Raw genomic sequence first — 41,058 nt, 5'->3', positions numbered from 1 at the left:
CAGGAGAACATCAGGGCGGCGATGTCGCCCTCTGCGGTCAGCTCGGATGCCAGGGCTTCCAGCGCGGTCGTCTTACCGGTCTGCCGGGGCGCGTGGACCACGAAGTACCGGTCCATGTCGATCAGCGTCCGAGCCTCGGGAAGCCGCGGCGTGGGCGGCAGCATGTAATGGAGGCGCGGGTCGCACGGACCGGCGGTGTTGAAGGATTTCGCTGGGGGCGTTCGCATGGTCACATACTGTCACCATCTCTGTGGGGGCGGCCTCCGTTCGGCGAGGACTTCGAGGTCGGCGTCCGACCCCGGCCGCGCCCGCCGGTCGAGGTCGGCGTCCGACCCCGGCCGCGCCCGCCGGTCGAGGTCGGACGGATGCGACGTCGTCAGCTCATGGCGACCGGGAGCTCCTTGATGCCGTTGATGAAGTTGGAGCGCAGGCGGCGGGCGGGGCCGGTCTGGCGGAGGCGGGGGTGGCGCCGGGCGAGCTGTTCGAAGAGGACGCGGAGCTCCAGCTTGGCGAGGTGGTTGCCCAGGCAGAAGTGGGCGCCGCCGCCGCCGAAGCCGATGTGCGGGTTGGGGGTGCGGCCGATGTCGAAGACGTCGGCGTCCGGGAAGATCGAGGTGTCGCGGTTGGCGGAGGAGTAGAAGACGACGACCTTGTCGTCCTCCTTGATGGCCTTGCCGCCGAGCGTCTGATCCCTGGTGGAGGTGCGGCGGAAGAGGTTGACGGGGGAGACCCAGCGGACGATCTCGTCGGCGGCCGTGGCGGCCAGCGAGGGGTCGGCGACCAGGCGGTCCCACTGGTCAGGGTGCTCGAACAGGGCGAGCATGCCGCCGGAGGCCGCGTTGCGGGTGGTCTCGTTGCCGGCCACCACCAGCAGGAGGACGAACAGGTCGAACTCGTCCTCCGACAGCGTCTCGCCGTTCTCGTCCGTCTGCAGGAGCTTGGTGACGATGTCGTCGCGGGGGTTGGCGCGGCGCTTGGCCGCCAGCTCGTTGGCGTAGGCGTACACCTCGGCGGCGGCGGCGCTGCCTTCCTCCGGGGAGGCGGCGTAGTCGGGGTCCTGGGCGCCGATCATGCGGTTGGACCAGTTGAAGATCTTGTCACGGTCCTCGACGGGGGCGCCGAGGAGCTCGCAGATCACGTAGAGCGGCAGGGGGGCGGCGACCTCCGTGACGAAGTCGGCCTGGGTGCCGAGCTGGTCCAGCAGGTCGTCACAGATGTCGCGGATGTGTTGTTCGAGTGCGCCGATGGCACGCGGCGTGAAGCCGCGGTTGACCAGGGAGCGGCGGCGGGTGTGCTCGGGCGGGTCCTGGTTGAGCATCATCATGCGTTGCAGCGCCCGCTGCTCCTCGGGCATCTCGTTGAACAGGGCCAGCTTCCGTGCCGACGAGAACAGCTCCGAGTGGCGTGAGACGTGCACCACGTCCTCGTGGCGGGTGACGGCCCAGAATCCCGGCTCGCCCTCGTGCCAGTGAACCGGATCATGCTCCCGGAGCCAGGCGAGCTGCTCGAGCGGGGGTCCCGCGTCAGCGTAACGGTCCTGGTCTACGAGGTCGATGTGCACCCGGCTCACCCTCTTGATCGAACACTTCGCGAAACCCTGCTGAAACGGGTTCTATTACGCGTCTGTACGGCCGTCAAGTTGACGGGAAAGCGCCCGGTATACCTGTGAGGGCTGTTTCACCTGCGCGTAAGCCCGTGCTGTCCTCCGATGTTTCTCCTGTTCTGCGCGGCAGGCGGTCAGAGCGCGGCGGGCTGGACACTCAGGTCACGGATTGGATTTAACCAGCGTGAGGCTCTTGACACGCAACCGAGGCCGCCTTCAGCATCTGGAGGCGAGACATCCGATGTATGACTGAAGGACGCGGAGTGAAGCTGCTGCGAGTAGGACCCGTAGGCCAGGAACGACCGGTGGTGATGGATGCCGACGGTAACTTCCGCGACATCGGGGAGCCCGACATCGACGGCGCCTTCCTCGCCTCCGGTGGAGTGGCGCGCGTGCGGGAGGCCCTGGAGCGCGGCACGCTGCCCGTCGTCGACGCCGGGGGCCTGCGCGTCGGCGCCCCCGTCGCCCGGCCGGGGAAGATCGTGTGCATCGGGCTGAACTACCGCGACCACGCCGCCGAGTCCGGCGCCGAGCCGCCCGCCGAGCCCGTCGTCTTCATGAAGGCGAGCGACACCATGGTCGGGCCGTACGACGAGGTGCTGGTGCCGCGCGGCAGTGTGAAGACCGACTGGGAGGTCGAGCTGGCCGTCGTGATCGGCAGGCGCGCCCGCTACCTGGAGTCGCGGGAGGAGGCCCTCGACGTGGTGGCGGGGTACGCGGTGGCCAACGACGTGTCCGAGCGGGAGTTCCAGCTCGAACGGGGCGGCCAGTGGGACAAGGGCAAGTCGTGCGAGACGTTCAACCCGCTCGGCCCCTGGCTGGTGACCGCCGACGAGGTCGGCGACCCGCAGGACCTGGCGCTCCGGCTCTGGGTGAACGGTGATCAGCGGCAGGACGGCTCCACCAAGGACATGATCTTCGACGTGGCGGAGATCGTCCGCTACCTGAGCCACTTCATGGTCCTGGAGCCCGGCGACCTCATCAACACCGGCACCCCGGCCGGGGTCGCCATGGGCATGCCCGGCCAGCCCTACCTCCGGGCCGGTGACGTCGTGGAGCTGGAGATCGAGGGCCTCGGCCGGCAGCGCCAGACGGTGGGTCAGGCATGACGACGACACAGGGCGCGGGCTCGTACCGGATCGTCGCGATGGAGACGCACGACGTGCGCTTCCCGACCTCGCGGGAGCTCGACGGCTCCGACGCGATGAACCCCGACCCCGACTACTCGGCCGCCTACGTGGTGCTCAGGACCGACGACGGGTACGCCGGGCACGGGTTCGCGTTCACCATCGGGCGCGGCAACGACGTGCAGACCGGCGCCATCTCCGCGCTGGAGCCGTACGTGATCGGCCGCGACGCCGAGGACCTGGGCGCGCTCTACAAGGAGATGGTCTACGACTCGCAGCTGCGCTGGCTGGGGCCGGAGAAGGGCGTCATGCACATGGCGATCTCCGCCGTGGTCAACGCCCTGTGGGACCTCAAGGCCAAGCGGGCGGGCAAGCCGCTCTGGCTGCTGCTGGCCGAGATGACGCCGGAGGAGATCGTCGAGCTCGTCGACTTCCGGTATCTGAGCGACGCGCTCACGCCCGACGAGGCCCTCCAGATCCTGAAAAATGCGGAAAGCGGGAAGCAGGAGCGCATCGAGCACCTCAAGAGCGCCGGCTACCCCGCGTACACCACCTCGCCCGGCTGGCTCGGCTACGACGACGACAAGCTGCGCCGGCTCTGCCAGGAGGCGCTCGACCAGGGCTTCGGCCAGATCAAGCTCAAGGTCGGCGCCGACCTCGCCGACGACGTGCGCCGCTTCACCGTGGCCCGCGAGGTGTGCGGCCCCGACTATCCCATCGCCGTCGACGCCAACCAGCGCTGGGACGTCGCCTCCGCCATCGAGTGGGTGACCGCGCTCAAGCCGTTCGCCCCGCACTGGGTGGAGGAGCCGACCAGCCCCGACGACGTGCTCGGCCACGCCGCCATCGCCGAGGGCATCAGGCCCGTCCCGGTCGCCACCGGCGAGCACGTGCAGAACCGCGTCGTGTTCAAGCAGCTGCTGCAGGCCGGCGCGATCTCGTACCTGCAGATCGACTCCGCCCGGGTCGGCGGCGTCAACGAGAACATCGCGATCCTGCTGCTCGCGGCCAGGTTCGGGGTGCCGGTGTGCCCGCACGCCGGCGGCGTGGGCCTGTGCGAGCTGGTGCAGCACCTGTCGATGTTCGACTACGTGAGCGTCACCGGGACCATGGAGAACCGGGTGATCGAGTACGTCGACCACCTGCACGAGCACTTCACCGACCCGGTGGTGATCGAGAACGGCCGCTACCGCGCCCCGTCGGCGCCCGGCTTCAGCTCCGAGATGCACGCCGAGTCGATCGCGGCCCACACCTACCCCGGCGGAGACGTCTGGAGGAACACGTGAACCTGAGAGCCATCGTGACCGGCGGCGGTTCCGGCATCGGCCTGGCCACCGCCACCCTGCTCGCCGGGCGGGGCATGAAGGTCGCCTGCCTCGACCTGAACCCGCCCGGCGAGCCGCTGATCGGCATCGCGGCCGACGTCGCCGACGACGCCGCGGTGCGCCGGGCCGTCGCCGAGGCGGCCGACCGGCTCGGCGGCGTCGACGTGCTCGTCAACAACGCCGGCATCGGCGCCCAGGGCACGGTCGAGGACAACCCGGACGAGGAGTGGCGCCGGGTGTTCGACGTGAACGTGTTCGGCATGGTCCGCGTCAGCCGGGCCGCGCTGCCGTACCTGCGCAGGTCGGAGCATGCCTCGATCGTCAACACGTGCTCGATCGCGGCCACCGCCGGCCTGCCCATGCGGGCCCTCTACAGCGCGACCAAAGGCGCGGTGCTGTCGCTCACGCTGGCGATGGCCGCCGACCACATCCGCGAGGGCATCCGCGTCAACTGCGTCAACCCGGGCACCGCCGACACCCCCTGGGTCGCCCGGCTGCTCGACGCCGCCGACGACCCCGCGGCCGAGCGGGCGGCGCTGGAAGCCAGGCAGCCGATGGGCCGCCTGGTCAGCGCCGAAGAGGTCGCCGCCGCCATCGCGTATCTGGCCGGCCCCGAGTCCGGCTCCACCACCGGCACGGCCCTGGCCGTGGACGGCGGCATGCAGGGGCTGAGGCTCCGCCCGTCCAACCCAGAAAGGTAAACCCCCCTGATGAAGCTCAAGCCGCTGGCCGCCTGCGCGGTCCTCGTCGCCGCCCTCGCCGCGTGCGGTTCCGACACCACCACTACGACCCCGGCAGCGGGCGGGGAAGGCGGGAAGGTCGGCATCGACCACCCGCGCGCCGACTCCGACTTCTGGAACTCCTACATCAAGTACGTCCCGGAGATGGCGGACGAGCTGGACGTCGAGCTGATGACGGCCACCAACTCGCAGAACGACGTGGCCAAGCTGGTCAACAACGTGCAGGCGCTGATCGGCCAGGGCGCCAAGGCGATCGTCATGGCCCCGCAGGACACCGGCGCCATCGCCAGCACCCTGCAGAACCTGGAGAACAAGAACATCCCGGTCGTCACTGTCGACACCCGCCCCGACAAGGGCAAGGTATACATGGTGGTACGGGCCGACAACCGCGCCTACGGCACCAAGTCCTGCGAGTACCTCGGCGAGCAGCTCGGCGGCAAGGGCAAGGTCGTGCAGCTCATGGGCGCGCTCAGCTCGATCAACGGGCGCGACAGGGCCGAGGCGTTCGGTGAGTGCATGAAGGAGAAGTTCCCCGGCATCGAGGTCTTCGACGAGCCCACCGAGTGGGAGGGCAGCAAGGCCGCGTCCATGCTGCAGACCCGCCTGGAGCAGCACCCCGACGTCAAGGGCATCTATATGCACGCGGGCGGCGTGCACCTGGCCCCGACGCTGCAGGTGCTCAAGCAGAAGGGCCTGCTGCTGCCGCCCGACGACCCCAAGCACGTGGTCGTGATCTCCAACGACGGCATTCCGCAGGAGTTCGAGGCGATCCGCAAGGGCGAGATCGACGCCACCATCTCGCAGCCGGCCGACCTGTACGCGAAGTACGCCCTCTACTACGCCAAGGCGGCGCTGGAGGGCAAGACGTTCGAGCCGGGCGCGACGGACCACGACAGCACGATCATCGAGCTGCCGAACGGCCTTGAGGACCAGCTTCCCGCGCCGCTGGTCACCAAGGACAACGTCGAGGACCAGACCCTCTGGGGCAACCAGGTCAAGTGATGACTTATCACGTTGAAGCCCGAAATGTCGTGAAGCGCTTCGGCCCGACCACGGCGCTCGACGGAGCGGGCATCTCGATCGCGGAAGGTGAGACCCACGCGCTCGTCGGCAGGAACGGCGCCGGCAAGTCCACGCTGGTGTCGATCCTCACCGGGCTCCAGCGGCCGGACGAGGGCGAGGTGCGGTTCTCGGGAGAGCCCGCGCCCGCCCTCGGCGACCGCGACGCCTGGCGGCAGCGGGTCGCCTGCGTCTACCAGAAGTCCACGATCATCCCCGCGCTGACCGTGGCCGAGAACCTGTTCCTCAACCGCCAGACCGAGGGCCGGCTCATCAACTGGCGGGCGCTGCGGGCCAGGGCGCGCGAGCTGCTCGACACGTACGAGGTCGACGTCGACCCGCAGGCGCTGGCCGGGGACCTCGGCGTCGAGCAGCGCCAGCTCGTGGAGATCGCCCGCGCGCTCTCCTTCGGCGCGCGGTTCATCATCCTGGACGAGCCGACCGCGCGACTGGACGGCCCGGCCATCGAGCGGCTGTTCGACCGCATGCGCGCGCTGCGCCGGCAGGGCGTGACGATGATGTACATCTCGCACCACCTGGACGAGGTCTACGAGATCTGCCAGAGCGTCACGGTCTTCCGCGACGCCCGGCACATCATGACCGCACCCGTCGCCGACCTGCCGCACGACGAGCTGGTCGACGCCATGACCGGCGAGGCGACCGCGGCCTACCAGGCCCGCGCCCGCACCCCGCGCGAGGCGGTGGTGCTGGCCGCGTCCGGCCTCTCGCTCGCCGGCCGCTACCAGGACGTCGAGCTGTCCGTACGGTCAGGCGAGGTCGTCGGGCTGGCCGGGTCCGGCAGCAGCGGCAAGGTGTCGCTCGCCGAGACCCTGGTCGGCCTGCGCCGGGCCGACACCGGCGCCGTCACCGTGAACGGCCGGGCGGTCAGGCCGGGCGACGTCCCGGCCGCGCTCGCCGCCGGGCTCGGGTTCGTCCCGGAGGACCGCCACCACCAGGGCTTCGTGCCACTGCTGTCCGTGGCCGAGAACGGGACGATGTCGATCGCGCACAAGCTGGGCCGGCTCGGCGCCGTCTCACCCGCGAGACGCCGCGCCCGTGCCGTACGGATGATCCAGGACCTGGACATCAAGACCGAAGGGCCCGACCAGCCCGTCGGCGACCTGTCCGGCGGGAACGCGCAGAAGGTGGTGTTCGCCCGGGCGCTGGCCGACGACCCGGACGCGCTGGTCGTGATCAACCCGACCGCGGGCGTCGACGTCAAGGCCAAGCAGGCGCTGCTCGGCGCCGTCGAGGACGCGGCCGACCGGGGCGCGGGCGCCGTGCTCGTCTCCGACGAGCTGGACGACCTGCGGATCTGCGACCGCGTCCTGGTGATGTTCCACGGACGGGTCGTCAAGGACGTGCCGCGTGGCTGGAGTGACCACGAACTCGTGGCCGTGATGGAAGGCATCGAAGAGTGACCACACCGACCGCACTGACCCCGGCCGTGCCCCGGCTCAGGCTGGCCAGGTTCCGGGACCTGACGCTGGTCCCGGTGATCGTGCTCCTGCTGATCGTGGGCGCGTTCCTGGACCCGGTCTTCCTGACGGCCGGCAACCTGACCAACGTCCTCCAGCAGCAGGCCGCGATCTCGCTGCTGGTGCTGGCCGAGGCGCTGATCCTGATCTCCGGCAAGTTCGACCTGTCGCTGGAGTCGACCGTCGGCATGGCGCCCGCCCTGGCCGTGCTCCTGGTCGTGCCGGTGTCGGCCGGAGGGCTCGGCATCGGGCTGCCGGCCGTGCTGGTGATCCCGCTCTGCCTGCTCATCGGGGCCGCGATCGGGGCGTTCAACGGGTTCCTGATCATCAAGTTCCAGCTGTCGGCGTTCATCGTCACGCTCGCCATGCTGATCATCGTGCACGGCCTGCACCTCGGCCCGACCGAGGGCAAGACGCTGTTCGAGCTGCCCGAGTCGATGCTCTACCTGGGCGGCGCCGTCTGGCTCGGCCTGCCGGCCTCGATCTGGATCGCCGGCGCGCTGTTCGCCGCGGGCATCGCCGGGCTCGCCTACCTGCGGGTCGGCCGGTCCCTGTACGCGATCGGCGGCAACATCGACGCGGCCCGCGCCGCCGGCATCCGGGTGGACCGGGTGCTGTGGGGCGTGTTCATCCTCGGCGGCACGCTCGCCGCGCTGGCGGGCATCCTGGAGACCGGCCGGCTCGGCGCCATCGGCTCCGGCATGGGCGTCAACTGGATCTTCATGGTGTTCGCGGCGGCCGTCATCGGCGGCGTCAGCATGGACGGCGGCAAGGGCACCATCCTCGGCGCTCTCACCGGCGTGCTCGTCATCGGCCTGGTGCAGAACCTGCTCACGCTCCAGGGCGTCTCGGGCTTCTGGCAGCCGGTCGTCTACGGGACCATCATCCTGTTCGCCCTCATGATCAGCCGGATAGCCGGCGGGAAGGCACAGGACTGATGGAACGGCTCGCGCTGCGTACCAGGCTGAAGCCCGGCTGCGAGGAGGTCTACGACCGCGAGCACGCCGAGCTCCCGGCGGAGCTGGAGCGGGCCATGCGCGCGCACGGCCTGCACTCGTGGCGGATCTACCGTGACGGGCTGGACCTGTTCCACGTCGTCGAGGTCGACGACTACGCCGCGCTGCAGGCCGCGCTCCGCGACCACCCGGCCGACCGGGCGTGGCAGGCCCGCATGAACCGGCTCCTCGACGGCGACTTCGACAAGGACTCCGGCGGTCTCCGGCTGGTCTGGGAGCTGACGTGATCGCGTTGCCCCGCGTCGGCCTGGGCGCCGCGCCCATCGGCAACCTGTTCTCGGCCGTCACCGACGAGCAGGCCCGCGCCACCGTCGACGCGGCCTGGGAGAGCGGGGTGCGCCTGTTCGACACCGCGCCGCACTACGGGCTCGGCCTGTCGGAGCGCCGCCTGGGCGCGGCGCTCCGCGACAGGTCCGGGTACGTGCTCTCGACCAAGGTCGGCCGGCTGCTGGTGCCCTCGTCCTCTGTCCGGCGGGACACCCAGGGCTTCGACGTGCCGGGTGATGTCGAGCGGGTGTGGGACTTCTCCCGCGACGGCGTGCTCCGCTCGCTGGAGGAGTCGCTGGAGCGGCTCGGGCTGCCGGGCGTCGACCTCGCGCTCATCCACGACCCGGACGACCATCTGGACCAGGCGCTCTCGGAGGCGTACCCGGCACTCGCCGAACTGCGCGACCAGGGCGTGATCAAGGCCGTCGGGGTCGGCATGAACCAGTGGCGGGCGCCGCTGAGATTCGTCCGGGAAACGGACATCGACGTGGTCATGCTCGCCGGCCGCTACACCCTGCTCGACCAGTCGGGCCTGCCGCTCCTGGACGCCTGCGCGTCGCGGGGCGTCCGGGTGCTGGCGGCCGGGGTCTTCAACAGCGGCCTCCTCGCGACCCCCGAGCCGTCCGGCACCTACGACTACCACCCGGCCCCGCCCGAGCTGGTGGACCGGGCCCGGCGGATCGCCTCGGTGTGCGCGGCCCACGGGGTGACGCTCCCACGGGCCGCGATGGCCTTCCCGCTGCTGCACCCGGCGACGGCGGCGATCGTCCTCGGCGCGCGCTCGCCCGGCGAGGTCAAGACCAACGCCGCGTCGATGGAGCAGCCTGTCCCCGGCGCGCTCTGGTCCGAACTGCGCGCCGAGGGCCTGCTTCACGAGGGGCGCTGATCAGGCGGCACGCGCTCAAGCCTGGTCCAGCCCGTCCAGCCCCGCTGCTCCAGCAACGCGATCAGCCGGCGCGCCGGCGGCACGACCTCGAAGGCCAGCGTGTCCATCAGCCGGGCGAGCGGCGAGTCGATACCGGTGTCGTCGACGTACTCCTCGCCCCGCTCGTCCGCCATCCGCGTGAGGTAGGCGGCCAGCCTGTCGGCCAGCTCGACCAGCCGCGGGTCGTCGTCGGTCCGGTCGAGAGCCTGGCTCAGGGTCAGGTAGAAGCCGGCGAGCCGAGGGTCGTCGAGCTGCTCCCGTTTGCGCGCCATCCAGCCGGGGACCCGCTCGGGTGAGCGCGCGGCCAGCGGGATCCAGCCGTCGCGCTCGGCCTGGACGATCCGCTCGTCGACCCCGAGCGCCCGGAGCCGGTCGAGATACTCGACCACGTCCGAGGGCAGCGCCAGGCCGTCCCCGGAGGTGAGCCGGGCGATCCGCTCACGGTGCCGCTGCCGCTCACGGATCTCCGCCCGCAGCCGCCTGTCGATGTCCGCGATCGCCGCGGCGAACTCCTCCTCGCCGGCCCGCAGCAGCTCCCGCACCCGCGCCAGCGGCACCCCGGCCTCGGCGAGGGTCCGGATCCTGATCAGCTCGACCACGGCGTCGGCGCCGTACCTGCGGTAGCCGGAGTGGTCCCGCTCCGGCTCCGGCAGCAGCCCCTTGGCGTGGTAGTGCCGCACCGCGCGGACCGTCACCCCGGCGTACGACGCCAGCTCGCCGATGGTCAGCATCACACCCGGCCGGTCGAGTCCCGGACGATCCGGGCGATGTCCTGGGCATGGGTGAAGACCAGCTGGTGGTCGGCGTCGAGCCAGGTCAGGGCGATGTGCGGATGTTCACGGACGAGCCGCTCGGCACCGGCACGCCAGTTCTCGTTGAAACTCGGCGGCCCGTCGCCGGCCATCGAGGTGGACATGATCATGCTGATGGGCGCGTCGATCCTCCGGTATCGATCGAGGATCTCGGACCGGACGGCGTCGATCTCGATGTTCAGGTCGAGAGTCTCCTGGGCGGTCAGCAACACCTGGCGCGCGGTGCCCCGCTCGGCCTCCTGCCGCGTCGCCAGGTCCGCCCACATGGCCCGGAACTGCGGAAGGACGGCCTCGGTGACGAACGGTTCGGGCACCGGGTTCGCCCCGTCGATGAGGACGAGCCCGGCGACGGAGCCGGGATGCTCGGCGGCATGGTGCACGGCCAGGTCGGCGCCCAGCGAGTAGCCCGCGAGCACGGGCGCCTCGGGCAGGTCCAGCTCCGCCATGACCGCGCCGAGGTCGCTCAGGAACCTCTCGAAGAAGTACCGGCCGGCGGCCGAGGCGAAGCCGTGGCCGCGCAGGTCGAAGGTCACCACGTCGTGGTCGCGCCGCAGCAGTTCGGCCAGCTCGCACAGGTGGGCCTGCGTCGAATGCAGCCCGGGGCACAGGACGAGCGGTCGTCCCCGGCCGCCGCGGGATACCGGGATCGTGACGCCGTCGTGGTGGATTGTTCTGTCGCTGGTCATGTCACGATCCTGGGAGCCTGACCCTGCGTCAGGGTCAAGCGGCGACACCCGCACCGCCTGAGGAGTAGTGCACCACCCACAGCCCCGGCACCGGCTCCGCCTCCCCGGTGAGAGTGAACCCGAGTCGCTCGTACAGCGTCCTGGCAGGCGTGTTGTCGCGCCCGGTGGAGACCACGACCCCGCGCTCGCCGGCCCTGGCCATGACCTCCTTCACCAGCGCCCGTCCGACGCCTCGCCGGTGCGCGCCGGGGTCCACCATGAGCCGGTCGAGGTCCACCTCCTCGGCGGTCTCCGCCCAGGCCACGGCTCCGAGCAGCGTGCCGTCGTCGTCGAACGCGCCCAGCCAGGTGAGCGGCTGGGCCCGCAACTCCTCCGATGTCTCGTGCAGCGGCGGGATGCGGTCATCGCCGATGATCTCCGCCTCGACGCGGTAGGCGGCTCGTTGCAGATCGATCAGGCCCGGCTGATCAGCCGATATTTCGGATATACGCACTCAACCAACCTCCCACAACGCACTCACCGGCATTGCCCGCATCCGATCTCCGAACGGCAACGTCTGCGTCCCCGTGTGGAGCACGATCCCGGCGATGAAGTCGTCCCCAAGGCGGTCGGCGAGGTGCCGCAGGCCTCGAAAATCGTCCGGCCGTACGGTCGATGCGGCCTTGACCTCGATACCCACGACCTGACCTCGGCGGTTTTCCAGGACCGCGTCCACTTCCACCTTGTCCTTGGTCCGGTAGTGGTAGAGGTCCACCTGCTCTTCCGCCCAGGTCAGCTGGCGGGCGCGCACATCAGATCCTCCCGAGGGGACCGGTGCCTTCAGGCGATGGGGGAATCGGAAGCGGAAGGGCCGCCAGGGCCCGAGTGTGCCCGGGACGCACGAGCGGGCCAGAGCTCTATGGTCTCCATCCGGCCTACGAGTGTGTCGGGGGCATCGCACACCCGTGGTGAGTTGGCCGCTGATCACGTGGTGGTTCAGTCGCTTAGGAAGTGGTGGTTTGGTCGCCAAGGTCGTGGTTGCTTGGACGCTGCCTATCTGGTGAATCGGTCGTCCTCGCCGGGTTCGGTGCGTGCGACTGGTCCTAGCCGCGACGGCCAGGCGCCGCATCGCCGACAGGGCCGTTGTACGCCAGCATGGTCGACTCCGCGGGCACCACGATGTCCGCCACCTCCACCACCCGATCGCCGGCGAGGTGGGCCCGTTCGACCACCATCACCACGCTTCCCGCGCCGATGTCGAGCCGCTTCGCCTCCTTGTGGGTCGCCACCCGCGCCGACACCCGCTCGTCCCAGGCGTCCACCATCAGCCCGATGGAGGCCATGCGGCGTGGCACGCCCTGACGACTGTGCGGTCGGCGCGCTCGAACGGGGAAGCCCTCCGTGATAGGTTCGGCGGCGGCATGCGCCGCTACTGACTGAGGAGGTGAGACCGATCAACGCTGTGACAGGTCGGGACTCCCTCCCTCGCATGGCCTAGGGAGTGCCCGCAGCAAGGCATCCCGAAAGGCCCGAAACGCTATGCGCTTCACCTCCGAGACGTCGTCCGACGGCGTCTCCGAACAGCTCTTCACCCTCGGTGAGATCCCCGGCGTGCTGTGGACGCCGGAAGACGCCAACGGTCCTCGGCCCCTCGTCCTGATGGGCCACGGCGGCGGCCAGCACAAGAAGGCTCCCGGCATCGTGTTCCGCGCGGGCCGCTTCGTGGCCGAGTGCGGTTACGCGGTGGTGGCGGTCGACGTGCCCGGCCATGGCGACCGGCCGAAGGACGAGGAGTACGACCGGATCGCGACCGCGAACCAGGCCCGCGCGGACGCCGGAGAGGAACTGGCTCCGCTGATCGCCTCCTTCCAGGCCCTCGTGGCCCGCCGCACCGTCCCGGAGTGGCGGGCGGTCCTGGACGCGGTCCAGAAGCTCGACCACGTGGGCACGGGCCCGGTGGGCTACTGGGGCGTGTCGCTGGGTTGCGGGCTCGGCGTCCCGTTCGTCGCCGCCGAGCCCCGGGTCCGGGCGGCGGTCCTGGGGCTGGGCGGGGCGCTGTCATCGGCCGGGGACGCCACGCGGATCACCGTCCCGGTGGAGTTCCTGGTGCAGTGGGACGACGAGCGGGTGCCCAGGGCCCAGAGCCTGGCCTTGTTCGACGCCCTGGGCTCGGCCGAGAAGACGCTGCACGCCAACCCCGGCAAGCACGCGGAGATCCCGGCGTTCGAGATGGACAGCACGCTGCGGTTCTTCGCCCGCCACCTCCGCTGACCCCAGGGACGCGAGGTCACCCGGATAATCGGTTGGCATCGCAGGACGCCCGTTGTTAGGTTGCCGGGCGTGTCCAGCCCAGAGGCGTCAAGACGGTAGCCACCGGTCATCCGGTGGCTACCGCGTGCGGTCCCTGAAGAGACCGTCGTCACCGGATCACCGGCCCCGCTTTCCTGTCGATCCCTCTCTGGGTGCGGAGCCTCTTCATGCCTTTCTTCGTCTACCTTCTCGGGCTGGCCGTGTTCGCCATGGGCACGTCCGAGTTCATGCTGTCCGGCCTGGTGCCGGGCCTCGCCCAGGATCTGGGCGTGACCATCCCGGAAGCCGGCCGGCTCACCTCGGCGTTCGCCGTGGGGATGATCGTCGGCGCGCCGCTGATGGCGATCCTGAGCCTGCGCTGGCCGCGCCGGCGCGCGCTGCTGGCGTTCCTGGCGGTCTTCCTGCTCGTGCACGTCCTCGGCGCGGTCACCACGAGCTTCGACGTCCTGCTGCTGACGCGGGTCGTCGGGGCGCTCGCCAACGCCGGGTTCCTGGCCGTCGCGCTGTCGGCGGCCACCGGCCTGGTCGCGCCGGACGCCAAGGGGCGCGCCACCGCCGTCCTGCTCGGCGGGGTCACCGCCGCCTGCGTCGTCGGAGTGCCCGCGGGGGCGCTGCTCGGCCAGGCGTGGGGGTGGCGGTCGGCGTTCTGGGCGGTGGCCCTGGTGTCGGCGCCGGCGTTCGCCGCGATACTCAGGTCGGTGCCCGTCTCTCCGGCCGTCGTCTCCCGTGAGGGCGGGGCGGGCCCGGAGCTCGGGGCGCTGCGCGACCGGCGGCTGCTGGTGACGCTGCTGCTCGGCGCGCTGGTGAACGGGGCGACCTTCTGCGCCTACACCTACCTCGCGCCGATCGTCACCGACGTGGCGGGGATGGGCACGGCGTGGGTGCCCGCCGTGCTGGCGCTCTTCGGCCTCGGTTCGTTCGCGGGCGTCACCGTCGCCGGCCGCGTCGCCGACGTACGGCCCGCGCGGCTGCTGGTCCTGGGCGGGGCGGCACTGCTCGCCGGGTGGGTGGTGTTCGCGCTGACCGCCGGGAGCCCGGTGGCGACGGTCGTGCTCGTCCTCGTCCAGGGGACGCTCGCGTTCGCCGTCGGGTCGACGCTGATCTCCCAGGTCCTCTACGCCGCCGCCGGCGCGCCGACGCTGGGCGGCGCGTTCGCGACGGCGGCGTTCAACGTCGGCGCGGCGCTCGGTCCCTGGCTGGGCGGTCTCGCCATCGGCGCGGGCTACGGGTTCCGCTCGCCGCTGTGGGTGAGCGCGCTGCTGGTGGCGCTCGCCCTCGCCGTCCTGGTCCGGCGTCAGGACGGGATGAACAGCCAGGCCGCCGACTCGCCCGGTTCGTAGGGGGAGTCGAGGCGTTTGGCGACCACGCCGGGCAGGCCCTGCCGGCGTGCCGCCTCAAGGACCGGCCGGGCGTCGCCGGGCCAGGAGGGGGCGGTCTGCCAGCGGGGCGTGGACAGGCCGAGCGCCTCCAGGGCCGCCCGGCGGACCTCGTACGGCTCGTCCAGCAACACCCGGCCGTCGTCGTACAGCAGGTCGTAGAAGACCAGCACCTCGGCGCCCGAGAGGGTGGCGAGTTCGCCGTCCAGGAGGGCGGTGCGGCTGCCGAACGACGCCGCGAGCGGCCGCAGCCACGGGTGCTCGCGGGCGGCGGCGGTGCGGCCGCCCTCGATCGGGACCAGGAGGCGGCGCCCGCCCCAGGCGAACTCGTACGCGTACGCGGCGGTGTCGCGCGGCAGGCGGGAGCGGCGCGAAGGAAGCATGGGTGCGACGTCCGGCAGGGGAGCGCGGGACGGGGGATCCATGCGGTGGATCATCCAGTTCTTGCCGTTCGTCTGGAACAGCACGAACCGGCCCTCGGCGCGGGAGCCGTGCAGGACGACCTTGACCTCGCGCTCGGACCATTTCTCGGTCTCGTACGTGCCGCGGTCCCAGATCGTCATGGTGCCGCCGCCGTACTCGCCCTGGGGGATCTCGCCGTGGAAGGCGAGGTACTCCATCGGGTGGTCCTCGGTGTGCACGGCCAGGTGGTTGGTGGCGGGGTCGGACGGCAGGCCCTTGGGGATGGCCCAGGAGGCGAGCACGCCGTCGCGTTCCAGGCGGAGGTCCCAGTGGAGGGAGCGGGCGTGGTGCTCCTGGATGACGAAGGAGTCGCCGCCACCGGGCGCGGGGGATGCCGGGGGGACGGGTTCGGGGGTACGGCTGGCGTCGCGTTTGCTCCTGTATTGCGTGAGTTTGTCAGCCACACAGCCGTACTACCCGGTTATTCGCGAATGGACGAGCGAACCCCCGTCGGCTTCTGGAAGGATGATCTCTCCCAAGCAATCCCCCCTCCCAAGGACATCAGAATCATGAGGCGTTGGATCCTCCCCGCGGCCGTCGCGCTGGCCGCGGCCCTACCCGCGACCCCCGCCGTGGCCCAGGCCGCCCCCGACCCGGCGCAGGCCGTCAAAGCGCAGCTGCGGCACGAGCGCGGGGTGCGCGTCGCCGAGATCTCGCGGACCGTGACCAGCAAGGCGTCCACCCGTACGCGCTACCACAGCGGCATCCAGCTCGCCCCGACCGGCCCGGTCGCCTCGTGGGCGGACGTCGAGGACGCCTCCGACACCCGCAGCCAGGACGGCGCGGGCGCCAAGCCCGGCCAGAAGGCCGCCGTGGGCACGTCCGTCTACACCTCCGGCGAGGCCGTCGCCGACCTGCTCCCCAAGGACAAGCTCTGGATCCGGGTGAAGCAGAGCGGCCACCCGAACCTCGCTCTGGGCACGGCCAGCAAGCAGACGATCAACGTGTTCGACCCGGCCGTGCTCAAGGCGGTGCTGAAGGGCAAGGGTGGCAAGGCGGTCACCGGCGGCCGTCACTACAAGGGCACGATCACGTACGCCAAGCTGTACGAGGCCGCGAAGGGCCACTACGGCAAGCTGTTCGACGGCGCCCCGCGCGGCGCCTTCGCCAAGACCGCGATCTCCTGGAAGCTCTGGACCGACGGCCGGGGCCTGCCCGTGCGGCTCTCGACCACCGAGCGGGCCACGTCCGGCGCGTACCGCACCATCGACACCCGCTACTCCAGCTGGGGCGAGCACCTCATCGTCACCGCCCCGGCCAGGGCCGAGGTCGTCGAGTGGAAGGACCGCAGCCGCCCCGGCACCGCGAACTCCGTGAACGACCTGGTCCTGACGGACGCGTACGCCGGCACCGGCCAGTCGTGAGGCGGTTCGTTCTCGCGGTTGTAACCGCCACGCTGGCCGCCCTGATCACGGCCCCGCCGGCCGCCGCCCGGACCGCCGCCCCCGACCCCGTCCGGGCGCTGCAGAAGCAGCTCAAGTCCGAACGCGGCGTCAAGCTGGTGGAGGTGTCCAAATCGGGCTTCGGCTCCTCCACCACACGCATCCGGGCCAAGAGCGGCGTCCAGCTCTCCCCGTCCGGCCCCGTAGCCACCTACACCTCCATGGAGCCCGTGGACGAAGAGGACGCCCCGGTCGAGATGCTCGCTTTTCCGCGGGGGGCATACCTCGGCGGAGAGGAGCTCGCGAAACTACTTCCCGACGGGAAGACCTGGGTGGGTCTCGAAGCGGCCAAGGGGATCACCATCAACCCCGTCGTCCTCGCCAGCATGCAGCCGATCCACGTGTTCGACCCTGCCGTGCTCAAGGCGACGCTGAAGGGCGAGCGAGCCAAGCCGGTCTCCGGCGGCTACTCCTACCGGGGCGTCGTGACGTACAAGGAGCTGTACGAAGCGTCGAAGTCCTTCTACGCCGCTCAGGTCGAAGGCCTCAAGCCCAGCGACTACGCCAAGAGGAAGGTCTCTTATCGGCTCTGGACCGACGAGAAGGGCCTGATCCAGCGCCTGCAGACGCAGGAGGCCATGGGTTCGGGCGAGCACAGGTACGTCGCCACCGCTGACACCCGCTTCTCCGACTGGGGGCACCCCCTGGTGATCTCGCCCCCGGCCGCGGACGAGGTGTTTCCCTACGAGGACTTGCAGAACCTGCGGGTGCCGCTGCCCGACCCGCTGGAGGACCCCCTGCTGAAGGACGGTCTCCTCGGGCTCCGCTAGTCGAGGGCCTTGCGGAGCCAGGATTCGACGCCCGCCACGTGGACGGTGGCCCAGGCACGGGCCACCTCCCCCTGGCGGGCGGCGATCGCCTCGTAGATCGCGGTGTGCTGCTCGCGGGTCTTGGCCAGCGCGCCCTCCTGGGTGAGGCCGCGCCAGATGCGCGCCCGGGTGGTCGGCCCCGACAGGCTCTCGATGAACGAGCAGAGCACGCTGTTGCCCGACCCGAGCGCGATCCGCTGGTGGAACCGCAGGTCGTTGGCGACCAGCTCCTCGATCGTCGGCTCCTCGGGCAGCGACTCCAGGATCACCCGCAGCTCGTCGATGTCGTCGTCCGTCATCAGCTCGGCGGCCATCGCGGTGGCGGCCGGCTCCAGGATGCGGCGCACCTCGAAGAACTGCAGCACCGTGTCGTCGCGGTGCAGGTCGAGAACGAACGACATGGTGTCGAGCAGCAGCCGGGGCTCCAGGCTGGTGACGTAGGTGCCGTCGCCCTGCCGTACGTCCAGGACGTTGATCAGGGCGAGCGCGCGCACCGCCTCGCGCAGCGAGTTGCGTGACAGCCCGAGCCGCTCGGCGAGGTCGGCCTCCTTGGGCAGCCTGTCTCCCGGGGCGACCTCGCCCGAGAGGATCATCTGCTTGATCTTGTCGATGGCCGCGTCGGTGACCGCCACGCTTTTCTCCCTAGACATCGGATGTCTACGATTCTAGGGCTTGGAAACGTACCCGATCGCCCCCCGGCAGGCGGCGGAGCACGCCGCGGACTTCCAGGGTGCGCAGGTGGGCGGCGGCCTCGCCGGCCGCCATGCCTCGCAGCATCGGCGGCAGCTCGGACCAGGGCCGGTTCCAGGTCATCATGGCGGCGGTCTCCCAGATGGTCAGCGGCTCCGCGCGCTCGGCCAGCAGGGCGAGGAGCCGTTCGAGCTTCTCCTCGTGATGGTGACGGATCTGCGCGGCCCGTGCCGCCACATCTGGAAATGTCCATTCATGAGCGGGCAGGGCGCCGAGCTCTCCCAGCTCGCCGACCCTGGTCAGCGACTCCAGGAAGTCGCCCAGCGGATCGACGTCGTCCCGGTCGAAGGGATAGATCCCGATGTGCGGGGTGATGCCGGGCAGGACGTGATCGCCGGTGAAGAGACGGTCGGCGTCCTCCAGGTGCAGGCAGACATGGCCGGGAGTGTGGCCGGGGGTGTGCACCACCCGCAGCTTCCTGCCGGGCAGGTCGACGAGGTCGCCGTCCCGCAGCCGCCGGTCCGCCGGCGCGGGCGGGTCCTGCCTGCCGTCGGCCGCCGGGCCCTCGGGCAGGTCCTCCGACGGCGCGCCGGCCCGGCGGAGCATGTCGACCTGGAAGGACCCGCGGACGTCCGAGGGGACGCCGTTCATCATGTCCACGATCGCCGCGTCCGCCTCGTGCATGGCGATCCAGGCGCCCGACTCCTCCCTGACCCTCCCGGCCAGCCCGGCGTGGTCCGGGTGGAAGTGGGTCACGACCACCCCGTGCACCGACGCCACGTCGATCCCCGCCGTCGCCAGCCCGTCACGCAGCGCCGCCCACGCCTCCGGGTGGTTCCATCCCGCGTCCACCAGCACCGGCCCGCGCGGGGACTCGATCGCGTACACGAGCGTGTAGCCGAGCGGGTTGCCGGGGATGGGCACCGGCACGCTCCACACCCCGAAGCCGAGGTCCAGCGGGCGCTGCTCGGCGTACGAACGACGGGTCACGCGAGACGCTCGATGATCGTGGCGGTGGCCAGGGCGCCGCCCGCGCACATGGTCACCAGCGCCGTCGAGCCGTCCGACCGTTCCAGCTCGTGCAGCGCCGTGGTGATCAGCCGCGCGCCCGTCGCCCCGACCGGGTGGCCGAGCGCGATCGCGCCGCCGTTGACGTTGACCCGGTCGAGGTCGGGCTCGTGCACCTGCGCCCAGGACAGCGCCACCGACGCGAACGCCTCGTTGACCTCGAACAGGTCGATGTCGCCGATCGTCATCCCGGCCGCGGCCAGCGCCTTCGCGGTCGCGTCCACCGGCCCGTCCAGGTGGTAGTACGGCTCCGCGCCGACGAGCGTCTGGGCCAGGATCCGCGCCCGGGGGCGCAGCCCGTGGCGTGCGGCGGCCTCCCTGCTCATCAGCAGCACGGCGGCGGCGCCGTCGGAGATCTGCGAGGAGGTGCCGGCGGTGTGGAGCCCTTCCTCGCCGAGCACCGGCTTGAGCCGGGCCAGCCCTTCAGCCGTGGTCTCGCGCAGCCCCTGGTCCCTGGTGACGGTCCCGACGGGGACGATCTCGCGCTCGAACCGCCCGTCGGACCACGCCTTGGCGGCCCGCCGCTGGGACCGGGCGCCGAACCAGTCGAGCCGCTCCCGGGTGAGCCCCCGCCGCCGGGCGATCCGCTCCGCGGCCGTGAACTGGTCGGGCAGGTCGATGCTCCAGTCGTCGGGCCGCGGGTTCGCCGGCAGCACGTTGCTGCCGAGCGGCGCCCGGCTCATCACCTCGACGCCGCAGCCCACGCCGACGTCCATCACTCCGGCCGCGATCATGGCCGCCGCGAGGTGCACCGCCTGCTGGGAGGAGCCGCACTGGGCGTCGACGGTGGTCACGCCCGTCCGGTAGGGGAGACCGGCGTAGAGCCAGGCGTGCCTGCCCACGTGGCCGCCCTGCTCGCCCGCCTGCGTCACGCATCCCGCGAACACCTGCTCGACCAGCGCGGGATCGATCCCGGCCCGCTGGATCAGCCCGTTGAGCGCGGTGGCCAGCACCTGCTGCGGTTTCAGCTCGGCCAGCCAGCCGCCGCGCTTGCCGATCGGGGTGCGGACGGCCTCGACGATGACGGGTGTGCGCACAGTCTCCTCCAGAACGTTACTCTGGTCGCGACTGTAACTTGTTCTACTTTGATCCGGAAGCCCCGGCGGGCAACGAGGCGGGCAGCCCGAACCGCGCGAACATCCCCGGCTCGAAGAACATCGCGACATGGCTGACCTGCGGCCCGTCGAAGTCGAGCACCTGCAGCGCGAACTCCCGATAGATGTCGCCCTCGCGCAGATAGAGGGCGAACGCCTCCTGCCCGTTGGCCCGTGCCGGAACCAGCCGCAGATCCTCAGGCGCCTCTGCGGGGCACTGCGCTTGCACGAGCCGGGCGATGTCTTCCGCGCCCTGGTACCACCCGTCGAAGGGGGGCATCTCGAAGACCGCGTCCTTGGTGAACAGCTCGACGATCGCCCCGACGTCGTAGGACTCGAACGCCTCGACGTAGCGGTCGAGCTGCTCGCGCTGGTCCGGAGTGAGCGGCTCCGGCCGGTCGTCGAGGCTCGGCGCGACCTGCTCCAGCTGGGCGCGGGCGCGCTGGAGGACGCTGTTGACCGCCGTGGTCGTGGTGTCGAGCACCTCGGCCACCTCGGCGGCCCGCCACTTGAGCACGTCACGCAGGACCAGCACCGCCCGCTGGCGCGGCGGGAGGTGCTGCAGGGCCGCGACGAGCGCGAGCCGGATGCTCTCGCGGGCGGTGACGATCGCGGCCGGGTCGTCGCCGCCCGCGCCCACCATCCCGTCGGGGACGGGCTCCAGCCACGGCACCTCGTGCCGCTCCACCAGCGGCGCGGTCGGCTCGGACGCCGGCGCGCCCAGCCCGGTCGGCAGCGGCCTGCGCCCGCGGCTGTCGAGCGCGGTCAGGCACTGCGTGGTGGCGATGCGGTAGAGCCAGGTGCGCAGCGACGAGCGGCCCTCGAACCCGTCGTAGTGGCGCCAGGCCCGCAGGTAGGTCTCCTGCACCAGGTCCTCGGCGTCGTGCACCGAGCCCATCATGCGATAGCAGTGGGCGAGCAGCTCCCGGCGCATCGGATCGGCCTGCCGGAGGAACTCCTCGTTAGATGGCCTCTCGGTCATACAGTCCTGTATAGACGACGCCACCGACAGATCGCTTACGCGCAGGTCAGGGTCAGTGCGGCACGGTCAGGACGATCTTGCCGGTGGTGCGGCCGGTCTCGCCGAGTTCGTGCGCCTTGGCCGCGTCCCGCAGCGGCAGCACGGCGGCCACCTCGGGGCGCAGTCTGCCCGCCTCCATCAGCGCCGCAAGCGCGCGCATGGCGGCGTGGTCCGGCTCGACCAGCATCACCGCCGACCTGACGCCCAGCGCCGCCGCCTCGTCGTGCACGCCCTCGTCCATCACCGACAGGGGCAGCGTGACGATCGTGCCGCCCCGGCGCATGGTGCGCAGCGAGCGCCGCCCGTAGTCGCCGCCGATGCCGTCCAGCACCACGTCCACGTCGCCGACGACCTCGGCGAAGTCGAGCTCGCGGTAGTCGACCAGCTCGTCCGCGCCGAGCCCGCGCAGGAACCCGTGTTTGGCCGCGCTCGCCGTGCCGATCACGTACGCGCCCCGCGCCTTGGCGATCTGCACCGCGAAGTGGCCCACCCCGCCGGCCGCGGCGTGGACGAGGACCCGCTGCCCGCCCCTGAGCCCGGCCACGTCCACCAGCGCCTGCCACGCGGTCAGCGCGGCGAGCGGGACGGCCGCCGCGTGCACGTGGTCGACGCTGGGCGGCTTGCGGGCGAAGTGACGGGACGGCGCGGTGACGTACTGGGCGTAGGCGCCGTTGCCGTACGGGTAGCGCAGCATGCCGAACACCTCGTCGCCCGGCTCGTACAGGGCCTGGCCGAGGCCGGAGCCCTCCACCACGCCCGAGACGTCGTACCCGAGCGTGAACGGCGGCTCGCCCAGCAGCCCGCCCGTGGCGCGCGTCTTCCAGTCGGTCGGGTTGACGCCGGTGGCCTCCACCCGCACCAGCACCTCGGTCGGGCCGGGCACCGGCTTGTCGGTTTCCGTCATCTTCAGCACCTCAGGGCCGCCGAGCGCGTCCTGAGTGATCGCAAGCATCCTCATGCGTACCAGCTTGCGCCTTCTGTCCCCGTACGGACGAGAGGTCGGAAAGCCGACATCCGCAAAAATCCGGCCAAACGACGCCAGACCTTCAGGCACCGCGCCATGATCCGGAAGGTCCCGGTGGCCCCGAATGGCCGACGAGCGTGACGGGGCCCGCCCTCCGGCGACACGAACCGGTTGACCTTGCAGACCATGGTGCCCAGCCCGTACCGGAGTACGGGGATGCCAGGTGCGCGTCAGGCCGAGCGGGAGGAGTCGCCGGACCGCTGAGAGCGCCCCGGCGGGTCAGAGGCCGGCGAGCAGGCGGTCGGCGGCGAGCTCGATGCGGCGCTGGATCTGGTCGTGGGTGCGGCGCCCCCGGAGGATCTCCAGGAGCTCCTGGACCCACACGCTCGCCAGCGAGCCCGCGAGGGCGAGCTGCTCCTCGGTGGCCTGCTCGGGGGTGGTGCCCGTGGAGACGCGCAGCAGGAGGCCGGCCATGCGGTCGCCCAGCGGGATCTCGACGTCGTCGGCGAGGATGAGCGAGCGGATCAGCGCGTCGGCCAGCTCGGGCTCGCGCATGAGCCCCCTGGTGGCCCGCATCAGCACGTCGACCGCGCGTCCCGGCGGGGTGGCCGCGCTCGGCGGGCGCCGCTCGATGCTGCTCTCCAGCAGGTCGATCTCCTCGCCGACGACGGCCACGACGAGGTCCATCTTGGACGGGAAGTAGCGGTAGAGCGTGCCGAGCGCCACGCCTGCCCGCTCGGCGACGGTGCGCATCTGCATGGCCTCGACGCCGCCCCGCGAGGCGAGGGCCGCGGCGGCCTGGACGATGCGCTTGCGGCGCTGGTGCTGGCTGCGCGAGCGGGCGCCCTGGCCGTCGGGAGAGGATCCGCCGGACGTGAGGCCGTCGGGTGTGAGGTCGTGCTCCATGGTCCCCTCAGGGTGGGTGGGGGGTGTGGCGATGGCTCCGCGAGTGGCCGCCTGCGGGGTACGCATAAGAACACGTTATCTGATTTCCCGATGCCCCGGCTTGTTACTCGCCGGTCACAAAGAAGGCCTATCAGTGCATGTCTTCCCGGTTACGCGGATATATCGAGGATTATTCGGATTAATTGGCACTGGACAGATATTGGAATCTGTTCTAGTTTTCGATTCGGTTGACCGAGCGCTTGGTGGAGGGCAGATGGACTTCGGCCTTGACGAGACCCAGGAAGCCCTGCGGGACCTGGCCGCCGGCCTGCTCGCCAAGGAGGCGAGCCAGGAGCGGCTGGAGGCGCACGAACGCGGCGGCGCACCGTACGACGAACGGCTGTGGCAGGCGCTGCGCGAGGCCGGGCTGACCGCGATCTGCGTGCCGGAGCACGCGGGCGGCGCGGGGCTGGGGCCCGTCGAGATGGCGGTGGTGCTGCGCGAGGCCGGTGCGCGGGCCGTGCCTGGCCCGCTGGCCGCCACCCTGGTGAGCACCCTGGCCGCGAGCCGGTACGGCACCCCTGACCAGCAGAAACGGCTGACCGGCGCCGCCGTCTCCACGGTCGCCATCAGGGAACCGGGCGGGGCCCTGGCCGACCCGCCCGCCACCACCGCCGAGCGGAAGGCGGGCGGCTGGGCGCTGACCGGCCGCAAGTGCGGCGTCGCCTACCCCGACGGCGACCTGCTGGTCACCGCCGACGAGGGCCTCTTCCTGGTCCGCGCCGCATCGACGGCCGAGGCGACCGCCCCGGCGTCCGGGATCGCCCCGGCGGGTGAGGCCGCCGTGGTCGCGGTGTCGGAGTTCGCCTCGACGGGGGAGGTCGTCGCGACGGTGACGTTCGACGCGGCACCGGCGGAGCGGGTCGCCGGTCCGGAGGCGGTGGAGGGGGTGCGCCATCTCTATACGGCCGCGACGGCGGCGCAGGCGTCCGGGGTGCTGGCCGGGGCGCTGCGGCTGACCACCGAGCACGTCAGGGACCGCAGGCAGTTCGGCCGCGCGCTGGCCGAGTTCCAGGCCGTCACCACGCAGGTCGCCGACGTCTACATCGCGGCGCGGGCGCTCGACGTCGCCATGTGGTCCGGGGCCTGGCGGCTGGCCGAAGGGCTGCCCGCTGAGGAGGACCTGGCGCTGGCCGCGTACCACACGAGCGAGGCGGCCCGCGCGCTCTACACCTGCCAGCACCTGCACGGCGGGCTGGGGCTCGACGTGACGTACCCGCTGCACCGCTACTTCGCGCACGCCAAGCACCTGGCGCACCTGCTCGGCGGCGCCGACGCCCAGCTCGACCTGATCGGAGCGCTCGCCTGATGCTCATCGACCTGACCCCAGAACAGCGCCGGCTCCAGGGTGAGCTGCGCGCGTACTTCGCCGCCTGCCTGACTCCCGAGGAGCGCGCCAAGATCGCCGAGGACCCGTTCGGCGAGGCGTACATGGCCCACTGCCGCCGCCTGGGCCGCGACGGCAAGCTGGGCCTCGGCTGGCCGGAGGAGTACGGCGGCGCCGGTCTCGGCCCCATCGAGCAGCAGATCTTCGCCAACGAGATCGCCCGCGCCGGCGTCCCGTACCCGCTCATCTCCGTGCAGACCGTCGCACCGACGATCATGCAGTACGGGACGCGGGAGCAGAAGGAACGGTTCCTGCCGAGCATCCTCGCGGGAGAGTGCCACTTCGCGATCGGCTACACCGAGCCCGAGGCCGGCACCGACCTCGCGTCGCTCCGCACCACGGCCGTGCTGGACGGCGACCACTACGTGGTGAACGGCCAGAAGATCTTCACCAGCGGCGCCCACTACGCCCAGTACATCTGGCTGGCCGCCCGCACCAACCCCGACGCGAAGAAGCACAAGGGCATCACCATGATGATCGCCTCCACGGACGACCCCGGCTTCTCCTGGACGCCGATCACCACCATGGACGGCCGCCACCACACCAACGCCACCTACTACACCGACGTCCGCGTCCCGGTCGACATGGTGGTCGGCGAGGTCGACAAGGGCTGGGACCTGATCGTCAACCAGCTCAACCACGAGCGCGTCACGCTCGGCCCGGCCGGGAACCTCGCCCAGATCCACGACCGCCTCCTGGCCTGGGCCCGCCGCGCCGGGCTGGCCGACCAGCCCGACGTGCGGCGCGTGCTCGGCCGCGTCCGGGCTTTCTCCCGTACGAACGAGCTGCTGAACTGGCAGGTCGCGGCGAACATGGACCTCGGCTGGCTGGGCGCGCCCGACGCCTCCGCCACCAAGATCTACGCCTCCGAGCGGATGCAGGAGGCGGGACGGCTCGTCGGCGAGATCCTGGCCCGCTACGGCGACCCGGCCGATCCGGAGACGGCCGCGCTGATCGAGGTGACCGACCGGGGTGTCAAGGGCGGCCTGGTGCTCACCTTCGGCGGCGGCGTCAACGAGGTGCAGCGGGAGCTTATCGCCATGCTCGGGCTGAGCCTGCCCAGGCCGCCCCGGTGACGGCGCTGGTCCCGGCTTCGCCCGGGGCCGGTCAGGGCTTGAGGATCATCGGCACCGAGAAGAACACGATCATCGCGATCGCCACGCAGATCAGGAAGCCGATCAGCTCCCATGCCCAGTCGTGGTGACGGTTGCGGCGCTTCTTCTTCTTCTTTCTGTTCTTGGCCGGGGACGGCTTGCGACCCTTCTGCGCCTGCGGCTTCCGAAGGGCGGGACGCGGCTTCGTCGCCAGCGGATCCGCCTTCTCCCCGCCACCCGCCGTACGAAGTTGTCCGGACTCGCCCGTACGTGACCCATCCGTACGGGAGTCGGGCTTGAGGGCGTCAGCCGTGGGGGAGTCGGCGGGGGAGGGCTTCGCCGGCTGGGGGCGGAGGTCCTGGATCGGGGGCGTCTCCGGCTCCGGGGCTGAAGGGGCGGCCGGCATGCGGTAGACCGGCTCCCTGGGCTGGGCGCGTGGGGTGAACAGCGGCCCGGCCTCGCGGGCGGGGCCCGGCTGGGCGAGGAAGTCGCCGGTCATGGGAGCCGCCATGTCCGGGAGGCCGCCGACCGCCGTGCTGGTGCCGCCCGGGTCGTCGAGCACGTCGCCGCCGGTCAGGAAACCGGTGGGCGCGGCCATCGGCGGCTCGCCCATACCGGGCTTCGCCCCCCGCGGCGTCGGCCGGCCGGGAGCGAACTGAGCGGGACCGGGCTGAGCGGGACCGGACGGCTGAGCGGGACCGGACCTGCCGGGGCCCGGCTGAGCAGCGCCGGGCTGAGCAGGACCGGGCTGAGCAGGACCGGGCTGGGAAGGCCGCCGGGGGCGGAAGGCTTCGAAGGGGGTCGGACGGGCCTCGAAGGGCTTCAGCGAGGCGGGGTTCCCCCTCAGGCGCTCGAAGGGCGCCGAGGACCCGGGGTTCGAGCGCAGGGCGTCGAAGGGCGCTGAGGACGCCGGGTTCGAGCGCAGGGCGTCGAAGGAGGCCGGGGACGCGGGGTTCGAGCGCAGGGCGTCGAAGGGGTTCGCGCGGAGGGCGTCGAAGGAGGCCGGGCCCTCGCGTACGTCGTCGCGGAACTTGGGCATCGGCGTCGTGGTCGCGTCGTGGTCGGGGACGCGCGACGGCGAGGGGGGCCTGAGCAGGTCGCGGGGGAAGAGGACGGTCGTGGTCGCCGGGTCGGCCGTGCCGAGGGGCTGCGGCCAGGCCGGCGGCACGGGCCAGCGCGGCTTGACGAACAGCGGCGCGGGATCGGCGGTGCTGGAGCCGGCCAGGTGGATGCGGAGGGTGCCGGGTGGTTCGGGCCACGGCAGGCGGCCGAAGACGTCGCGCAGCGGCGCGACCGCCAGCGCGCTGTAGACGTCGGCCACCGGCTTCGAGCCGCCCGCCCCCGTCGCGGCCAGCGCCATGTTGAGTATCTGCCGGAACCGGTGGGCGGCGCTGAGCGCCAGCTCCTCCGCCGTGTCGGCCGCCACGTCGAGCACCCAGGCGAGCTCGGCCAGGTCGAGCCCGCAGACGTGGCCGAGCACGAGCACCTCGCGCTGCTGCGGCCGCAGCTCGCGCAGGATGCGCTCGACCAGCGCGGACACGGGGTCGGTCAGCGGATCGACGACCGGCGGCGCGTAGACGACGTCGCGCCGGTGGATCTCCCGGCGGGCGAACGCGTACAGGGCGGCCCGGGGAGGATCCTCCGGCGCGCTGGTGAGGACGGACTCCAGGACGTCGGCCGCCGAGCCGAGATCGCCGAGCTGGTCGGCACAGTAGACGAACAGCCCGGCGGCGTGACCGTCGTAGAGCTCGGCGATCTGCTCGCGACGGGAGCGCTGATCGGTGAGCGGGTGTGTCACGTTGACCGGTTCCTCTTAATAGCAAGGGCGGACGCTGAGGGGGAGGGGGTGCGCCGGTGAATCTGGAGGTTGTGGAGGCAATCATGCCAACAATCCCTGGTGGAGCGCACTACCGAAGGGCGAATTACTGGGGAATCGCAGGTCGGTGAAGCGGTTCAGTTCGGACCCGCTAGGACAGAGGGGGATGGATCGCCGTAGTCTGTGGGTTCAAGAGATCATGCGGCGGTCGTGGCAGGGGGTCGCGGCCCTGCTCGATGCGGGAGGTCGCGCGTGATCACTTTCGATGCTGTCACCAAACGCTATCCGGACGGGACGGTCGCCGTGGACCGCCTCGGCCTGGAGGCGCGCACGGGGGAGATCACCGTGCTCGTCGGCCCCTCGGGGTGCGGCAAGACGACGTCGCTCCGGATGATCAACCGGATGATCGACCCCAGCGAGGGCCGGATCCTGCTCGACGGCGCTCCCGTGGACACCGTCGATCCCCCGGTGCTGCGCCGCGGCATCGGATACGTGATCCAGCAGGCGGGCCTCTTCCCGCACCGCAAGGTCGTCGACAACGTCGCCACCGTCCCGTACCTGCTCGGCTGGAACCGCAAGCGGGCCCGCGGCCGGGCCATGGAGCTGCTTGAGCGGGTCGGCCTGGACCCCGCGATGGGCGAGCGCTACCCGTTCCAGCTGTCCGGCGGGCAGCAGCAGCGGGTGGGGGTGGCCAGGGCGCTGGCCGCCGACCCGCCCGTGCTGCTCATGGACGAGCCGTTCAGCGCGGTCGACCCGGTGGTCCGCACGAACCTCCAGGACGAGCTGATCAGGCTCCAGGCCGAGCTGAACAAGACCATCGTGTTCGTCACCCACGACATCGACGAGGCGATCAAGCTCGGCGACCGGGTGGCGGTGCTGCGCGTGGGCGGCAAGCTGGCGCAGGTCGCCGACCCCAAGACGCTGCTGACGGAGCCCGCCGACGACTTCGTGCGCGAGTTCCTCGGCCGCGACCGGGGGATCCGCCGCCTGCAGTTCGTCTCCACGGGCGGGCTGCGCCTGCGCACCGACCTGACCGTGCGGGAGGGCGCCGACGGGCGGGGCGACGAGCCGTGGCTGCTCGCGCTCACCGCCGAGGGACGGGCCGCCGGCTGGCTGGCGCGCGGCCGGCCGGGCGAGCTGGGGCCCGCGGGCACGTTCCGCCACGGCCGCGACTCCATGCGCGCGGCGCTGGACGCGGCGCTGCTGTCCCCGTCGGGGCACGCGGTGGCGGTGGACGAGCAGGACAAGGTCGTCGGGGTGGCCACCCGGCAGGCGCTCGACGAGGCGCTGACGGAGGCCGTCCATGGGTGACGGGCCTCCCTCACTCTGGGAGTGGATCGCCCGCAACTGGGACACCGGGCGGGCCGGCAGCATCAGGGACCTGCTGAGCGACCACCTGCTGATGTCGCTGGTGCCGATCGTCGCCGGGCTGGCGCTGGCCCTGCCGCTCGGGCTCGCCTGCATCCGGTGGCGGTGGCTCTACCAGCCCACCGCGGCCGTGTTCAACGTGCTCTACGCGCTGCCGTCGCTGCCGCTGTTCATGCTGCTGATCTCGGTCACCGGGCTGTCGCCGGTCACCGTGATCATCCCGCTGATCTTCTACGCGATGGCCGTGCTCATTCCCGCCGTGGTCGACGGGATCCGCGCGGTGCCCGAGCACGTCCGGCAGTCGGCGGTGGCGATGGGCTTCACGCCGCTGCGCCGGCTGGTGCAGGTGGAGCTGCCGATCGCGGCGCCGGTGGTGATCGCCGGGCTGCGGGTGGTGGCCGTCTCCAGCATCAGCCTGGTCAGCGTGGGCGCGCTGATCGGGCAGGGCGGGCTGGGCATGCTGTTCACCCGCGCCTACCAGAACCCGTTCCTGCCGCCGGTCGTCGTCGGCATCGGGCTGATCGTGCTGCTCGCGCTGGTCGCCGACGGGCTGCTGGTGCTCGCGCAGCGGCTGCTGACGCCGTGGGAACGGGCGAGGAGGGCGACGTGAACTGGCTCGTCGACTTCTTCGGCGACCCCGCGCACTGGTCGGGGCCGTACGGGATCCCGGTGCGGCTGCTGGAGCACCTGGAGTTCTCCGCGCTGGCCCTCTTCCTGGCCACGCTGGTCGCGGTGCCGCTCGGGCTGCTGATCGGTCACACCGGCAGGGGCCACCTGGTCGTGGTGGTCTCCGCGAACCTGGCCAGGGCGATCCCCACGCTGGGCGTGCTGGTGCTGTTCGTGCTGCTGCTCGGCACCGCGTCGATCTGGCCGGTGATCATCCCGCTGGTGCTGCTGGCCGTGCCGCCGATCCTGGTCAACACCTTCGAGGGGATCAGGGGGGTGGACCCCGAGCTGCGGGACGCCGCGTACGGGATGGGGCTGCGTGGCGGGCAGGTTCTGGGGCAGGTGCTGGTGCCGGTGGCGCTGCCGCTGATCCTGCTGGGGCTGCGGCTGTCGGCCATCCAGGTGGTCGCGACCACGACGGTCGCGGCCTACACCGGTCTGGGCGGGCTCGGGCGGTTCGTTATCGACGGTTTCGCGACACAGGATTACGCGAGCGTCTTCGGGGGTTCTGTGTTGATTGTGCTGTTCGCGCTCGTGGTGCAGGTCGGATTCACGCTCGTACAGAGAGTGACCGTCTCCCCGGGCGTGAGCCGGCGACTGAAGGTACGTGACAGTGGTGCAACCTCCCGCTAGAAGGGGAAACAACTGATGAGACGCATGTTCGGCACCGCGGCGGTGCTCCTGTCCGCGGCGCTCGCGCTGGCCGGCTGTGGCGGCGGCGGTGACAACCCGCTCCAGAGCACGGCCGCCACGCCGACCGGGTCGGCTTCCGGCGGGGGGACTGTCGTGATCGGGTCGTTCGACTTCGACGAGAGCGTGCTGCTCGCGTCGATCTACGCCCAGGCGCTGGAGGCCAAGGGCGTGCAGGTGGAGGAGAAGCCGCGGATCGGCAGCCGCGAGGTCGTCTACGACCAGGTGAAGGGCGGCGGGCTGACGATCGTGCCCGAGTACAACGGCAACCTGCTCGCCTACGTCGACAAGGAGAACACCGCGGCGACCGCCGAGGAGATCAACGCCGCGCTGAAGGAGAAGCTGCCGCCCGAGCTGGAGGTGCTCGACTCCTCCCCGGCCGAGGACAAGGACACCCTCTCGGTCACCAAGGAGACGGCGCAGAAGACCGCCACCATGGACGACCTGGCCAAGGTGTCGAAGGACATGGTGGTGGGCGGCCCGCCGGAGTTCAAGGACCGCTGGGAGCAGCGTTTCAAGGACGTGTACGGGATCGAGTTCAAGGAGTGGAAGCCGACGGGGCCCACGACGGCCGACGCCATCAAGGACGGCTCCATCCAGGTGGGCAACGTCTTCAGCACCGACCCGAAGATGACCATCAACGAGCTGGCGCCCCTTGAGGACACGAAGAACATCTTCCCCGCCCAGAACGTGACCCCGCTGGTCCACAAGGCCACGGTGGACGACACGGTCAGGACGACGCTCAACGGCGTCTCCGCCAAGCTGACGACGGACTCGCTGCTCGACATGATGCAGAAGATCTCCGTCAACAAGGACGAGCCCGCCACGGTGGCCGGGGAATGGCTGACCTCGAACGGCCTCGGCTGACCCGCCCCGCCCGGATCCGGGGGGCCGGGCGGTGAGCGAGTTCACCGACGCCATGGCGCAGCTCGCGGCGGGCGTTTCGGTCGTCACCGTGCGCGACGGGCGCGACGACGTGGGCGTCACCGTCTCCACGCTGATGTCGGTGTCGCTGGACCCGCCGCTGATGCTCGTCAGCCTGGGCAGCGGGGGCTACGTCAACGAGGTGCTGCTGCGCCAGGACCGGTGGGCGTGCTCCCTGCTGTCGTCAGGCCAGGCGGCGATGGCCAGCCGGTTCGCGGCGGCGGGCCGGCCGAGCGCCCGCCACCTGGTGGCGGGCGTCCCGCACCATCGGGGCCCGCACTCGGACGCGATCGTCCTGGACGGCGGCGTCGCCGCCCTGGAGGCGGAGACCACGCGCGTGGTGCCGGCGGGCGACCACACGCTGTTCGTGGCCCGGGTCCTGGCCGTCGACTACGTGGCCCCGGGCCTGCGGCCTCTCATCCGCCTGCGCGGCCGCTACCGCGCGGTCGGCGCCTAGCGGATCGTGTACCAGGCGGGGAGCGCGAGCGGACCGGTCGCCGGGAGGCCGAGCTCGGCGGAGAGCCTGGCCAGCGGGCCCCAGGAGTCCAGGCGCACCCTGGCCAGGGCCGCGGCCTTGTCGTCGCTGGACTCGGGGCCGCGCAGGCGCTCCAGCGGGTTGAGCCTGGGATAGACCCGGACCGGGGCGTCCTCGGCGAGGCCGACCCGCTTCCTGGCCAGCTGCAGCGCGTCCTCCAGCCCGCCCAGCTCGTCGACCAGGCCGCCCGCCCGCGCGTCCGCGCCCGTCCAGACCCGGCCGCGGGCCAGCTCGTGGGCGCGCTCGCGGCTCAGGTCACGGGCCTCGGCCACCTTGCCCACGAAGTCGTCGTAGATCCTGTCGAGCCAGGCGTTGACCCGCTCCCACTGCTCCGGCGAGAAGCCGCGCGAGGTGGAGAACATGCCCGCGTTCGCGCCCTGGGCCACGTGGTCGGTGTCCACGCCGAGCTTCTCCAGCAGCTCCGACAGCACCGGCTTGCCGCCGAGCACGCCGATCGAGCCGGTGAGCGTGCCCGGCTGGGCCACGATCACGTCGGCGGCCATCGAGACGAAGTAGCCGCCGGAGGCCGCCACGTCGCCCATCGACACGATCACGGGCTTGACCTTGCGCGTCAGCACCACCTCACGCCACACCGTGTCGGAGGCCACGTACGAGCCGCCCGGGCTGTCGACGCGGAACACCACGGCCTTGACGTGCTCGTCGCGGCGGGCGGCGCGCAGCGCGGCGCTGATCGTGTCGGAGCCCATCGCGCCGCCCCCGCCGAGCGGGCTGCGGCCGCTGCGGCCGGTGCGGATCGCGCCGTCGCCGTGGACGAGCGCGATGCCGTCGGCGGCCGGATGCGGCAGCTTCTTGACGGCCGACGCCCGGTGGTAGCGGGACACGTACTGCAGCAGGGAGTCCTCGCCGGCGGCGCGCTTGACCTCGCCGTACACCTCGTCCCGGTAGGCCAGGCCGTCGACCAGCCCGGCGTCCACCGCCTCGGCGCCGATGAACGGGCCGCGGTCGATCAGCTCGCGCACCTTGCCGGGGTCGAGCCGGCGGCCGTCGGCGATGCCGGCCACGATCTGCTCGGTGATGGACTCGACGATCCGGGCCATCGACTCGCGGTGCGGCTCGGTCATGTGGTCCTGGGTGAAGGTGTTGGCCGCGGTCTTGTACTCGTGGCGCTGGCCGATCTCGTAGTCGACGCCGAGCTTGCCCAGCGCGTTCTTGAGGAAGCGCTGCTCCAGGACCACGCCGGTGAGCCCCACGTCGCCACTGGGCTGCAGGTAGACCCGGTCGAAGGCGCTGGCCAGGAAGTACGGGATCGTGCCGGCGCCGAACTCGCCGAACGTCTCGGCGAAGGCCACGGTCCGCTTGCCGGAGGCGCGGAACTCGACGACGGCCTGGCGCAGCTCCTGGACGGTCGCCAGCCCGATCGGATTGCCGCCGATCTTCACGATCAGCGCCTTGACCCGGGAGTCCTGCCGGGCCCGCTTGAGCCCGGCCAGCACGTCGGACAGGCGGGGCTTGCGCATGGACAGCAGCGCGGCCAGCGGGTCTGAGGGCGGCCCCTGGGTGAGCCCCTCGGTGAGGTCGAGTTCAAGTACGAGCGGAGCGGTGCGCCGCTGCCGGAGCTTCTCGACGGTTTCGAAGATCGCCTTGCCTGGGTCCATAGAGCCACCCTAAGCGGCAGAAGTCGGGCGCGTGTGTCCAACTCCTGCCAAGTGGGGCGGCTCAGCCCTGCGTGACAGCCGAGGTCGCGCGGCCCAGGTCGATGCGCGGCGTGCCGACGCGCCGGGAGGAGGCGCTGTAGACGACGGACCGGCCGGTCTCCTGGAGCCGCCGCAGGATCTGGGCCGCGTCGAGCGCCGGGTACGCCTGCTTCATCACCGCGAACGCCCCCGCCACGTGCGGCGCGGACATCGACGTGCCGCTCATCGGCGCGTACGTGTCGTCCGGCACCGAGGACTCGATCGTCACGCCCGGCGCGAACAGGTCGAGCAGCGCGCCCCGGTTGGAGAAGACGGCGACCGCGTCGGCGTCGTCGGTGGCGCCCACCGTGACCGCGCTGGAGATGCACGCGGGCGAGGCGACGCCGTCGCGCGCGCTCCCGTTGCCGGCCGCCACCACGGGCGCGACGCCCAGGTTCAGCAGCGTGTCGAACTGGCCCTTGAGCGCCGACGCCTCCGGGTCGGCGTCGCAGTGCGCCTGGAAGGGGCCGCTGCCGCCGAAGCTCATGTTCACCGAGGCCACGTTGTACGTCCTGGCCACGCGGGTGACGTAGTCCAGCGCCAGCTTCTGGTCGGAGGTGTAGGTGACGAAGCAGGGGGCCTGGGCGCCGACCCCGCCGCAGCCCGTGGCGGTGTCGACCCGGCTGAAGACCTGGATGGGCAGGACCGCCGCGTCGGGGGCGACCCCGTTGCCGGGGGCGCCGGGCGCGTTCCGGCCCGCGGCGATGCCGGCCACGTGGGACCCGTGGCCGCACTGGTTGACGCCGCGCGACATGCAGCGCGGGATCGCGGTGTCCGCCGCACCCGGCCCGGTCTGGGAGTCCTCGCCGCTCGGGCACAGGGACACGGACCCGGTGCTCGCGTCGGTGGTGGAGAAGCAGGCCTGGTCCACGATGCGGCCGGCCAGGAACGGATGGTCGCCGTCGATGCCCAGGTCCAGGACGGCGACGGTGGCGCCGCGGCCCGTCCAGCCCTCCGCGTTGGCCCGGTCCGAGCCGATCACCCGGGTGCTGTCGGCCAGAAAGGGCACGCTCGGCCGGTCCGCGTACACGGCCTGCACCCGGGGGTCCCTGCGCAGCTCGGCGAGGGTGGCGGCGTCGACCTCGGCGACCAGGAAGCCCGCCGAGGCGGACGACTCCAGCACCTTGGCGCCGGCCGAGGCCCGCTCGACGTCCGTGGCGACCTTGCCCACCGGCTGGCCTGGCCGCAGCTCGACGATGGAGCGGACCTTCTTCTCGGACCTGATCTGCTCGACCAGGCCGTTGCCGACGGTGGGACCGTCGCTGACAGGAGTTCCGGCGTTCCCCGCGGGCGCCGTGCCCACGATCGTCGTCAGCGCGACCGCGCAGGCGAGCACAGAGCGAGATCCCACGGGTTTCCTCCGAGATGTCAAGCGGACGACACGGCGGATAGCTCCCCGGTCGTGTCGTCCGTGACGCCTCGGTTTTCTAGCCTTTTACCGGGATTTGATCACCTTGGTGGCAGCTTTCTTGAGCGCGGCATTCGTGGGCTTCTTGGCCAGCCGCACCTTCTCTGAGGATTTGAGGGTCTTGGTGCCGTTCACGCCGTGCGCCCAGTTGAGCCAGCCGGTGAGCAGCGCGCTGTCCAGCCTGCGCTTGGCGGTCTTGGTGTTCTTGATCACCCGGTACGCCTTGCCCAGCGACGAGGCCTTGGTCAGCTCGGGGAAGACCTTGCTGGCCTTGCCCACCAGCTTCAGATAGCAGGTGAGGGTCTCGTCGCTCATCGTGCCGCTGCCGCGGTGGATCTCCTTGGCCCACTGCTTGGCGGTCAGCCGCTTGGCCGCGGTGCCCCTGGTGCAGACCGGCGCGGCCTTGGCGGCCGGGGTCGGCGTGACGGTGATCGTGACCGTGACGGTGACCGTCGGCAGCGGCACCGGCGTCGGGTCGTCGGACGGCTGCTCCGGCTCGGGGGTCGGGCCGCTGCCCGTCGGGTCGGGCTGGGGGCTCGGGTCCGGGTCGGCCGGGTCCGGGTCCCCCGGACCAGGATCGGCCGGGTCGGGGGCGGCCGGCGGGCTCTGGCTGATCTCCGGCTGCGGCGTGCCGCCCGTCACCGCCGCCGCCACGTCCAGCCGCGGCGTGCGCACCTCGGCGCCGTCGACCTGGTAGACGTACGGCCTGCCGGTCGACACGAGCTTGGCGATCAGGTCCGGCATCGGCGTGTCCGGCGACTGCGCCTTCAGCAGCGCCAGCGCGCCCGCCACGTGCGGGGTGGCCATCGAGGTGCCGCTGTAGGTGGTCATCTGGTCGTCCGGCACCGACGACTCGATGTCCACGCCGGGCGCGAACAGGTCGAGCAGCGCGCCCCGGTTGGAGAAGTCGGCGATGGCGTCGCCGTCGTCGTTCGCCCCGACGGCCACCGCGGAGCTGATGCAGGCGGGGAACGTGGCGCCCTCGAAGTACTCGTTGCCGGCCGCGACCACGGTCGCGACGCCCTTGGCGAGCAGCGCGTCGATCTTCGGCTTGAAGACCCGCGCCTCCTCGCTGTCGTCGCAGCTCGTCTCGTACGGCATGCCGCCCAGGCTCAGGTTCACCGCCGCGATGGGCTCGGTGAGCGAGGCCACGTGGTCCAGGGCCAGCCGCAGCGACGACTCGTACGCCAGCAGGCAGGCGGCCGCGCCGCACAGGTCCTCGTCGTTGACCCGGCTGAACACCTGCACCGCGACGATCCCCGCGCCGGGCGCGACGCCGCCGGTGCCCGCGGCGATGCCGGCCACGTGGGTGCCGTGGTCGCACAGGTTCGTCCCGTCCAGCAGGCACTTGGCGGTGGTGGCGTCGGCCGAGCCGGCGCCGACCTGGCTGGTCTGGCCGTTGGGGCAGAGCGACTCGACGCCCGCGTCCACGGCGGAGAAGCAGGCCTCGGCCACCACCCGGCCGCTCAGGAACGGGTGGTCGAGGTCGACGCCGGTGTCCAGGATCGCGATGTTCTGTCCGGCCCCGGTGTGACCGGCGGCGTGCGCCTGGTCGGCCCCGATCTGCGCGATGCTGGAGGCCAGCGCGGGCGGGTAGGCGCGGTCGCGGTGGATGGACGTCACCCGGGGGTCCTCGGCGAGCGCGGCCAGCTCCTCGGCCGTGCCCTCGACCACCATGAACGGCTGGGCCTGAGGCTGCAGCAGCACCTCGACGCTGCCCTCGGCGGCCTTGGCCGCCATCGGGGCGTGCTGGGCGGGGTCGGTCAGCTCGACGATGGCGCGCACGCTGCCGCCGTCGACGGCTAAGCCCTCCTCGACCTTCTCTTCGGCGCTCGCGGTGGAGGCGGGGGTGGGGGTCGGCGTTAAATCGTCGGCGAACGCCGGCGCCGCGGGGAGCAGCGCCAGCATGATCGCGGTGGCGATCAGGGGGCGAAGTCGCACCGGCTTCCTCCGAGGAGACATGATCTCGGAGTTTAAGGTGATTTGTCAGGACCGGACAGGCCCTGCCGCTCCTTTCTCACCAGACTTTCAGGCACCAGTCAGGAAGGCGGAGAGGTCAGCCAGACCGCGCCCATCGGCGGCACCCGCAACGTCGTCGAGTAGCGCAGCCCGTGCCACGGCTCGTCGACCGCCTCCACCTCGCCCATGTTGCCCACGCCGCTGCCCCAGTACTCGTAGGCGTCGGTGTTGACCGCCTCCGCCCAGCGCCCCCCGTACGGGAGACCGAGCCGGTAGTTCTCGTGCGCCGAGCCGCTGAAGTTGACCACGCACGCCACCGCGGACCCGTCCTTCGCGTACCGCAGGAACGAGAACGTGTTGCCCGGCGCGTCGTCGGCGTCGATCCACCGGAAACCCTCGGGCCTGGTGTCCTGCTCCCACAGCGCCGGGGTGTCCTTGTAGAACCGGTTGAGGTCGCGTACCAGCCTCTGCACGCCCTGGTGGCCGTCGAACTCCAGCACCCACCAGTCGAGCCCGCGCTCCTCCGACCACTCCGAGCCCTGGCCGAACTCGCCGCCCATGAACAGCAGCTGCTTGCCCGGATGCGCCCACATGAACGCCAGCAGCGCGCGCAGCTGGGCGAAGCGCTGCCACTCGTCGCCGGGCATCTTGCCCATCAGCGAGCCCTTGCCGTGCACCACCTCGTCATGGGAGAGCGGCAGGACGTAGTTCTCCGAGTAGGCGTAGATGAGGGAGAACGTCATCTGATGGTGGTGGTACTGCCGGAAGATCGGCTCGTGCCGGAGATACTCCAGCGTGTCGTGCATCCAGCCCATGTTCCACTTGAACCCGAAGCCGAGCCCGCCCAGGTGCACCGGCCGTGACACCCCCGGCCAGGCGGTCGACTCCTCGGCCACGGTCGCGATGCCGGGCGCCTCCCGGTAGCAGACCGAGTTCATCTCCTTGAGGAACTCGACCGCGTCGAGGTTCTCCCGGCCGCCGTAGACGTTGGGGGTCCACTCGCCCTCCCGCCGGGAGTAGTCGAGGTAGAGCATCGAGGCCACCGCGTCCACCCGCAGGCCGTCGATGTGGAACTCCTTGAGCCAGTAGAGCGCGTTGGCGACCAGGAAGTTGCGCACCTCGCGGCGCCCGAAGTCGAACACGTACGTGCCCCAGTCGGGGTGCTCGCCCCTGGCCGGGTCGGCGTGCTCGTAGAGCGGGGTGCCGTCGAAGCGGGCCAGCGCCCAGTCGTCCATCGGGAAGTGCGCCGGCACCCAGTCGAGCACCACCCCGATGCCCTTGGCGTGCATCCGGTCGACGAACGCGCGGAACTCGTCGGGGGTGCCGAAGCGGGCCGTCGGCGCGTAGTAGGAGGTCACCTGGTAGCCCCACGACCCGCCGAACGGGTGCTCGGCCACCGGCAGCAGCTCCACGTGCGTGAAGCCCAGGTCGGCCACGTACTCGGAGAGCTGGTCGGCCAGCTCCAGATAGGACAGGCCGGGCCGCCACGAGCCCAGGTGGACCTCGTAGATGCTCATCGGCCCGTTGCGCGGCTGCTCGTCGCGCCGCCCGGCCATCCACTCCTCGTCGGCCCAGACGTAGTCGGACTGCTCGACGACCGAGGCGGTCTGCGGGGGCAGCTCGGTCCTGCGCGCCATCGGGTCGGCCTTGTCGCGCCACACGCCGTCGGCGCCCAGCACCTGGTACTTGTAACGTTCGCCCGCGCCGAGGCCGGGGACGAACAGCTCCCACACCCCCGAGCGGCCCAGCGAGCGCATCGGGTAGGCGGTGCCGTCCCAGTGGTTGAAGTCGCCGATCACCCGGATGCCGCGGGCGTTGGGCGCCCAGACGGCGAACGCCGTGCCCGGCGTGTCCTGGTGTTCCATCACGCGGGCGCCGAGCACCTCCCACAGCCGCTCGTGCCGCCCCTCGCCGATCAGGTGCAGGTCGACCTCGCCCAGCGTGGGCCAGTGCCGGTACGGGTCGCGCGTCTCGTGCGCCTCACCGCCGGGATAGCGCACGCTCAAGGTGTACGAGGGAACCTTGTCCAGACCGGGGACCGTGGTCTCGAACACGCCGTGGGCCACGTGCTTCATGTCGTGCGCGGTGCCGTCGTCCAGCACCACGCGGACCCGTTCGGCGAGCGGGCGCAGCGCTCGGAAGGTCACCCCACCCGCTCCTGGGTGGGCGCCCAGCACGGAATGCGGATCGTGGTGCGCCCCGCCCGCGAGGCGGTCGAGCTCTGTCCTCATCGGCATGCTCCCAACACTGCCCTATGGCGACCGTCCATCTGTGGCACTGCCCGCATTCACCCCGACAATCACCGAAAGTGCGGAATCTTGGGTTTATCGGGGATTGACCTCAAGCGTGGTTGGGTTTTTAGCGTTCCATGCATGGACATACAACAGCGTGCGGGAAAGCGGGAGTGGATCGGCCTGGCCGTCCTCATCCTCCCGACCCTGCTGCTCTCGATAGACGTGACCGTGCTGCACCTGGCCGTGCCCGCGCTGAGTGAGGACCTCCGGCCCACCGGGGCGCAGCTGCTGTGGATCAACGACATCTACGGGTTCCTGATCGCCGGGTTCCTCATCCCCATGGGCACGCTGGGCGACCGGATCGGGCGCAGGCGGCTGCTGCTGATCGGGGCCGCGGCCTTCGCGCTCGCCTCCGCCGCGGCCGCGTACGCGCCGAGCGCCGAAGTGCTCATCGCCGCCCGCGCCGCGCTGGGCGTGGCGGGCGCGACGCTCATGCCCTCGACACTGTCGCTGATCCGCACCATGTTCCACGACCCCGCCCAGCGGACGACCGCGATCAGCCTGTGGATGGTCGGCTTCACCGGCGGCATGGTGATCGGGCCGCTGCTCGGCGGGTCACTGCTGGAGACCTTCTGGTGGGGGGCGGCGTTCCTGCTCGGGGTGCCGGTGATGGCCGTGCTGCTGGTGGCGGGGCCGCTGCTGCTGCCCGAGTACCGCTCGCCCGCCGTGGGCCGGATCGACGCGCCCAGCGTGGTGCTGTCGGTGGCGGCCGCGCTCGCGGTCACCTACGGGGTGAAGGAACTGGCCGCCGGCGGGGCGGGCGCCGTCGCGCCGCTCTCCCTGGTGGCGGGGACGGCGCTGGCGGTGGTCTTCGTACGAAGGCAGCGCGGGCTGGCCGAACCCCTGCTCGACCTGCGGCTGTTCGCCGAGCGGCGCTTCTCCGGGGCGCTGGGCACGCTGATGCTGGTCATCCTGGTGGGGCCGGGGATCGGCCTGCTGACGGCGCAGTACCTGCAACTCGTGCTCGGCCTGTCGCCGCTGGAGGCCGGGCTGTGGACGCTGCCCAACGCGGTGGCGATCATCTTCGGGTTCGTGGCGACCCCGGCGCTGGCGCGGCGGGTCCGGCCCGCGGTCCTCGCGGCCGGGGGACTGGTGCTCGGCGCGGCAGGGGTCCTGCTCCTCACGATGGCGGGCACGTCGGGGCTCGCCGCGCTGGTGACCGGGCAGACGCTGTTCTTCCTGGGCGGCTCGCCGCTGCTCGTGCTGGGCATCGACATCGTGGTCGGCGCGGCGCCGCCGGAGCGCTCCGGCTCGGCGGCGGCGCTGTCGGAGACCGCCCAGGAGTTCGGCGGCGCGGCCGGGCTGGCCGTCTTCGGGAGCATCGCCGCCGCCGTCTACCAGGCCCGCCTGCGCGTACCGGAGGAAGTCCCCGCGGAGGCGGCGGCAGCGGCCCGCGACACCCTGGGCGGCGCCATGGCCGTCGCGTCCGGTCAGCCCGCCTCCGTCGCCGCCACGCTCGCGGAGGCGGCCAGGGCCGCCTTCACCACGAGCCTCACGGTCACGGCGGCGGCCGCCTCGGTCGTCCTGCTCGCCGCGGCGATCCTGGCGGCCACCGCCCTGCGCCACGTCCCCCGGCTCGGCTCCTCGCCCGACGGTTCGTAACCGGATCGAAGGTAAAGAATTCGTGCGGGATCCCCCCATGTCATAGGGGATCCCGTCGCCGGGGCCCGTCCCGCGCTTGCCCTTTCCCTTGCGCGACGATTACCTTCGGACCCATCGATGGCACGCGCTTGAGCAGCGCTTTTAGGTAAGCCCCCGCGCGTTGCCGATGAATTGCCGAGACCGCGCCCACCCGCGCACATTGCGGGAACACGGCGCGGCCGCCGAATCCGCCCTCTGGCGGAACCGGGGACCCACCTTTCTCTGGGGTGAATCGGTCGCTCTTCACCAAGGGCGCACCGTAGGGCACTTCCACGCCCGAACCCGACAGCTAACCCGGTAGGCGGCATGGAAGCAAGGAGCAATCCCCGAGCATGGTCAAGCACATCTTCGATCGCATCCCGTCCACCTCCCGCCTGGCCCTGG

The 41,058-nt window shown here is 71.6% G+C and carries 39 protein-coding genes and 1 riboswitch; of the genes, 20 read left to right on the top strand and 19 right to left on the bottom strand.

Features of this window, described 5'->3' with window-relative positions:
- On the bottom strand, positions 1-227 hold a 227-nt coding region (locus KME79_RS39820), incomplete at its 3' end, for a hypothetical protein (RefSeq protein ID WP_219551037.1).
- 149 nt (positions 228-376) lie between these two features.
- On the bottom strand, positions 377-1,561 hold the full coding sequence (locus KME79_RS39815; protein ID WP_219551035.1) for a cytochrome P450: 1,185 nt from the start codon (positions 1,559-1,561) through the stop codon (positions 377-379).
- A 353-nt stretch (positions 1,562-1,914) separates the two neighbouring features.
- Between KME79_RS39815 and KME79_RS39810 the strand changes: the two genes are divergently transcribed.
- From KME79_RS39810 to KME79_RS39775, 8 genes are read left to right on the top strand one after another with little or no spacing between them, the layout of a single operon-like run.
- Positions 1,915-2,712, top strand: a complete 798-nt coding sequence (locus KME79_RS39810; RefSeq protein ID WP_281429638.1) for a fumarylacetoacetate hydrolase family protein — start codon at positions 1,915-1,917, stop codon at positions 2,710-2,712.
- Positions 2,709-4,016 carry an L-fuconate dehydratase gene (locus KME79_RS39805; RefSeq protein ID WP_219551031.1) on the top strand — a complete coding sequence of 436 codons (1,308 nt, stop codon included), beginning with the start codon at positions 2,709-2,711 and terminating at the stop codon, positions 4,014-4,016. The genes KME79_RS39810 and KME79_RS39805 overlap by 4 nt, the downstream gene beginning before the upstream one ends.
- Positions 4,013-4,756, top strand: a complete 744-nt coding sequence (locus KME79_RS39800; RefSeq protein ID WP_308249223.1) for an SDR family NAD(P)-dependent oxidoreductase — start codon at positions 4,013-4,015, stop codon at positions 4,754-4,756. The genes KME79_RS39805 and KME79_RS39800 overlap by 4 nt, the downstream gene beginning before the upstream one ends.
- 9 nt (positions 4,757-4,765) lie before the next feature.
- Complete coding sequence (locus KME79_RS39795) at positions 4,766-5,797, top strand: sugar ABC transporter substrate-binding protein (RefSeq protein WP_219551029.1); 1,032 nt, start codon at positions 4,766-4,768, stop codon at positions 5,795-5,797.
- 29 nt (positions 5,798-5,826) lie between these two features.
- A complete protein-coding gene (locus KME79_RS39790; protein WP_308249222.1) occupies positions 5,827-7,275 on the top strand; it encodes a sugar ABC transporter ATP-binding protein in 1,449 nt (482 codons plus the stop codon).
- Positions 7,272-8,270 (top strand): ABC transporter permease, encoded by a 999-nt coding sequence (locus tag KME79_RS39785; protein WP_187280961.1) that lies wholly within the window; start codon positions 7,272-7,274, stop codon positions 8,268-8,270. Before KME79_RS39790 ends, KME79_RS39785 begins: the two co-directional genes overlap by 4 nt.
- The gene (locus tag KME79_RS39780) at positions 8,270-8,575 is read left to right on the top strand and encodes an L-rhamnose mutarotase (protein ID WP_219551025.1); all 306 of its coding nucleotides are present in this window, start codon (positions 8,270-8,272) and stop codon (positions 8,573-8,575) included. The genes KME79_RS39785 and KME79_RS39780 overlap by 1 nt, the downstream gene beginning before the upstream one ends.
- Positions 8,572-9,501: an aldo/keto reductase gene (locus KME79_RS39775; RefSeq protein WP_219551023.1), complete on the top strand. Its 930-nt coding sequence runs from the start codon at positions 8,572-8,574 to the stop codon at positions 9,499-9,501. Before KME79_RS39780 ends, KME79_RS39775 begins: the two co-directional genes overlap by 4 nt.
- Here KME79_RS39775 and KME79_RS39770 read toward each other — a convergent pair.
- From KME79_RS39770 to KME79_RS39750, 5 genes are all read right to left on the bottom strand, one after another.
- Positions 9,486-10,271: a MerR family transcriptional regulator gene (locus KME79_RS39770; RefSeq protein WP_219551021.1), complete on the bottom strand. Its 786-nt coding sequence runs from the start codon at positions 10,269-10,271 to the stop codon at positions 9,486-9,488. The genes KME79_RS39775 and KME79_RS39770 overlap by 16 nt on opposite strands.
- Positions 10,271-11,038: an alpha/beta fold hydrolase gene (locus KME79_RS39765; RefSeq protein WP_219551019.1), complete on the bottom strand. Its 768-nt coding sequence runs from the start codon at positions 11,036-11,038 to the stop codon at positions 10,271-10,273. The genes KME79_RS39770 and KME79_RS39765 overlap by 1 nt, the downstream gene beginning before the upstream one ends.
- A gap of 34 nt (positions 11,039-11,072) precedes the next feature.
- Complete coding sequence (locus tag KME79_RS39760; RefSeq protein ID WP_219551017.1) at positions 11,073-11,531, bottom strand: GNAT family N-acetyltransferase; 459 nt, start codon at positions 11,529-11,531, stop codon at positions 11,073-11,075.
- Complete coding sequence (locus tag KME79_RS47310; protein ID WP_308249221.1) at positions 11,532-11,828, bottom strand: DUF4143 domain-containing protein; 297 nt, start codon at positions 11,826-11,828, stop codon at positions 11,532-11,534.
- Positions 11,829-12,120: 292 nt separating this feature from the next.
- Entirely contained in the window at positions 12,121-12,372 is a 252-nt protein-coding gene (locus KME79_RS39750; RefSeq protein WP_219551013.1) for a UTRA domain-containing protein, read from the bottom strand.
- Positions 12,373-12,556: 184 nt separating this feature from the next.
- Here KME79_RS39750 and KME79_RS39745 point away from each other — a divergent pair, with 184 nt between their 5' ends.
- Both KME79_RS39745 and KME79_RS39740 read left to right on the top strand, forming a co-directional pair.
- Positions 12,557-13,288: a dienelactone hydrolase family protein gene (locus tag KME79_RS39745; RefSeq protein ID WP_219551011.1), complete on the top strand. Its 732-nt coding sequence runs from the start codon at positions 12,557-12,559 to the stop codon at positions 13,286-13,288.
- A 206-nt stretch (positions 13,289-13,494) separates the two neighbouring features.
- Positions 13,495-14,667 carry a Cmx/CmrA family chloramphenicol efflux MFS transporter gene (locus KME79_RS39740; RefSeq protein ID WP_219551009.1) on the top strand — a complete coding sequence of 391 codons (1,173 nt, stop codon included), beginning with the start codon at positions 13,495-13,497 and terminating at the stop codon, positions 14,665-14,667.
- Here the strand turns inward: KME79_RS39740 and KME79_RS47305 are convergent.
- Positions 14,622-15,569, bottom strand: coding sequence for a DNA polymerase ligase N-terminal domain-containing protein (locus KME79_RS47305; RefSeq protein ID WP_219551007.1), 948 nt, complete (start codon positions 15,567-15,569; stop codon positions 14,622-14,624). The genes KME79_RS39740 and KME79_RS47305 overlap by 46 nt on opposite strands.
- Before the next feature lie 105 nt (positions 15,570-15,674).
- Between KME79_RS47305 and KME79_RS39730 the strand changes: the two genes are divergently transcribed.
- Together KME79_RS39730 and KME79_RS39725 are read left to right on the top strand one after the other, a co-directional pair.
- Entirely contained in the window at positions 15,675-16,529 is an 855-nt protein-coding gene (locus KME79_RS39730) for a hypothetical protein (protein WP_219551005.1), read from the top strand.
- Entirely contained in the window at positions 16,526-17,377 is an 852-nt protein-coding gene (locus KME79_RS39725; protein ID WP_219551003.1) for a hypothetical protein, read from the top strand. The genes KME79_RS39730 and KME79_RS39725 overlap by 4 nt, the downstream gene beginning before the upstream one ends.
- Here the strand turns inward: KME79_RS39725 and KME79_RS39720 are convergent.
- The 6 genes from KME79_RS39720 to KME79_RS39695 form a co-directional block, all read right to left on the bottom strand.
- Positions 17,374-18,048: a FadR/GntR family transcriptional regulator gene (locus tag KME79_RS39720; protein WP_148029411.1), complete on the bottom strand. Its 675-nt coding sequence runs from the start codon at positions 18,046-18,048 to the stop codon at positions 17,374-17,376. The genes KME79_RS39725 and KME79_RS39720 overlap by 4 nt on opposite strands.
- Before the next feature lie 25 nt (positions 18,049-18,073).
- Positions 18,074-19,096, bottom strand: a complete 1,023-nt coding sequence (locus KME79_RS39715; RefSeq protein WP_219551001.1) for an MBL fold metallo-hydrolase — start codon at positions 19,094-19,096, stop codon at positions 18,074-18,076.
- A complete protein-coding gene (locus KME79_RS39710) occupies positions 19,093-20,211 on the bottom strand; it encodes a steroid 3-ketoacyl-CoA thiolase (RefSeq protein ID WP_219550999.1) in 1,119 nt (372 codons plus the stop codon). The genes KME79_RS39715 and KME79_RS39710 overlap by 4 nt, the downstream gene beginning before the upstream one ends.
- A gap of 43 nt (positions 20,212-20,254) precedes the next feature.
- Complete coding sequence (locus KME79_RS39705; protein WP_219550997.1) at positions 20,255-21,250, bottom strand: sigma-70 family RNA polymerase sigma factor; 996 nt, start codon at positions 21,248-21,250, stop codon at positions 20,255-20,257.
- A gap of 52 nt (positions 21,251-21,302) precedes the next feature.
- Entirely contained in the window at positions 21,303-22,241 is a 939-nt protein-coding gene (locus KME79_RS39700; RefSeq protein WP_219551041.1) for an NADP-dependent oxidoreductase, read from the bottom strand.
- 291 nt (positions 22,242-22,532) lie between these two features.
- Complete coding sequence (locus tag KME79_RS39695; protein WP_219551039.1) at positions 22,533-23,159, bottom strand: TetR family transcriptional regulator; 627 nt, start codon at positions 23,157-23,159, stop codon at positions 22,533-22,535.
- A 253-nt stretch (positions 23,160-23,412) separates the two neighbouring features.
- Between KME79_RS39695 and KME79_RS39690 the strand changes: the two genes are divergently transcribed.
- The gene (locus tag KME79_RS39690; RefSeq protein ID WP_219550995.1) at positions 23,413-24,507 is read left to right on the top strand and encodes an acyl-CoA dehydrogenase family protein; all 1,095 of its coding nucleotides are present in this window, start codon (positions 23,413-23,415) and stop codon (positions 24,505-24,507) included.
- Positions 24,507-25,661: an acyl-CoA dehydrogenase family protein gene (locus KME79_RS39685; protein ID WP_219550993.1), complete on the top strand. Its 1,155-nt coding sequence runs from the start codon at positions 24,507-24,509 to the stop codon at positions 25,659-25,661. Before KME79_RS39690 ends, KME79_RS39685 begins: the two co-directional genes overlap by 1 nt.
- Before the next feature lie 31 nt (positions 25,662-25,692).
- Here KME79_RS39685 and KME79_RS39680 read toward each other — a convergent pair whose 3' ends face one another.
- Positions 25,693-27,477 carry an RNA polymerase sigma factor gene (locus KME79_RS39680; protein WP_219550990.1) on the bottom strand — a complete coding sequence of 595 codons (1,785 nt, stop codon included), beginning with the start codon at positions 27,475-27,477 and terminating at the stop codon, positions 25,693-25,695.
- Positions 27,478-27,747: 270 nt separating this feature from the next.
- Here KME79_RS39680 and KME79_RS39675 point away from each other — a divergent pair, with 270 nt between their 5' ends.
- Genes KME79_RS39675 through KME79_RS39655 form a run of 5 tightly spaced genes read left to right on the top strand, consistent with a single transcriptional unit; the run spans position 27,748 to position 31,600 of the window.
- Positions 27,748-28,806, top strand: coding sequence for an ABC transporter ATP-binding protein (locus tag KME79_RS39675; protein ID WP_219550988.1), 1,059 nt, complete (start codon positions 27,748-27,750; stop codon positions 28,804-28,806).
- Positions 28,799-29,473: an ABC transporter permease gene (locus KME79_RS39670; RefSeq protein ID WP_148029419.1), complete on the top strand. Its 675-nt coding sequence runs from the start codon at positions 28,799-28,801 to the stop codon at positions 29,471-29,473. The genes KME79_RS39675 and KME79_RS39670 overlap by 8 nt, the downstream gene beginning before the upstream one ends.
- Positions 29,470-30,162: an ABC transporter permease gene (locus KME79_RS39665; protein WP_148029420.1), complete on the top strand. Its 693-nt coding sequence runs from the start codon at positions 29,470-29,472 to the stop codon at positions 30,160-30,162. The genes KME79_RS39670 and KME79_RS39665 overlap by 4 nt, the downstream gene beginning before the upstream one ends.
- Before the next feature lie 15 nt (positions 30,163-30,177).
- Complete coding sequence (locus tag KME79_RS39660; protein ID WP_219550986.1) at positions 30,178-31,086, top strand: ABC transporter substrate-binding protein; 909 nt, start codon at positions 30,178-30,180, stop codon at positions 31,084-31,086.
- Positions 31,087-31,117: 31 nt separating this feature from the next.
- Positions 31,118-31,600, top strand: a complete 483-nt coding sequence (locus tag KME79_RS39655) for a flavin reductase family protein (RefSeq protein ID WP_261808325.1) — start codon at positions 31,118-31,120, stop codon at positions 31,598-31,600.
- Here KME79_RS39655 and sppA read toward each other — a convergent pair.
- From sppA to glgB, 4 genes are all read right to left on the bottom strand, one after another.
- Positions 31,597-33,294, bottom strand: a complete 1,698-nt coding sequence (gene sppA, locus KME79_RS39650) for a signal peptide peptidase SppA (RefSeq protein ID WP_219550985.1) — start codon at positions 33,292-33,294, stop codon at positions 31,597-31,599. The two genes, KME79_RS39655 and sppA, sit on opposite strands and share 4 nt — an antisense overlap.
- Before the next feature lie 61 nt (positions 33,295-33,355).
- Positions 33,356-34,723: a S8 family peptidase gene (locus KME79_RS39645; protein WP_219550983.1), complete on the bottom strand. Its 1,368-nt coding sequence runs from the start codon at positions 34,721-34,723 to the stop codon at positions 33,356-33,358.
- 84 nt (positions 34,724-34,807) lie between these two features.
- Positions 34,808-36,721 (bottom strand): S8 family peptidase, encoded by a 1,914-nt coding sequence (locus KME79_RS39640; RefSeq protein WP_219550981.1) that lies wholly within the window; start codon positions 36,719-36,721, stop codon positions 34,808-34,810.
- A gap of 98 nt (positions 36,722-36,819) precedes the next feature.
- Complete coding sequence (gene glgB, locus KME79_RS39635; RefSeq protein ID WP_219550979.1) at positions 36,820-38,970, bottom strand: 1,4-alpha-glucan branching protein GlgB; 2,151 nt, start codon at positions 38,968-38,970, stop codon at positions 36,820-36,822.
- Between the two features lie 141 nt (positions 38,971-39,111).
- Here glgB and KME79_RS39630 point away from each other — a divergent pair, with 141 nt between their 5' ends.
- Complete coding sequence (locus KME79_RS39630) at positions 39,112-40,635, top strand: MFS transporter (RefSeq protein ID WP_148029426.1); 1,524 nt, start codon at positions 39,112-39,114, stop codon at positions 40,633-40,635.
- Positions 40,636-40,844: 209 nt separating this feature from the next.
- Positions 40,845-40,993: riboswitch (cyclic di-AMP (ydaO/yuaA leader) on the top strand.
- Positions 40,994-41,058 lie beyond the last annotated feature (65 nt).

It is taken from the genome of Nonomuraea harbinensis, from assembly GCF_019396385.1.
GTDB classification, from domain to species: Bacteria; Actinomycetota; Actinomycetes; order Streptosporangiales; family Streptosporangiaceae; genus Nonomuraea; species Nonomuraea ferruginea.
Note: the sequence above shows the minus strand (reverse complement) of the source record. Positions and strands in the feature narration are given on the sequence as shown.

Bases quoted from the DNA above. Each gene is read 5' to 3' on its own strand.
- KME79_RS39810 (WP_281429638.1), top strand. From the start codon at position 1,915: ATGGATGCCGACGGTAACTTCCGCGACATCGGGGAGCCCGACATCGAC.
- KME79_RS39805 (WP_219551031.1), top strand. From the start codon at position 2,709: ATGACGACGACACAGGGCGCGGGCTCGTACCGGATCGTCGCGATGGAG.
- KME79_RS39795 (WP_219551029.1), top strand. From the start codon at position 4,766: ATGAAGCTCAAGCCGCTGGCCGCCTGCGCGGTCCTCGTCGCCGCCCTC.
- KME79_RS39780 (WP_219551025.1), top strand. From the start codon at position 8,270: ATGGAACGGCTCGCGCTGCGTACCAGGCTGAAGCCCGGCTGCGAGGAG.
- KME79_RS39770 (WP_219551021.1), bottom strand. From the start codon at position 10,271: ATGCTGACCATCGGCGAGCTGGCGTCGTACGCCGGGGTGACGGTCCGC.
- KME79_RS39765 (WP_219551019.1), bottom strand. From the start codon at position 11,038: ATGACCAGCGACAGAACAATCCACCACGACGGCGTCACGATCCCGGTA.
- KME79_RS39745 (WP_219551011.1), top strand. From the start codon at position 12,557: ATGCGCTTCACCTCCGAGACGTCGTCCGACGGCGTCTCCGAACAGCTC.
- KME79_RS39740 (WP_219551009.1), top strand. From the start codon at position 13,495: ATGCCTTTCTTCGTCTACCTTCTCGGGCTGGCCGTGTTCGCCATGGGC.
- KME79_RS39730 (WP_219551005.1), top strand. From the start codon at position 15,675: ATGAGGCGTTGGATCCTCCCCGCGGCCGTCGCGCTGGCCGCGGCCCTA.
- KME79_RS39705 (WP_219550997.1), bottom strand. From the start codon at position 21,250: ATGACCGAGAGGCCATCTAACGAGGAGTTCCTCCGGCAGGCCGATCCG.
- KME79_RS39700 (WP_219551041.1), bottom strand. From the start codon at position 22,241: ATGCTTGCGATCACTCAGGACGCGCTCGGCGGCCCTGAGGTGCTGAAG.
- KME79_RS39695 (WP_219551039.1), bottom strand. From the start codon at position 23,159: ATGGAGCACGACCTCACACCCGACGGCCTCACGTCCGGCGGATCCTCT.
- KME79_RS39690 (WP_219550995.1), top strand. From the start codon at position 23,413: ATGGACTTCGGCCTTGACGAGACCCAGGAAGCCCTGCGGGACCTGGCC.
- KME79_RS39685 (WP_219550993.1), top strand. From the start codon at position 24,507: ATGCTCATCGACCTGACCCCAGAACAGCGCCGGCTCCAGGGTGAGCTG.
- KME79_RS39670 (WP_148029419.1), top strand. From the start codon at position 28,799: ATGGGTGACGGGCCTCCCTCACTCTGGGAGTGGATCGCCCGCAACTGG.
- KME79_RS39660 (WP_219550986.1), top strand. From the start codon at position 30,178: ATGAGACGCATGTTCGGCACCGCGGCGGTGCTCCTGTCCGCGGCGCTC.
- sppA (WP_219550985.1), bottom strand. From the start codon at position 33,294: ATGGACCCAGGCAAGGCGATCTTCGAAACCGTCGAGAAGCTCCGGCAG.
- glgB (WP_219550979.1), bottom strand. From the start codon at position 38,970: ATGAGGACAGAGCTCGACCGCCTCGCGGGCGGGGCGCACCACGATCCG.
- KME79_RS39630 (WP_148029426.1), top strand. From the start codon at position 39,112: ATGGACATACAACAGCGTGCGGGAAAGCGGGAGTGGATCGGCCTGGCC.